53 protein-coding genes and 3 tRNA genes (2 of these 56 cut by a window edge) are annotated in these 56,423 nt (G+C 71.0%); 26 read left to right on the plus strand and 30 right to left on the minus strand.

What is annotated here, in order from left to right:
* Positions 1-1,377 carry the 5' portion of an FAD-binding oxidoreductase gene (locus tag ACWPOB_RS18440; RefSeq protein ID WP_455401722.1) on the minus strand. The gene continues 15 nt to the left of window position 1, outside the view, so only the first 1,377 of its 1,392 coding nucleotides appear in the window; its start codon is at positions 1,375-1,377; its stop codon lies off the left edge, out of view.
* Positions 1,374-3,032: an L-lactate permease gene (locus ACWPOB_RS18445; RefSeq protein ID WP_455401723.1), complete on the minus strand. Its 1,659-nt coding sequence runs from the start codon at positions 3,030-3,032 to the stop codon at positions 1,374-1,376. Before ACWPOB_RS18445 ends, ACWPOB_RS18440 begins: the two co-directional genes overlap by 4 nt.
* A 153-nt stretch (positions 3,033-3,185) precedes the next feature.
* Between ACWPOB_RS18445 and ACWPOB_RS18450 the strand changes: the two genes are divergently transcribed.
* On the plus strand, positions 3,186-3,869 hold the full coding sequence (locus tag ACWPOB_RS18450; protein WP_455401724.1) for a GntR family transcriptional regulator: 684 nt from the start codon (positions 3,186-3,188) through the stop codon (positions 3,867-3,869).
* A gap of 136 nt (positions 3,870-4,005) precedes the next feature.
* The gene (gene gdhA / locus ACWPOB_RS18455) at positions 4,006-5,349 is read left to right on the plus strand and encodes an NADP-specific glutamate dehydrogenase (protein ID WP_100056448.1); all 1,344 of its coding nucleotides are present in this window, start codon (positions 4,006-4,008) and stop codon (positions 5,347-5,349) included.
* Positions 5,350-5,459: 110 nt separating this feature from the next.
* Here the strand turns inward: gdhA and ACWPOB_RS18460 are convergent, their stop codons facing one another.
* From ACWPOB_RS18460 to ACWPOB_RS18470, 3 genes are read right to left on the minus strand one after another with little or no spacing between them, the layout of a single operon-like run.
* Entirely contained in the window at positions 5,460-5,687 is a 228-nt protein-coding gene (locus ACWPOB_RS18460; protein ID WP_100056440.1) for a hypothetical protein, read from the minus strand.
* A 13-nt stretch (positions 5,688-5,700) separates the two neighbouring features.
* A complete protein-coding gene (locus tag ACWPOB_RS18465) occupies positions 5,701-6,906 on the minus strand; it encodes a fatty acid desaturase family protein (protein ID WP_455401725.1) in 1,206 nt (401 codons plus the stop codon).
* 26 nt (positions 6,907-6,932) lie between these two features.
* Complete coding sequence (locus ACWPOB_RS18470; RefSeq protein WP_455401726.1) at positions 6,933-8,045, minus strand: ferredoxin reductase; 1,113 nt, start codon at positions 8,043-8,045, stop codon at positions 6,933-6,935.
* 95 nt (positions 8,046-8,140) lie between these two features.
* Between ACWPOB_RS18470 and ACWPOB_RS18475 the strand changes: the two genes are divergently transcribed.
* Genes ACWPOB_RS18475 through ACWPOB_RS18485 form a run of 3 tightly spaced genes read left to right on the plus strand, consistent with a single transcriptional unit; the run spans position 8,141 to position 10,651 of the window.
* Positions 8,141-8,842 carry a TetR family transcriptional regulator gene (locus tag ACWPOB_RS18475; protein ID WP_100056443.1) on the plus strand — a complete coding sequence of 234 codons (702 nt, stop codon included), beginning with the start codon at positions 8,141-8,143 and terminating at the stop codon, positions 8,840-8,842.
* Between the two features lie 23 nt (positions 8,843-8,865).
* Positions 8,866-9,705: an alpha/beta fold hydrolase gene (locus ACWPOB_RS18480; protein ID WP_455401727.1), complete on the plus strand. Its 840-nt coding sequence runs from the start codon at positions 8,866-8,868 to the stop codon at positions 9,703-9,705.
* A gap of 4 nt (positions 9,706-9,709) precedes the next feature.
* Positions 9,710-10,651 carry an SGNH/GDSL hydrolase family protein gene (locus tag ACWPOB_RS18485; protein ID WP_100056444.1) on the plus strand — a complete coding sequence of 314 codons (942 nt, stop codon included), beginning with the start codon at positions 9,710-9,712 and terminating at the stop codon, positions 10,649-10,651.
* Here ACWPOB_RS18485 and ACWPOB_RS18490 read toward each other — a convergent pair.
* Complete coding sequence (locus ACWPOB_RS18490) at positions 10,635-11,234, minus strand: TetR/AcrR family transcriptional regulator (protein ID WP_455401728.1); 600 nt, start codon at positions 11,232-11,234, stop codon at positions 10,635-10,637. The genes ACWPOB_RS18485 and ACWPOB_RS18490 overlap by 17 nt on opposite strands.
* Positions 11,235-11,329: 95 nt before the next feature.
* Between ACWPOB_RS18490 and ACWPOB_RS18495 the strand changes: the two genes are divergently transcribed.
* The gene (locus ACWPOB_RS18495) at positions 11,330-12,151 is read left to right on the plus strand and encodes an acyl-CoA thioesterase (RefSeq protein ID WP_455401729.1); all 822 of its coding nucleotides are present in this window, start codon (positions 11,330-11,332) and stop codon (positions 12,149-12,151) included.
* Here the strand turns inward: ACWPOB_RS18495 and ACWPOB_RS18500 are convergent.
* The gene (locus ACWPOB_RS18500; protein WP_455401730.1) at positions 12,136-13,467 is read right to left on the minus strand and encodes an MFS transporter; all 1,332 of its coding nucleotides are present in this window, start codon (positions 13,465-13,467) and stop codon (positions 12,136-12,138) included. The genes ACWPOB_RS18495 and ACWPOB_RS18500 overlap by 16 nt on opposite strands.
* A gap of 164 nt (positions 13,468-13,631) precedes the next feature.
* Between ACWPOB_RS18500 and ACWPOB_RS18505 the strand changes: the two genes are divergently transcribed.
* From ACWPOB_RS18505 to cmrA, 3 genes are read left to right on the plus strand one after another with little or no spacing between them, the layout of a single operon-like run.
* The gene (locus ACWPOB_RS18505) at positions 13,632-14,177 is read left to right on the plus strand and encodes a PadR family transcriptional regulator (protein ID WP_100056447.1); all 546 of its coding nucleotides are present in this window, start codon (positions 13,632-13,634) and stop codon (positions 14,175-14,177) included.
* Entirely contained in the window at positions 14,174-16,201 is a 2,028-nt protein-coding gene (locus ACWPOB_RS18510) for an FAD-dependent oxidoreductase (protein ID WP_455401731.1), read from the plus strand. Before ACWPOB_RS18505 ends, ACWPOB_RS18510 begins: the two co-directional genes overlap by 4 nt.
* A 26-nt stretch (positions 16,202-16,227) precedes the next feature.
* On the plus strand, positions 16,228-17,031 hold the full coding sequence (gene cmrA, locus ACWPOB_RS18515; protein WP_455401732.1) for a mycolate reductase: 804 nt from the start codon (positions 16,228-16,230) through the stop codon (positions 17,029-17,031).
* Between the two features lie 6 nt (positions 17,032-17,037).
* Here the strand turns inward: cmrA and ACWPOB_RS18520 are convergent, their stop codons facing one another.
* A complete protein-coding gene (locus ACWPOB_RS18520) occupies positions 17,038-18,759 on the minus strand; it encodes a helicase HerA-like domain-containing protein (RefSeq protein WP_455401733.1) in 1,722 nt (573 codons plus the stop codon).
* Between the two features lie 83 nt (positions 18,760-18,842).
* Between ACWPOB_RS18520 and orn the strand changes: the two genes are divergently transcribed.
* Both orn and ACWPOB_RS18530 read left to right on the plus strand, forming a co-directional pair.
* The gene (gene orn / locus ACWPOB_RS18525) at positions 18,843-19,442 is read left to right on the plus strand and encodes an oligoribonuclease (RefSeq protein ID WP_100055680.1); all 600 of its coding nucleotides are present in this window, start codon (positions 18,843-18,845) and stop codon (positions 19,440-19,442) included.
* A gap of 83 nt (positions 19,443-19,525) precedes the next feature.
* A tRNA-His gene (locus tag ACWPOB_RS18530) sits at positions 19,526-19,603 on the plus strand.
* A 234-nt stretch (positions 19,604-19,837) separates the two neighbouring features.
* Here the strand turns inward: ACWPOB_RS18530 and ACWPOB_RS18535 are convergent.
* Positions 19,838-21,268: a selenium-binding protein SBP56-related protein gene (locus ACWPOB_RS18535; RefSeq protein WP_455401734.1), complete on the minus strand. Its 1,431-nt coding sequence runs from the start codon at positions 21,266-21,268 to the stop codon at positions 19,838-19,840.
* A 271-nt stretch (positions 21,269-21,539) separates the two neighbouring features.
* Positions 21,540-22,682, minus strand: coding sequence for a L,D-transpeptidase (locus ACWPOB_RS18540; protein WP_050036335.1), 1,143 nt, complete (start codon positions 22,680-22,682; stop codon positions 21,540-21,542).
* 350 nt (positions 22,683-23,032) lie between these two features.
* Here ACWPOB_RS18540 and ACWPOB_RS18545 point away from each other — a divergent pair.
* A tRNA-Lys gene (locus ACWPOB_RS18545) sits at positions 23,033-23,105 on the plus strand.
* Between the two features lie 125 nt (positions 23,106-23,230).
* Here the strand turns inward: ACWPOB_RS18545 and ACWPOB_RS18550 are convergent.
* The 3 genes from ACWPOB_RS18550 to ACWPOB_RS18560 are packed head-to-tail and all read right to left on the minus strand — an operon-like array spanning position 23,231 to position 25,170.
* On the minus strand, positions 23,231-23,800 hold the full coding sequence (locus tag ACWPOB_RS18550; RefSeq protein WP_455401735.1) for an SRPBCC family protein: 570 nt from the start codon (positions 23,798-23,800) through the stop codon (positions 23,231-23,233).
* Positions 23,800-24,507 (minus strand): hemerythrin domain-containing protein, encoded by a 708-nt coding sequence (locus ACWPOB_RS18555; RefSeq protein ID WP_455401736.1) that lies wholly within the window; start codon positions 24,505-24,507, stop codon positions 23,800-23,802. Before ACWPOB_RS18555 ends, ACWPOB_RS18550 begins: the two co-directional genes overlap by 1 nt.
* Positions 24,508-24,513: 6 nt before the next feature.
* A complete protein-coding gene (locus ACWPOB_RS18560) occupies positions 24,514-25,170 on the minus strand; it encodes a TetR/AcrR family transcriptional regulator (protein ID WP_455401737.1) in 657 nt (218 codons plus the stop codon).
* Positions 25,171-25,418: 248 nt separating this feature from the next.
* On the opposite strand from ACWPOB_RS18560, the gene ACWPOB_RS18565 reads away from it, so the two are divergent.
* Entirely contained in the window at positions 25,419-26,255 is an 837-nt protein-coding gene (locus ACWPOB_RS18565) for a mycofactocin-coupled SDR family oxidoreductase (RefSeq protein ID WP_455401738.1), read from the plus strand.
* Here the strand turns inward: ACWPOB_RS18565 and ACWPOB_RS18570 are convergent.
* The 3 genes from ACWPOB_RS18570 to ACWPOB_RS18580 form a co-directional block, all read right to left on the minus strand.
* Positions 26,248-26,982, minus strand: a complete 735-nt coding sequence (locus ACWPOB_RS18570; protein ID WP_455401739.1) for a dienelactone hydrolase family protein — start codon at positions 26,980-26,982, stop codon at positions 26,248-26,250. The two genes, ACWPOB_RS18565 and ACWPOB_RS18570, sit on opposite strands and share 8 nt — an antisense overlap.
* Positions 26,983-27,010: 28 nt before the next feature.
* On the minus strand, positions 27,011-27,778 hold the full coding sequence (locus ACWPOB_RS18575) for a L,D-transpeptidase (RefSeq protein ID WP_455401740.1): 768 nt from the start codon (positions 27,776-27,778) through the stop codon (positions 27,011-27,013).
* Positions 27,779-27,952: 174 nt separating this feature from the next.
* Positions 27,953-28,174, minus strand: coding sequence for a DUF3618 domain-containing protein (locus ACWPOB_RS18580; RefSeq protein ID WP_455401741.1), 222 nt, complete (start codon positions 28,172-28,174; stop codon positions 27,953-27,955).
* A 74-nt stretch (positions 28,175-28,248) separates the two neighbouring features.
* Between ACWPOB_RS18580 and bcp the strand changes: the two genes are divergently transcribed.
* Complete coding sequence (bcp, locus tag ACWPOB_RS18585) at positions 28,249-28,725, plus strand: thioredoxin-dependent thiol peroxidase (protein ID WP_006937563.1); 477 nt, start codon at positions 28,249-28,251, stop codon at positions 28,723-28,725.
* A gap of 8 nt (positions 28,726-28,733) precedes the next feature.
* Here bcp and ACWPOB_RS18590 read toward each other — a convergent pair whose 3' ends face one another.
* Positions 28,734-30,068 carry a M20/M25/M40 family metallo-hydrolase gene (locus ACWPOB_RS18590; RefSeq protein WP_455401753.1) on the minus strand — a complete coding sequence of 445 codons (1,335 nt, stop codon included), beginning with the start codon at positions 30,066-30,068 and terminating at the stop codon, positions 28,734-28,736.
* Positions 30,069-30,252: 184 nt separating this feature from the next.
* On the opposite strand from ACWPOB_RS18590, the gene ACWPOB_RS18595 reads away from it, so the two are divergent.
* Both ACWPOB_RS18595 and ACWPOB_RS18600 read left to right on the plus strand, forming a co-directional pair.
* Positions 30,253-31,128 carry a cyclopropane mycolic acid synthase family methyltransferase gene (locus tag ACWPOB_RS18595; RefSeq protein ID WP_165037169.1) on the plus strand — a complete coding sequence of 292 codons (876 nt, stop codon included), beginning with the start codon at positions 30,253-30,255 and terminating at the stop codon, positions 31,126-31,128.
* A 135-nt stretch (positions 31,129-31,263) separates the two neighbouring features.
* Positions 31,264-32,034 carry a TetR/AcrR family transcriptional regulator gene (locus ACWPOB_RS18600; protein ID WP_455401754.1) on the plus strand — a complete coding sequence of 257 codons (771 nt, stop codon included), beginning with the start codon at positions 31,264-31,266 and terminating at the stop codon, positions 32,032-32,034.
* A 22-nt stretch (positions 32,035-32,056) separates the two neighbouring features.
* Here the strand turns inward: ACWPOB_RS18600 and acpS are convergent, their stop codons facing one another.
* Together acpS and ACWPOB_RS18610 are read right to left on the minus strand one after the other, a co-directional pair.
* Positions 32,057-32,458 (minus strand): holo-ACP synthase AcpS, encoded by a 402-nt coding sequence (acpS, locus tag ACWPOB_RS18605; protein WP_100055654.1) that lies wholly within the window; start codon positions 32,456-32,458, stop codon positions 32,057-32,059.
* A 40-nt stretch (positions 32,459-32,498) separates the two neighbouring features.
* Positions 32,499-41,753 (minus strand): fatty acid synthase subunit beta domain-containing protein, encoded by a 9,255-nt coding sequence (locus tag ACWPOB_RS18610; protein WP_455401742.1) that lies wholly within the window; start codon positions 41,751-41,753, stop codon positions 32,499-32,501.
* A 406-nt stretch (positions 41,754-42,159) separates the two neighbouring features.
* Here ACWPOB_RS18610 and ACWPOB_RS18615 point away from each other — a divergent pair, with 406 nt between their 5' ends.
* From ACWPOB_RS18615 to ACWPOB_RS18630, 4 genes are all read left to right on the plus strand, one after another.
* Entirely contained in the window at positions 42,160-42,642 is a 483-nt protein-coding gene (locus tag ACWPOB_RS18615; protein WP_080688517.1) for an HNH endonuclease signature motif containing protein, read from the plus strand.
* A gap of 47 nt (positions 42,643-42,689) precedes the next feature.
* A tRNA-Leu gene (locus tag ACWPOB_RS18620) sits at positions 42,690-42,774 on the plus strand.
* 69 nt (positions 42,775-42,843) lie between these two features.
* Positions 42,844-43,263 carry a transcriptional regulator gene (locus ACWPOB_RS18625; RefSeq protein ID WP_100057969.1) on the plus strand — a complete coding sequence of 140 codons (420 nt, stop codon included), beginning with the start codon at positions 42,844-42,846 and terminating at the stop codon, positions 43,261-43,263.
* Entirely contained in the window at positions 43,260-43,646 is a 387-nt protein-coding gene (locus tag ACWPOB_RS18630; protein ID WP_029542990.1) for a DUF3817 domain-containing protein, read from the plus strand. The genes ACWPOB_RS18625 and ACWPOB_RS18630 overlap by 4 nt, the downstream gene beginning before the upstream one ends.
* Before the next feature lie 104 nt (positions 43,647-43,750).
* Here the strand turns inward: ACWPOB_RS18630 and rdgB are convergent, their stop codons facing one another.
* From rdgB to clpS, 7 genes are all read right to left on the minus strand, one after another.
* Positions 43,751-44,359 carry an RdgB/HAM1 family non-canonical purine NTP pyrophosphatase gene (rdgB, locus tag ACWPOB_RS18635; protein ID WP_455401755.1) on the minus strand — a complete coding sequence of 203 codons (609 nt, stop codon included), beginning with the start codon at positions 44,357-44,359 and terminating at the stop codon, positions 43,751-43,753.
* 10 nt (positions 44,360-44,369) lie between these two features.
* A complete protein-coding gene (gene rph / locus ACWPOB_RS18640) occupies positions 44,370-45,158 on the minus strand; it encodes a ribonuclease PH (protein ID WP_006937538.1) in 789 nt (262 codons plus the stop codon).
* A 13-nt stretch (positions 45,159-45,171) separates the two neighbouring features.
* Positions 45,172-45,933, minus strand: coding sequence for a cyclic nucleotide-degrading phosphodiesterase (locus ACWPOB_RS18645; protein WP_043799009.1), 762 nt, complete (start codon positions 45,931-45,933; stop codon positions 45,172-45,174).
* A 123-nt stretch (positions 45,934-46,056) separates the two neighbouring features.
* On the minus strand, positions 46,057-46,683 hold the full coding sequence (locus ACWPOB_RS18650) for a rhomboid family intramembrane serine protease (RefSeq protein WP_050035023.1): 627 nt from the start codon (positions 46,681-46,683) through the stop codon (positions 46,057-46,059).
* Between the two features lie 337 nt (positions 46,684-47,020).
* On the minus strand, positions 47,021-48,127 hold the full coding sequence (locus ACWPOB_RS18655; protein ID WP_455401743.1) for a P1 family peptidase: 1,107 nt from the start codon (positions 48,125-48,127) through the stop codon (positions 47,021-47,023).
* Positions 48,124-48,702: an oxidative stress transcriptional regulator AosR gene (aosR, locus tag ACWPOB_RS18660; protein ID WP_006937528.1), complete on the minus strand. Its 579-nt coding sequence runs from the start codon at positions 48,700-48,702 to the stop codon at positions 48,124-48,126. Before aosR ends, ACWPOB_RS18655 begins: the two co-directional genes overlap by 4 nt.
* Positions 48,703-48,757: 55 nt before the next feature.
* Positions 48,758-49,141 (minus strand): ATP-dependent Clp protease adapter ClpS, encoded by a 384-nt coding sequence (clpS, locus tag ACWPOB_RS18665; protein WP_029542980.1) that lies wholly within the window; start codon positions 49,139-49,141, stop codon positions 48,758-48,760.
* Between the two features lie 68 nt (positions 49,142-49,209).
* Between clpS and ACWPOB_RS18670 the strand changes: the two genes are divergently transcribed.
* From ACWPOB_RS18670 to ACWPOB_RS18685, 4 genes are all read left to right on the plus strand, one after another.
* On the plus strand, positions 49,210-50,535 hold the full coding sequence (locus ACWPOB_RS18670) for a nicotinate phosphoribosyltransferase (protein ID WP_455401744.1): 1,326 nt from the start codon (positions 49,210-49,212) through the stop codon (positions 50,533-50,535).
* Between the two features lie 5 nt (positions 50,536-50,540).
* A complete protein-coding gene (locus tag ACWPOB_RS18675; RefSeq protein WP_100057481.1) occupies positions 50,541-51,119 on the plus strand; it encodes an isochorismatase family protein in 579 nt (192 codons plus the stop codon).
* Between the two features lie 25 nt (positions 51,120-51,144).
* Positions 51,145-53,175 carry an ATP-dependent DNA helicase gene (locus ACWPOB_RS18680; protein WP_100057482.1) on the plus strand — a complete coding sequence of 677 codons (2,031 nt, stop codon included), beginning with the start codon at positions 51,145-51,147 and terminating at the stop codon, positions 53,173-53,175.
* Between the two features lie 128 nt (positions 53,176-53,303).
* The gene (locus ACWPOB_RS18685) at positions 53,304-53,507 is read left to right on the plus strand and encodes a cold-shock protein (RefSeq protein ID WP_029542972.1); all 204 of its coding nucleotides are present in this window, start codon (positions 53,304-53,306) and stop codon (positions 53,505-53,507) included.
* Positions 53,508-53,555: 48 nt separating this feature from the next.
* Here the strand turns inward: ACWPOB_RS18685 and ACWPOB_RS18690 are convergent, their stop codons facing one another.
* Positions 53,556-54,257 (minus strand): ANTAR domain-containing protein, encoded by a 702-nt coding sequence (locus tag ACWPOB_RS18690; protein ID WP_455401745.1) that lies wholly within the window; start codon positions 54,255-54,257, stop codon positions 53,556-53,558.
* 277 nt (positions 54,258-54,534) lie between these two features.
* On the opposite strand from ACWPOB_RS18690, the gene ACWPOB_RS18695 reads away from it, so the two are divergent.
* Both ACWPOB_RS18695 and ACWPOB_RS18700 read left to right on the plus strand, forming a co-directional pair.
* On the plus strand, positions 54,535-54,729 hold the full coding sequence (locus tag ACWPOB_RS18695) for a hypothetical protein (protein ID WP_455401746.1): 195 nt from the start codon (positions 54,535-54,537) through the stop codon (positions 54,727-54,729).
* Positions 54,730-54,784: 55 nt separating this feature from the next.
* Positions 54,785-54,982, plus strand: coding sequence for an AMP-binding protein (locus tag ACWPOB_RS18700; protein WP_100057484.1), 198 nt, complete (start codon positions 54,785-54,787; stop codon positions 54,980-54,982).
* Positions 54,983-55,199: 217 nt separating this feature from the next.
* Here ACWPOB_RS18700 and ACWPOB_RS18705 read toward each other — a convergent pair whose 3' ends face one another.
* The 3 genes from ACWPOB_RS18705 to ACWPOB_RS18715 form a co-directional block, all read right to left on the minus strand.
* On the minus strand, positions 55,200-55,664 hold the full coding sequence (locus ACWPOB_RS18705) for an ATP-binding protein (RefSeq protein WP_100057485.1): 465 nt from the start codon (positions 55,662-55,664) through the stop codon (positions 55,200-55,202).
* 116 nt (positions 55,665-55,780) lie between these two features.
* Positions 55,781-56,287 (minus strand): HPP family protein, encoded by a 507-nt coding sequence (locus ACWPOB_RS18710; RefSeq protein WP_455401747.1) that lies wholly within the window; start codon positions 56,285-56,287, stop codon positions 55,781-55,783.
* Positions 56,288-56,291: 4 nt separating this feature from the next.
* Positions 56,292-56,423 carry the 3' portion of an alpha/beta fold hydrolase gene (locus tag ACWPOB_RS18715; protein ID WP_455401748.1) on the minus strand. It continues 771 nt past the right edge of the window, so only the last 132 of its 903 coding nucleotides appear in the window; its start codon lies beyond the right edge, outside the window; the stop codon is at positions 56,292-56,294.

A 56,423-nucleotide genomic window follows, 5' to 3' on the forward strand; every position in this document is an offset into this window, starting at 1 on the left:
CGGGTTGAGAATCCCGCTCGGGTCGAATGCCGCCTTGATGCGCTGCATGAGCGCACGCTCGACCGTGCCGACCTGCGTTTCGAGGTACGGCTGTTTGAGCACCCCGATGCCGTGCTCTCCGCTGATCGAACCGCCGAGCGCCAGGCATTCGGCGATCATCTCGTCGAACGCCTGGCGGGCGTGCCCCGCGACGACCTCGTCGGCGGCGTCGAACACGATGGTGGGATGCAGGTTTCCGTCCGCCGCGTGCCCGAACGTGCCGATGAGCAGCTCGTGCCGCGCGGCGATCGCCTCGATCGCCGCGAGCATCTCGGGCAGCCGCGGCACGGGAACGGCCAGGTCGTCGAGCAGGGTGCTGCCACACCGCTCGAGCGCGGTGAGCGCGACCCGCCGCGCGGCCATGAACTCCTCCCCCTCCACCGGGTCGGCGGTGGCGTACACCTCGGTGGCGCCCGCCGCGGTACAGGCCCGCGCACACACCTGCGCTTCGGCGGCGGCGTCGCGCCCGTCGCACTGGACGAGCAGCAGCGCACCGGCCGTGTCGTCGAGTCCCATGTGCGTCATGTCGTTGACGGCGGCGATGGTGGTGCGGTCCATCAGTTCGACGAGGCACGGCTCGGCCTGCTCGCGGATCGCCAGCACCGCGGCGACGGCCTGCGCGGTTTCCGGGAAGCTCGCGACCACCGTGGCCGCCGCGGTGGCGGCGGCGCGCAGCCGCACGGTGGCCTCGACGATGACGGCGAGGGTGCCCTCGGATCCGACGAGCAGTTGCGTGAGGTTCAGTCCCGCCACGTTCTTCCGGGTGACGGCGCCGGTGTGGATGATCCGCCCGTCGGCGAGCACCGCCTTGATGCGGGCGACATGGTCGGCCGTGACCCCGTACTTCGCGCAGCAGGTGCCGCCGGCGTTGGTGGCGAGGTTGCCGCCGATGGTGGAGACCGCGCGGCTGCCGGGGTCCGGCACGTACCACAGCCCCCGCTCGGCGGCCGCGGCGGCGAGATCGCCGTTGATCACCCCGGGTTGCACTGTGGCGGTGCGTGATTCGGTGTCGATTTCGACGATGGCGTTCATCTTCTCGACGCTGAGCACGATGCCGCCGTCGAGGGCGTTGGCCGCACCCGCGAGACCGGTGCCGGCGCCGCGGGTGACGACGGGGATGCCGTGCCGGTGCGCGATCGTCAGGGTGGCGACGACGTCGTCGGTGTCCCGCGCCCGGACCAGGGCGAGCGGCATCCCGGCCGGCGTGAGCAGCGACTGGTCGCGCCGATAGGCGAGCATCCGGTCCGGATCGGTGACGACGGCGTCGCCGAGGGCGTCGACGAGCGCGGCAACGACCGGCTCGGTGTCGGGGACAGGAGTCACGACGCTGGTGTTCACGGAACCATCCAATCGAGAACGGGGGTGGACTGCAGGTAGATGACGACGGTGAGGAACGCGAGCAACCCGAGGCTCCAGCCGATCAGACGGCGCAGGATGACGCCCTCCGCCCCGGCCAGGCCGACCGCGGCCACCGCGACCGACAGGTTCTGCGGCGAGAGCATCTTGCCGAGCACACCCGCGGACGAATTGGCCGCCGCCATGAGCACCGGGTCGAGCCCGGCCTGCTGCGCGGCGGTCATCTGCATGACACCGAACAGCGAGTTCGACGACGTGTCGGATCCGGTGATGGCCACGCCGATCCAGCCGATCAGCGGCGAGACGAGGGCGAACACCCCGCCCGCGGACGCGAGCGCCATGCCGAGGCCGGCGGTCTGACCGGACAGGTTCATCACGAAGGCCAACGCGAGCACCGAGGTGACGGTGACGATGGTCCAGCGCAGCTGCACGAGGGTGTCGGCATAGGCGCGGACGGCGCGGCGTACGCCGATCCCGTACATCCCGGCCGTGACGGCCCCGGCGAGCAGCAACAGGGTGCCGGTGGCCTTGAGGTGGTCGAGCTTGAACGTCTGCGCGCTCAGCGGCTTGCCGTCGACGTCGACGATGTCGAGTCCGGGCCAGCGGAACGACACGGTGCCGATCTCGGTGAGCCACGTCTTGACGAACGGGATCTGCGCCACGGTGAAGATCGCGATGATCGTCAGGTACGGGGCGAGGGCCAGCAGCGTGCGCCGCGTCCGGCTGTATCCGTCGAAACGCGACGGCGGGGCGGCGATGCCGACCGCGGTGCCGGCGCCGACCGGTGCGGTGAGGGCGGAGTCGGTCGTGGCGACCAGGCGCTCCCCCGGCTGCCACACCTTCAGCATGCCCAGCACCGCGCCGACCGTGACGATCGCGGCGACGACGTCGGTGAGCTCGACGGTGAGGTAGTTCGCGGTGACGAACTGGGCGAGGCCGAAGGTCAGGCCCGCGACGACCGCGACGGGCCAGGTCTGCCGAACTCCGCGGCGGCCGTCGACGAGGAACACCATCACCATCGGCACGACGGCCGCGACGAACGGTGTCTGCCGGCCGGCCATCGCGGACAGGTCGTCCAGCGGCAGCCCGGTGACCCCGGCGAGTGCGAGGATCGGGGCGCCCATCGCGCCGAAGGCCACGGGCGCGGTGTTCGCCAGCAGGGACGTGCACGCGGCTTTGAGCGGTGCCATGCCCGCGGCCATGAGCATCGCCGCGGAGATCGCGACGGGCGCGCCGAATCCGGCGAGCGACTCGAGCAGCGCACCGAAGCAGAAGGCGATGAGGATGGCCAGGATGCGCTGGTCGTCCGAGATGGACCGGATGACCCGGCCGAGCTCCTCGAACCAGCCGGTGACGACCGTGAGCTTGTAGACGAACAGGGCGTTGACGAGAATCCACAAGATCGGGAACAGGCCGTAGAAGGCTCCCTCGGCGGTCGCGGCGGCGGCCTGGCCGAGCGGCATGCCCCACCCGACGACCGCCGCGAGCACGGCGAGGGCCAGACCGACGAGGGCCGCGCGGTGCGCCTTCCATCTGAAGACGCCGAGCATGACGAACATCGCGGCCAGCGGGATCGCCGCGACCACGGCCGACCAGGCAAGTGAGCCGCCGATCGGGTCGAGTGTCTGTTGGTACATAGCGCGCCTCTCGTTGTGATGCCTGTCACCGATCCCCGAAATTGTCAGACAAGTACACATCCCTGTCAAGAACGCATGTGCGGCGTCGTGCAAGAATGCTGGTGTTCGCGCAGGTCCGTGCAGGTGCGCGGGGAGCCGGGAAGGAGCGGGGCATTGGTCGGACGCGTCGAGGCCCTGTCGATCGTCGACGCCCTCGCCCTGGAACTGCGCCGGCGCGTGTTCGCCGGGGAGCTGACGCACGAGGACGCTCTCACCGAGGCCGAGGTGTCCCGCGCCTACGAAGTCGCCAGGCCGACCGCCAAGGCCGCCATCGAGAAGCTCGTCGGCGAGGGCTTACTGCAGCGCAGCGCCCACAAGACCGCCCGCGTGCCCCAGCTGGGCCCCGACGACGTGCGCGACATCTACCGCACCCGCGCGCACCTGGAATCCGTGGTGCTGCGCGCGCTCGCCGAGACCCGGGCGGTGCCTCCGGCGGCGTCGACCGCCAACGCCGAGATCTCGGCCATGACCGAGGCGGACCCGCTCACCGTCGTCGAACCCGACATGCGCTTCCACACCGCCCTGGTGGACGCGCTGGGCAGCCCGCGCACCAGCCGCATGTTCGGCTCGCTCGTGTCCGAGGTGCGGCTGTGCATGGTGCAGGTGCAGGGCAAGCAGCTGCTCACCACCACGAGCATCGCCGCCGAACACCAGCAGATCCTCGACGCCGTCCTGGCCGGCGACGGCGATGCGGCGGTCGAGGTGATCACCCGGCACCTCGGACGCGCACGCGAACGCCTCGTCGCCGCGCTCGGCGGCAGCCCGGGGCCGGAAGCCACCCTTCCCGACCCCGCGTAGCCGTCTCCCGGTTCGGCCGCCCCCCTCGACGCCCAGCCCGGGCATACTGCCCCCTTTTATCGGATGCCCGGTGCCTGCGCCTATGATTCAACGTGTTAACGCCATGTAACAGTTTCCTCACAGTCAGGTGGTGAGCGTGTCGACCCGGGACCGCATTGCAGAGATCTACGAACAGGTGCAGGCGCGCAACGCCGGTGAACCCGAGTTCCATCAGGCAGCCGCCGAGGTGTTCGAGTCCCTGCATGTCGTCCTCGAGCGTCACCCCCGCTACTTCGAAGCCGGCCTCATCGAACGGCTGACCGAGCCCGAGCGGCAGATCATCTTCCGGGTGCCGTGGATCGACGACCAGGGCAACGTGCACGTCAACCGCGGCTTCCGGGTCCAGTACAACAGCGTGCTCGGCCCGTACAAGGGCGGCCTGCGCTTCCACCCGAGCGTCAACCTCGGCATCGTGAAGTTCCTCGGCTTCGAGCAGATCTTCAAGAACGCCCTCACCGGCCTGCCCATCGGCGGCGGCAAGGGCGGCTCGGACTTCGACCCCAAGGGTCGCTCGGAGCAGGAGATCATGCGCTTCTGCCAGTCCTTCATGACCGAGCTGCACCGCCATATCGGCGAGTACACCGACGTCCCGGCCGGCGACATCGGCGTCGGCGGACGCGAGATCGGCTACCTGTTCGGCCAGTACAAGCGCCTGACCAACTCCTACGAGTCCGGCGTGCTCACCGGCAAGGGCCTGACCTGGGGCGGCTCGCAGGTGCGCCGGGAGGCCACCGGGTACGGCGTCGCCTACTTCGTGGCGGAGATGGCCAAGTCCGTGAACTCCTCCCTCGAGGGCCGCAAGGTCGTCGTGTCCGGTTCGGGCAACGTGGCGATCTACGCGATCGAGAAGGTGCACCAGCTCGGCGGCATCGCCATCGCCTGCTCCGACTCCTCCGGCTACATCGTCGACCAGAACGGCATCGACCTCGAGCTGCTCAAGGAGATCAAGGAGGTCCGGCGCGGCCGCATCTCCGAGTACCTCGACGAGCGTCCCGACGCGCAGTACTTCCCGGGTGGTTCGATCTGGGACGTGCCGTGCGACGTCGCCATCCCCTGCGCCACCCAGAACGAGCTGGACGAGACCGCCGCGAAGACCCTGGTGAACAACGGCGTGCGGGTCGTCGCCGAGGGCGCGAACATGCCCACCACCCCCGGTGGCATCGCGGTGTTCCGCGAGGCGGGCGTCGCGTTCGCCCCGGGCAAGGCGGCGAACGCCGGCGGCGTGGCGACCTCCGCGCTCGAGATGCAGCAGAACGCCTCCCGCGACTCGTGGCACTTCGACTACACCGACGAGCGCCTCGCCGGCATCATGCGCGACATCCACCAGAACTGCGTGGACACCGCAGCCGAGTACGGCAAGCCCGGTGACTACATCCACGGCGCCAACATCGCCGGCTTCGTGAAGGTCGCCGACGCGATGTTCGCACTCGGCGTCATCTGATCCGAACACACGCCGACAGCGCGGGGCGGGCACCGGATCCGGTGCCCGCCCCGCGCTGTCTCGGTGTTCTTCAGCTACCCGGCGTTCTTCAGCTACCCGGCGTTCTTCGCCTACCCGCCGGACGGCTCGGACGGCGGCTCCACGACGCGCTCGTCGTCGACGCTCGCCTTGCGGGCGGCCTCCCGCATCTCGATGCCGTCGCTGATCCAGTCCCCGACCTCCCGGGTGACCTCGCGGACCGCGCCGGTGATGATGCCGGCGATGTTACCGACGTGCGTCGCCGCGGACTCGGTCAGTTCCTGGAGCGTGTCCTTGTTGCGTTCGAACCTACCCACCATGGCGGTGCCCCCTTCAGGCGCTGTCGTGGGCGAGGGTACCCGCGACCGGCACGCTGCGCTCGATGAGCACCGACGTCGTGGGCTCCTCCGAGACCCAGCTCGGCGGCAGTGCCAGCTTCACGATCTTGCGCCACACCGAGCCGACCTGGGCGAGCAGGCCCCCGGTGTTGTAGGGCAGCCCGTAGCGTTCGCACAGTTCCCGCACCTCCGGCGCCAGCTGCGGGTACCGGTGCGCCGGAAGATCCGGGAACAGGTGGTGCTCGATCTGGTGCGAGAGATTGCCGGACATGATGTGGAACAGCGGCGTGCCGGTGATGTTCGCGCTGCCGAGCAGCTGACGCACATACCACTCGCCGCGGGTCTCGTGCGCGGTCTCCTCCTCGGTGAAGGACTGCACTCCGGACGGGAAGTGCCCGCAGAAGATGATGGAGAACGCCCACACGTTGCGGACCAGGTTGGCGGCCACGTTGCCGAGCAGCGTCGGCACGAACATCGGCCCGGACAGCAACGGGAACGCGACGTAGTCCTTGACCACCTGTCCGCGCGCCTTGCGCCACCACCCCCGGGCGAGCGGGATCACGTCGCGCCAGCTGCGTTTGCCGGCGACGACGTTCTCGACCTCGGCATCGTGCAGCATCACGCCCCACTCGAACAGCAGCATCAGCCCCGTCGCGTAGACGGGGTTGCCGAGGTAGTAGGGGTGCCAGCGCTGCGCCGGGTCCATCCGCAGGATGCCGTAGCCGACGTCGCGATCCATCCCGAGGATGTTGGTGTAGGTGTGGTGCAGGTAGTTGTGCGAGTGCCGCCACTGGTCGGCGGGACATACGGTGTCCCACTCGAAGTTGCGGGAGTTCAGTTCCGGCTCGCGCATCCAGTCGTACTGGCCGTGCATCACGTTGTGGCCGATCTCCATGTTGTCGAGGATCTTCGACACGCTCAGCGCGGCCACGCCCGCCACCCATGCCGGCGGCAGGAAGCCCACGAACAACAGTGCACGACCGGCGATCTCGAAGCGCCGCTGCGCCCCGACGATGCGGTAGATGTACTCGCGGTCGGCCGTGCCGAGCGAGGTGACGGTGCGCTCGCGCAGGGCGTCGAGTTCGCGGCCGATCTCCTCGACGTGCTCGCGGCGCAGCACGACCGGCGACGGGTCGGGATCGCGACGGCCGGACAGGAACGCCGGCAGCGGAAGGGACAGGGGGATGGACAAACCGAACATGGTGTCCTCCAATTGTTTCGAGTGGGTCAGAGGTCGAAGGCCGCGTCGCCGACGGGGACGTTCACGCAGATCTGCACCTCGGCGCCGGGCTCGTCGTCGGTCTCGCCGGTACGCACGTCGCGGGTGCCGCCGGACAGCCGGGTCACGGTGCAGGAGTGGCAGATTCCCATGCGGCAGCCGTGCTGCGGGGTGAGCCCGGCCGCCTCGGCCTGCTCGAGGGCGGTGACGCCGCTGTTCTCGGCGCGAACCCCGGACGCGGCGAAGGTGACGGTGCCGCTCGCGTCGTCGTCGCGGACGACGACGGGCGGGGTGAACTCCTCGGTGCGCAGCAGGTGCGCGGCGCCGGCGTCGCCGTAGACCTCCCGCACGCTGTCGACGAGCCCGGCCGGGCCGCAGACGTAGGCGGGTGCGCCGGCGAACCACGGGGCGACCCGCTCGAGATGACTCCGGTCGAAGTGGCCACGCAACGCACCGTCGTCCGCCCGGGTGTAGGCGAAGGCCACGTCGACGCCGGTGTGGGCGCCAGCCAGGGACTCGATCGCGTCGCGGTGCGGCACGTGCGCGGCGGTGGGCGCGTAGTGCAGGAAGGCAACGGTTCCGGAGTAGCCCTCGTCGGCGAGGGTGCGCAGCATCGACAGCACCGGAGTGATGCCGCTGCCGCCGCTGACGAGCACCAGCCGCTCCGGCCGCTCCGCCGGCAGGCAGAACTCGCCGGCGGCCGCCGCGAGGTCGACCACGTCGCCCGCGGTGGCGTGCTCGTGCAGGTGCCGCGAGACGACGCCGTCCGGTCGCACCCCGACCGTGAGCTGGATGCGCCCGTCGGCTCGATGCTGGGAACTCACCGGCGAGTAGCTGCGGCTGTGCCGCACACCGTCCACCACCACGCCGAGTTGCAGGTGCTGACCGGCCCGGAACTCCAGGGGCCGGCCCGGGCGCAGCTCGAGCGTCACCGCACCCGGGACATTTCGGTCAACGTTCGTGATCCGGGCGCGCGTGTGCTGCACGGCCAGGAGCGGATCGGCCAGTTCGAGGTACCGATCCGGGTGGTGCGGCGCGGAGAGTACGTGCAGCGCCTTGATCAGGGCTTTGCGTCCGATCGACGGCCCCGGCCCGCGTCGGGCGCGGTGAAGCAGGGTCATGGCGTCGCTCCTCTCGAGCGAGAATCCAAATTCAGTGCACAAATGTGCACTGAGCTCAGTGTGCCAGGGTCGCCCGGTGGCCTGTCAACGTTCTTGTGGCGGCCGTCACCACGGTCCCCGACCGCCGCCACGTCGTACTGCCTAGACTCGGAGCCGTGTCCGCAGCCCCCGTTCCCGAACCCGCGACGCGGGCTGCGCGCAAGGAGCGCACCCGCCAGGCCCTGCTCGACGCGGCGCTCGAACTCTCGGCCGATCGCAGCTTCGCGACGGTGAGCCTGCGTGAGGTGGCCCGCCGCGCCGGGATCGTGCCGACGGCGTTCTACCGCCACTTCGGCTCGATGGAGGAACTCGGCGTCGCTCTCGCCGCCGACACCATGCGCATGCTCCGCACGCTGCTGCGCGAGGCCCGGCGCACGCGCGGCCCGTCCTCGGCGCGGGCGTCGCTCGAGACCCTGGTGCGGCAGGTCCGCGCCCACGAACAGGCCTTCCGATTCCTGGCCCGGGAGCGCTACGGCGGCCAGCCGGCCGTCGCGCGCACCGTCACCGTCGAGTTGCGGCTGATCACGGGCGAGCTCTCCGTCGATCTCTCCCGCATGCCCGGCATGGCGGACTGGGACGTCGACGACCTGGAGATGGCGGCCGATCTGCTGGTCACCGCCATGCTCGAGGTGGTGCTCGAACTGCTCGACGTGGACCGGCCCGGCGGGCCCGCGGAGGCCGAGGTCCTCGCCCGCGCCGAAAAGCAGATGCGCCTCATCGTTCTCGGCATGGGCGCATGGAAACCTTCCCACCGCTAACGGCAACCCGTACGGTGGGCGCCATGTTCGAGACCACTCACGTCACCCTCGGAGACCTCACCTTCGACGTTCACGTCACCGGTCCCGCCGACGGCACGCCCGTCGTGCTGCTGCACGGCTTCCCGGAGACCGCCCGCAGCTGGGAGGCCGTGGCGCCGCAGCTCGCGGAGGCGGGTCTGCGAGTGCTGATGCCGGACCAACGGGGGTACTCCCCCGGTGCCCGCCCGGACGGCGTGTCGGCGTACACCATCGACCTGCTGGTCGGTGACGTGATCGGGCTGCTCGACGCGACCGGCATCGGGCAGGCCCACCTGGTGGGGCATGACTGGGGCGCCGCCGTGGCCTGGCAGGTCGCGGTGCGGCACCCCGACCGCATCAGCACCCTGACCGCGGTGTCCGTCCCGCACCTCGCGGCCTACGGCTGGGCCCTGCGCGAGGACGCCGATCAGCAGGCCCGCGCCGCCTACATCAAGCTGCTCCGGCAGGAGGGAAAGGCCGAGCACGTCCTGCTCGAGGACGACGCCCGTCGCCTGCGCGTGATGTACGGCGACCGGGTGAGCCCCGAGTCGATCGACGAGTACGTGCGCGTGCTGTCCGAGCCCGGCGCCCTGACCGCCGCGCTCAACTGGTACCGGGCGATGACCCGGGAGTTCTCCGAACTGGCACCGGTGCGGGTGCCCACCACCTACGTGTGGAGCACCGGGGATTCGGCCCTCGGCCGGGTGGGCGCGGAGCGCTGCGGCGAGTTCGTCGACGCGCCTTACGAATTCGTCGTCCTCGACGACGTCAGCCACTGGGTGCCGGAGGAGGCACCGGACGCGCTGGCGAAGGCGATCCTCGCCCGGATCGGCGACCGGCCGTAAGAGCATGTCCACAGGAGGGGCCGTGACCACCGCAGCTTGCCACCGCCGTATGCGTCGCCGGCTCGGCGCGGTCGCGGCCGCCTCCCTCACCGTGCTCGCCACGGCCTGCACCGATCCCGGGTCGCCCGCCGATTCCGAGCCCGCCCCCGGCCCCGCCTACAGCTCCTATGTGGCCCTGGGTGACTCGTTCACGGCGGGCCCGATGATCCCGCCCCAGATCGACTCGGCGTGCGCGCGTTCGGGGAGCAACTACCCCCATACGGTGGCCGAGACGCTGGGCATCGACAACTTCCGCGACGCGTCGTGCAGTTCCGCGACGACAGCGAATCTGGCAGGGCCCCAAGTGGTTTCGTCGGGAGCCGCCGTCCCTGCGCAGTACGATGCGCTCACCCCCGACACCGAGCTGGTCACCGTCGGGATCGGCGGCAACGACATCGGCCTGGTCGCCCTGGCCGGATCGTGCCTCGCGCTCGACCGCTCGTCCGGCAGGGCCGCGGCGCCGGCCGGACCCCTGTGCGCGACCGCGAACGTCCGCGACGGCCTCGACCTCGTGGACCGCGCGATCGACGACTTCGCCCCCACCTACGGCGCGATCGTGCGGGAGATCCGCAACCGCGCCCCGGACGCGCGCATCCTGCTCGTCGGCTACCCGACCGGGATCCGGGACGGCGGATGCTATCCCGATCAGCCGATCCTGCCGGACGACGCGACGTACCTGCAGGCGAAGATCGACCGGCTCAACGCGGCGATGGAACAGCAGGCCGACGCCGCGGGCGTCGACTACGTCGACCTGCGCGAGTCCACCGTCGGGCACGACGCGTGCCAGCCCTCCGCGCAGCGCTGGACCGAAGGCCTGTTCCCGTCCCAGCCGGCGGCCCCGCTACACCCCAACGCCGACGGCCACCGCAACGCCGCCGAACAGGTCCTGGTCACGATCGCGGACTAGCCGCGGGGTCGATCGCCGACCGGCACAGGGCCGAGAGCTCGTCGACCACCGCGTCGAGCGGCGCCGAGCTGCGCTGCGCCTGGGCGAGCACCAGCGCACCCTCGAGCGCGCCGACGATGAGCACCGCCAACGACCGCGCGCGTTCCGGGCCCACCCCGTCCGCGACGAGCGTGCCGGTGAGCAGGCCGCACCAGTGCTCGAACGCCTCCCCGGCGACGTCACGGGCCCCGCGCTCGGTACCCAGGGCCGCCGCGACGATCGGGCAGCCGACCGCGTAGTCGCCGGCCTCGAGACCGCGACGCCACAGGTCGGCGAGAGCCTGCAGTGCGCCGGGGGTGTCCGAGGAGTCCAGCACCCGCGCCATCCCGTCACCCAGGTGGTCGGCGGCGCTGCGGGTGGCCTCCTCGACGAGCTGCGACTTTCCGCCCGGGAAATGGTGGTAGACCGACCCACGCGGCGCGCCGCTTTGGGCGAGCACGTCGGCGAACGAGGTCGCCGCAACGCCCCGCTCGCGGATGAGCCGGATCGCGCTGCGGATCATCGCGGCGCGAGGGCCGGTGGTCGGGTCGCTTCGCCTCGCCATGTCCCTGCTCCGCTCTTGCCGTCGGTTTCTATGTATGTTGTCATACTTAGGTCCGGATCGTGCCGGAACGGACCCGTTCTTCCCGAGGAGTCGTCGTGACCGAGATCGCCGCCCCGCCCCACCCCTTCGACGCCACCGTAGCGCTCGACCCCGTGGAGGACGGTCACACGCGGGGGCGGACCAGTCCGGAGTACACGAACATGGTCGGTCCGTTCGGCGGCGTCACCGCCGCCGCCCTGTTGCGGGCCGTCCAGCAGCACCCGGACCGGCTCGGCGATCCCATCTCCGTCACCGTCAACTACGCCGGCCCGGTCGCCGACGGCGAGTTCGACATCACCGTGCGGGCGGTCCGTACCAACCGCACCAACCAGCACTGGCTGCTCGAGCTGACGCAGGACGGCGTGGTCACCACCACCGCCACCGCGGTGTTCGGCACCCGCCGCGACACCTGGTCGGACACCGAGCTCGACATGCCGGCGGTCCCGTCGGCGGATGCGGTTCCCACCCGGACCTTCCCGGACTTCATCGCGTGGGCCCGCAACTACGAGATGCGGTTCGTCGAAGGCGCGGTGCCCCAGCAGGACGCCGGCGAGCACCCCGACTCCACCACGACGCTGTGGGTGCGCGACACCCCGGCCCGCCCGCTCGACTTCCCGGCGCTGACGGCGCTGTGCGACGTGTTCTACCCGAGGGTGTTCCTACGCCGCGGCCGGTACATGCCGGCCGGGACCGTGTCGCTGACGGTGTACTTCCACGCCGACGCCGGGCAGCTCGAGGCACAGGGCGACGATTTCGTCCTGGGCACCGCGCGCACCCACCGCTTCTCGCAGGGCTACTTCGACCAGGCCGCTCAGCTGTGGGGCCGCGACGGCACGCTGCTTGCCACGACCCACCAGCTCGTCTACTTCAAGGACTGACCCTCCGGGGCCCGCACCGCGAGCAGCGCCGCCAGCCCCGCACCGAGCACGACGAGCAGGCCGGCGATCCCGGCCCGGTCCGCGTCGAACCTCCAGGCGAAGAGCCCGAACAGGGTCGGGGCCAGGAACGACACGGCGCGGCCCGACGTCGCGTAGAGCCCGAACATCTGCCCCTCCCGCCCGGCCGGGGTGATGCGCGCGAGGAAGGTGCGGGCCGACGACTGCGCGGGCCCGACGAACAGGCACAGCAGCAGACCGAAGATCCAGAACATCAGCGGCCCCGACACCACGAGCAACACGACCCCGACGGCCATCATCGCGGCGAGCGAGGCGACGATCACCGCCTTGGGGCCGACCCGGTCGTCGAAGCAGCCCGCGGCCAGCGCACCGAGGGCCGACACCACGTTCGCGGCCACGCCGAACAGCAGCACGTCGGCGGCGTCGATGCCGTACACGTTCACCGCGAGCACCGCGCCGAACGTGAACACCCCGGCCAGGCCGTCGCGGAACAGGGCCGAGGCACCGAGGTAGCCGACGGTGCGCCGATCCATCGCCCACAGCTCGCGCAGGTCGCGCAGCAGCACGCGGTAGGACTGCACGATCCCGGCCCGCTCCGCGCCGGGATCGGCACCGGTGGGCGGAACCTCCGGCACCGCCAGCAGCACCGGGACGGCGAAGACCGCGAACCACACCGCCGCGGCCACCACGACCAGGCGGATGTTGAGGCCGCCCTCGGTGCTCACGCCGAGGAAGCCGCGGGTGTCGCCGTCGCCGGCGATGAACCCGAAGTACCCCAGCAGCAACAACAGCAGCCCACCGAAATAGCCCATGGCCCAACCCAAACCGGAGACCCGGCCCATGTTCTCCTCGGTGGAGACCTGACGCAGCATCGCGTTGTAGGGCACCTGCGCGAGTTCGACGACGACCGAGGACACACCCAGCAGCACGAGACCGAGCCACAGGTAGTGGTAGTCGTCGCGCACGAACACCATCGCCGCCATCAGCGCGACACCGGTGTAGGACAGCACCGCCAGGGACCGCTTGCGCCGGCCGGCCGCGTCGTAGCGCTGGCCCGACACGGGGGCGGTGACCGCGATGAAGAACCCCGATATGCCCAGCGCCCACCCGAGCCACGTGCTCGCCGACATCGACCCCGGCAGGTCGTCGCCGACGGCGTCGGTGAGATACACGGAGAAGACGAAGGTCAGCACCACCGCGTGGTAGGCCGACGACCCGAAGTCCCACATTCCCCAGGCGAAGACCTGCCGTCGCGAGGTGGCCTCCCCGATCCCGGCGGCGTCCGTGTGCGCGCTCATGCCCGCAGCCTAGGAGATCGTCGCGTTGAGAACCGGCCTCTGGTAGTCCGCGCGATTTCCGGTCAGCTGCGAACGCAATCGCGTTCGCGGCTGACCGGGAAGTTCGCGGCCGTCACCCCCGGCGTGCACTTGATTGCATATGCACCTCGGTGCATACTCTCGGCATGGCCCTGGAACACGCGCTGCTCGCCGCACTCGACGAGCGGTCCGGCTCCGGTTACGAACTGGCCCGCCGCTTCGACAAGTCGATCGGCTTCTTTCACGGCGCGACGCACCAGCAGATCTACCGCGTGCTGCGGCGCATGGAGGACCACGGCTGGATCGCCGGCCGCACCGTGCCGCAGGACGGGCGGCCCGACAAGAAGGTCTACAGCGTCAGCGCCGCCGGCCGCACCGAGCTGGACCGTTGGATCGCCCACCCCTCCGACCCCGAGCAGCTGCGCAGCGACCTGGCCGTGAAGATCCGCGCCGCCGGGCCCGGCACCCTGCCCGCCCTCCTCGCGGAACTCACCCGCCACCGCGACGCCCACGCCGCCCGCCTCGAGGTGTACCGCACCATCGAGAAACGCGACTTCCCCGCACCCCACCGGCTCACCGGGCCCTCACTGCACCAGTACCTCGTCCTGCGCGGCGGCATCCGCGTCGAACAGGGCTTCGCCGACTGGTGCCAGGAAGTGCTCGACGCCCTCACCACCGAGGACCACTCGTGACGAACCCCTACCCCCACCTGCTCTCTCCGCTCGACCTCGGACCGTTCACGGTGCCCAACCGCGTCGTCATGGGCTCGATGCACACCGGACTCGAGGACCGCGCCAGGAACACCGGCCGCCTCGCCGCGTACTTCGCCGAGCGTGCCCGCGGCGGCGTCGGCCTCATCGTCACCGGCGGCTACGCACCCAACCGGACCGGGTGGCTGCTGCCGTTCGGCGCCAAGCTCACCAACCGGCTCGAGGCCCGGCGGCACCGGACGATCACCGATGCCGTCCACGCCGAGGGCGGTCGCATCCTGCTGCAGATCCTGCACGCCGGGCGCTACAGCTACTGGCCGCTGAGCGTGTCCGCCTCGTCGATCAAGGCGCCGATCAACCCGTTCCGGCCGCGCAGGCTCACCTCCTGGGGCGTGCGCCGGCAGATCCGCGCCTACGTCCGCTGCGCCCGCCTCGCCCAGCGGGCCGGCTACGACGGCGTCGAAATCATGGGCGGCGAAGGCTACTTCATCAACCAGTTCCTCGCCGAGCGCACCAACCGGCGCACCGACGAGTGGGGCGGCAGCCCCGAGAACCGTCGCCGGCTGCCCGTCGAGATCGTCCGCCGCACCCGCGAGGCCGTCGGCCCGGACTTCGCGATCTGCTTCCGGCTGTCCATGGCCGACCTCGTCGAAGGCGGCCAGCGCTGGGACGAGATCGTCGCCCTCGCCCAGGAGGTCGAGCGGGCGGGCGCAACACTGATCAACACCGACATCGGCTGGCACGAGTCGCGGGTGCCCACCATCGTCACGTCCGTCCCGCGCGCCGCGTTCGCGGACGTCACGGCCGAACTGGCGAAGCACGTCGCAATCCCCGTCGCCGCGTCCAACCGGATCAACATGCCCGAGACCGCCGAGGAGATCCTGACCCGCGGCGACACACAGCTGATCTCGATGGCCCGGCCGATGCTGGCCGACCCGGAGTGGGTCCGCAAGGCCACCGCCGGCGCCGCCGACGAGATCAACACCTGCATCGCCTGCAATCAGGCCTGCCTCGACCACGCCTTCGTCAACAAGCACGTCTCGTGCCTGCTCAACCCCCGCGCCGGGCGGGAGACCGAGCTGCTGCTCGCCCCCACCCGCCGCCGCAAGGCCGTCGCGGTCGTCGGCGCCGGGCCCGCCGGGCTCGCCGCGGCGGTGAACCTGGCCCGTCGCGGGCACGCCGTCACCCTGTTCGAAGCCGACGACGAGATCGGCGGCCAGTTCGGCATCGCCCGCCGCATCCCCGGCAAGGAGGAGTTCGCCGAGACCCTGCGGTACTACCGCCGCCAGCTGGAGCTGACGAAGGTGCAGGTCGAGCTCGGCACCCGCGCGACGGCCGACGACCTGATCGGTGCCTACGACGAGGTCGTCGTCGCGACCGGCGTCACCCCCCGCGTGCCCGCGATCCCCGGCATCGACCACCCGAGCGTGCTGTCGTACCCGCAGGTCGTCCGCGAGGGTGCACCCGTCGGCGCCCGCGTCGCCGTGATCGGGGCGGGCGGCATCGGCGTCGACGTCTCCGAGTTCCTCACCCACGACCACTCCCCCACCCTCGACCTGGCCGAATGGAAGCGCGAGTGGGGCGTCACCGACCCGAAGGCCGCCCCGGGAGCGCTCACCGAGCCCCGCCCGTCGCCGTCGCCGCGGGAGGTGTTCCTGCTGCAGCGCAAGCCCGGCCGGATCGGCGCGCGGCTCGGCAAGACCAGCGGATGGGTGCACCGGGCGTCGCTGCAGCACAAGAAGGTGCACGAGATCTCGGGCGTGAACTACGAGCGGATCGACGACGCCGGCCTGCACATCAGCTTCGGCGAGGACCGCCGCGACCGGAAGGTGCTCGACGTGGACAACGTGGTGATCTGCGCCGGGCAGGAACCGGTCCGTGACCTCGTCGAGCGGCTCACCGCCGCGGGCGTGACCACGCACGTCATCGGCGGTGCCGACGTCGCCGCGGAACTCGACGCCAAGCGCGCGATCGAGCAGGGCACGCGCCTCGCGGACCGCATCTGAACCGGCCGCCGCTACGCTGACCGACCATGACTCTGCCGAATCCCACCCCCGACGCCCGCGCCGTCGTGACCGGCGCCTCCTCCGGCATCGGCGAGGCCCTCGCCGCCGAGCTCGCCGCGCGCGGGCACTCGCTGATCCTGGTCGCCCGGCGCGGCGACGTGATGGAGGAGCTCGCCGCGACGCTGCGTGCGAAGCACGGCGTCACCGTCGAGGTCCGTGCCTGTGACCTGTCCGACCGCGACGCGCGGGCGAAGCTCGTCGACGAACTCGGCGAGCGCCCGATCAGCATCCTGTGCAACAACGCCGGCATCGCGACCTTCGGCCCGGTGGCCCAGCTGGATCCGGACTACGAACGGGCCCAGGTCGAGCTGAACGCCGTCGCGGTGCACGACCTGACCCTCGCGGTGCTGCCGCAGATGGTCGAGCGCCGCTCCGGGGCGATCCTGATGGTCGGTTCCGCGGCGGGCAACATGCCGATCCCCCACAACGCGACCTATGCGGCGACGAAGGCGTTCGTCAACACCTTCTCCGAGTCGCTGCGCGGGGAGCTGAAGGACAGCGGCGTGCACGTGACGCTGCTGGCGCCGGGCCCGGTGCGCACGGAGACCCCGGATCCGGCGGAGGCCTCGATCGTCGACAAGCTCGTGCCGGACTTCCTGTGGATCTCCAGCGAGCACACCGCGAAGGTGTCGCTCGACGCGCTCGCCGAGAACAAGATGCGCATCGTGCCGGGCCTGATCAGCAAGGCGATGTCCGTCGCCGGCAACTACACCCCGCGCGGCGTCGTCGCGCCCATCGTCGGCGCCTTCTACCGGAAGCTGGGCGCGTAGCCCCCGTCAGCGCCTGCGGCGGCGGCCGGTGCCGAAGATGCCGCGGCTGATCTCGCGCCCCGCGGCCGACGCCGCGGACCGCAGGAAACCCTTGACGGCCGCGCTGCCGAGGACCTGCTCGACCATGCTCTGCCCCGCGTCCCGGGGCGGTGGCGTGCCGGGCAGGTCCGGCAACGGCGGGACCTGCGACCGTGGGTCCACGTCGGGGGCACCGGCGACCTTCGCGGTAAGCCTCTCGTAGGCGGACTCGCGGTCGACCGTCTGCCCGTACTTGCCGTACAGCTCGCTCCCGCGCGCCGCGGACCGGATCGCCTCCTCCCCGACGGTGTCCAGCAACGAACGCGGCGGACGGATCCGCGTCCACGCGACAGGCGTCGGCGCGCCCTTCTCGGACAGCACCGTGACGACGGCCTCGCCGATCCCGAGGGTGGTCAGCGCCTCCTCGAGGTCGTAGAACTCCGTCTCCGGATACGTGCGGACGGTCTTGGCCAGCGCCTTCTGATCGTCCGGTGTGAATGCGCGCAGCGCGTGCTGGACCCGCGCGCCGAGCTGCGACAGCACCGAATTGGGCACGTCCGTGGGCAGCTGGGTGCAGAAGAACACTCCCACCCCCTTCGAACGGATGAGCTTGACCGTCTGCTCGATCTGCTGCAGGAACGCCTTCGAGGCGTCGGCGAAGAGCAGGTGCGCCTCGTCGAAGACGAACACGAGCTTCGGCTTGTCGAGGTCGCCCTCCTCGGGCAGCGTCTGGAACAGGTCGGCGAGCACCCACATCAGGAACGTCGAGAACAGCACCGGCCGCGCCGCGTGGGCGCCGAGCTCGAACAGGCTGATCACGCCGTTGCCACCGACGACGCGCAGCAGGTCCTCGGTCTCGAACTCCGGTTCTCCGAAGAAGGTGTCCCCGCCGCCGGCCTCGAGGTTGACGAGCGCCCGCAGGATCACGCCGGCGGTCGCCGGGGAGACCCCGCCGATACCTTTCAGCTCGGCCTTTCCCTCGTCGCTGGTCAGGTGTGTGAGGACCTGCCGCAAGTCCTTCAGGTCGAGCAGCGGCAACCCCTGGCGATCGGCCCAGTGGAAGATCAGCCCCAACGTCGATTCCTGGGTGGGGTTGAGGCCGAGGACCTTGCTCAGCAGGATCGGACCGAACGCGGTGACCGTCGCGCGGACGGGCACGCCCGGGCCTTCGGTGCCGAGCGAGAAGAACTGCACCGGGTAGGCGGTCGGTCCCCATCCGGAATCCCCGGTCTCCGCGGCGCGGGTCCGGAGCCCGTCGTTGTCCTCTCCGGGCGCCGACAGCCCCGACAGGTCACCCTTCATGTCGGCCATCACGACCGGGACCCCGGCGGCCGAGAGTTGCTCGGCGATGCCCTGCACGGTCTTGGTCTTGCCGGTGCCGGTGGCACCGGCGACCAGTCCGTGCCGGTTCATCGTGGCGAGCGGGATCCGTACCCGGGCCGACGAATCGACCACCCCGTCGTGGACGACCGCGCCGAGTTCGAGGGCGACCCCGTCGGCGGCGTATCCCGCGGCGATCTGCCGGGCCGGGCCGGCGGGTGCGACGTCCGTCGCCTCGACGGCCCGCGCGGCCGCCTCCGCCTCGCGCTGTGCCTGCTCGGCCGCCTTCAGGGCCGCTTCGGCGACGCGTGCCGCTTCCTCCGCGGCCGCGCGGGCGGCCGCCGCCTTCTCGGCCGGCGACGGTGCCGGCGGTGTCGGATCGACCGTCATGCGGTGTCCTCCTCGTCCACGTGCGGCCGCGGAATGGTCACCGTGACCTTATCGCCACGACCGGCCTGACTACTCTGTGTTTCGTGCAGGACAAACTTGTGTGGATCGATTGCGAAATGACCGGATTGCGGATCGACAGCGACAAGCTGATCGAGATCGCCGCCCTCGTCACCGACAGTGATCTCAACGTGCTCGGCGACGGGGTGGACATCGTGATCCACGCCGACGACGACGCGCTCGCCGCGATGCCGGACGTCGTCACCCAGATGCACGAGCGCTCCGGGCTCACCGAGGAGGTGCGCCGGTCCCCGGTGAGCGTCGCCGAGGCGGAGAAGATGGTGCTCGATTACATCCGGGCCCACGTCCCGGAGGCCGGCACCGCGCCGCTGGCCGGCAACTCGATCGCGACGGACCGCGGGTTCATCGCCCGCGACATGCCCGAGCTCGACGCCTACCTCCACTACCGCATGGTGGACGTCAGCTCCGTCAAGGAGCTGTGCCGGCGCTGGTACCCGCGGATCTACTTCGGGCAGCCGGCGAAGGGCCTGTCGCATCGGGCGCTCGCCGACATAAAGGAGTCGATCCGGGAGCTGCGGTACTACCGGCGGACCGCGTTCGTCGCCCCACCGGGCCCGCCGTCGGCCGAGATCGCCGCTGTCACGAAGGAGTTGGGTCCGGCCTGACCTGCGGATTCGCCGTTTTCGGCAAAGTCAGGCTAGTATCTGTACCGCAGGCGCAACCGGCCCAGGCCGATCGCGAATGCGATGGTGAGTGTAGTTCAGTTGGTAGAGCACCAGGTTGTGATCCTGGCTGTCGCGGGTTCGAGTCCCGTCACTCACCCCCACAGGGCGAGTCCCTGACCAGCAGAGATGCCGGTCAGGGACTCGCTTGTTTCGGCGCCGTGCAGCTCTGCACCAGCGCTCCGTCCCGAGATGCGGCGCTTGCCGATCCCCCGCACGTTCCGGCGACACCAGCAGCAAGGCGGTCGCGCAAACGTCGACGAGGTGGTCGGGGGCGGGAAGTCCCCGCTGGGCGGGCGACCGCCGAATCGTGCGATCGACCCGCCGTGCAACGGCGATCACCCGGTGAAGCAGTACGAGTCGCTGGACGCATCTCCGCCCTGCAGGCGCGTCTGGTGCACCCTGCGCCCGCGGAAGTCGTCGCCGTGCGGGAAGAACCCACGGTCGAGGACCAGACCACCGTCGGAGACATCGGCATCGAACTTCGCCATCCACGCCCCCACACCGTCCGGGTAGAAGACCTCGTCCCAGGCCGCATAGAGCGAGTTGGTGGCGTAGACCCGGCGCCCGTCGCGACTGATCTCCACCATCTGCGGAGCTCCCGCGATCCGGAGGTCCGGATCCGCCGGGTGCGGCTCGCGCCGCACGATCCCGCCGAGGCGCACCGATCCCGTCTCCCGCGGGTGGAACGGGTCGCCGACGTCGTACTGCTTGAGTTCTCCTGTGCCCCAGCACGAGACGTACAGCCAACGGTCGTCGACCGACAGGTCGATGTCGGAGACGAGCGGCGGTACCGCGCCGAAGGGTTTCAGCGCCGGCGGCAGATCGTCGGCGTCGGCCGGCTCCGCCGGAATGGTGATCACCTTCTCGACCGCCCACCGGTCGTCGCTCTTGTGCCACATCCACACGGAGGCCGACAGATCCTCCACGCTGATGACGACTCCCACGAACCCGAACGCCTCGGAGGGATTGTGAGCCGGGCGGAGTTCGAGAACCATCTGGTGCTCGTCGCCGAGATCGACGCGCTGGGTCAGCCTGCGCTCGGACATGCTCCAGAAGTCCAGGTGGTGCCCGAACCTGCGGCCGAGGAGGTCCTCGGCGTTCAGTCCGTTCTCGATCATCGACGGCGTGGCCCACTCGGAGGTGATCACCGTGTCGTACTTCAGGTGCCACCACACGTCGTACGCCAAGAACTGCTCGCCGTGCTCCGCCTCCCACGCTCCGACGACCTCGAACGTGTCGTGGTCGAGCAGCGCGACACCGCCCGGACCCTCGGCGCCGTCGGCGCCTCCCAGGGCGGACATGAAGATGCCGCCCGGTCCGCAATGCACCGTGTGCGGCCGCGAGTATCCGGCCTTCGCGGCGAGCTCGGCGGCCTCGATCGTGCGGGTCACCACCGGGTGCCGCGGGTCGGGTTTGGTGTCGAGGATGTACGTTCTCGACGAGCGGATGCCCGGCACCACCAGGTATCGCCGCTCGAGCGGCTGCCCGTGATGCCCGGCGTGGTGATCGCCGTGCCCCTCATGACACAGCGCGCTCGAGCAGGCGTTCCACCCGAAGTGGTGTAACTCGTTGCCCGCCGTCGGCAACTCGGCCCAGCCGACCACACCACCGTATGTCGACGAACCCGGCTCGCAATCGACCACTGCGATCGCGTCCTTCGCCCGGCCTGCCGGATCGAAGGCAGCCACATAGGCAAGCCGCTCGGGCGCGGCTGCTACGGCGTCACTCGGGCTGCGGTAGAACGTGGGATCTGTCGTCGTAGACATGAATCCTCCTCGACTCGGACCTGTCCGCCGGGCCACCATCGGTGGTCCACGGTCGGTCGATGTCACAGGTAGGCATGCCTTTCCCTGATTCTCCGCCGTCAAGGACCGCATGTCGACCTTCTACGGGGGCGAGATGCCCGGAAGGCGCCGTCCGACATGGGAAGACCCCCGGGATCGTCGATCCCGGGGGTCTGGTGCCAACCCCTACCACAGGAGGCGGACCCAGCCTGCCACACGCCGGGGCGCCACCGCGGGGCGGCCCGGCGGCGGATCAGGCGCGTGCGTTTCCGGCCTTCCACGTCGACCACGGGATGTTCCAGTCCCCGAGTCCCTCGGTGCCTTCGAGGATGCCGCCGACGGTGTTCTTCACGATCACGATGTCGCCGCGCTTGGTGTTGTCGAAGATCCACCTGGCGTTGGCCGGGCTCAGGTTGAGGCAGCCGTGGCTGACGTTGCGGGAACCCTGATCGCCGAGCGACCACGGCGCGGAGTGGAAGAAGATGCCGCTGTACGACATCCGTGTCGCCCAGTCCACCGGGGTCCGGTAGCCCTGCGGGGAGTCGACGGCGACGCCGTAGGTCGACGAGTCCATCACCAGATGCTCGAACCGGTCGCCGATCGTGTACACGCCGTTGGGGGTGGGCGTGCTGTCCTTGCCCATGGACGTGGGCATCGTCATCACGTCGACCCCGTTGCGGTTGACGGTGACCTGCTTGGTGTTGTCGTCGGCGGTGATGATCACCGCGTCGCCGACGGTGAAGGTCGAATGCACATCCGACTGCCCGAACAGACCGTCGCCGAGATCGCGGCCGTAGACCTTCACGTCCACCGTGACCGTCGTGCCCGGCGCCCAGTAGTTCTCGGGCCGCCACCGCACCTCGCGGTTGCTGAGCCAGTAGAACGCGCCCTCGACGGGCGGGTCGGTGACGACGGTGATGGCCTGCTCGACGGCGAGGCGATCAGGGATGTTCTCGTCGAACTGGATCGCGACGGGCTGGCCGATGCCGACGACCGAGCCCTCGCCCGGCATCACGTAGGGCTGGGTGAGGTTGCCGGGGGCGCTGGTGGCGAAGGAGGCGACGGTCGTGGTCGCGCCGCCGAGCCCGTACGCGACGGCCTCGAGCCGGTACTGCCGGCTGTAGCCGAGGGGCTCGGTGTTGGCCCAGGTGGCTCCGTCCGGGCCGAGCGCCCCGGCGACGGGTTCCCCGTCCGGGTTGAGCAGCGTGACGGACTCGAGCTTGCCGTTGACCACCGAGACCGTCACGGGCTCGATGGGCGAGAAGCCGACTCCCCCGTCGACGACGCTCGCCGACACCGTGGGCTTGATGAGCGCGGCGAGCGGATTCGAATCGATCGGCACCTCCTCGGCCCCGCCGGCGCTGCTCGCACCGGAGCAGGCCGTGACGAAGGTCATGACGCCGACCAACACGGTCCCGAGCACCACCGCGACGGCGCGCCGATTCCGCCGTCGGCGCGGCGCCGCACTGTTCCCAACCACTCTCCACCCTCCGATTCCGGGCCTCCCCCGGGCCGCAAAAGTGCACGTCGATGCGTGTGCGCTCGATGATGCCAGCCCCGCTCGAGGCGAAGCCGTCGCGACGTCGACGACGCGAATAACGTTCGAATACCAATCGCCGCCGGCCCCCTCGGCGTTACGTATCGCTCCCACCGAAATGCGGCATGACCTGCCGATTTGGTGCGCTACTGGAAGGTGTGTAATCTTTCCTTCGTCGCCGGGACAACGGCCCGGAGACGCACCGCCAAGCGCCATTAGCTCAATTGGCAGAGCAGCTGACTCTTAATCAGCGGGTTCGGGGTTCGAGTCCCTGATGGCGCACAAGAAAGGCCAGACCTCCATGGAGGTCTGGCCTTTTTCTTTGCCTACGCCCTTGCCACCCCACCAACCACCCCGCCTTCGACGCGGCCTCGAACACCGGCCGCGCATCCGCGGGGCCGCCCGGACTACGCCGAGTACCGGCGACGTGCCGTACTGCGGCCGAGGGAACCGTCGGACACAGCGTTTCCCTCGCGAGGCGGGCGCATCGCCGGCGTGTGCGACTCGGCTTCGACCGCCGCCAGTTCGGCGAGTCGGCGGAGGTCGCCTTCCAGTGCCGCGCGCCGGTCTCGGTGCGCCTTGACCAGCCGCCAGTAGACCCGGTCCAGGCCCGGTGCTACGTGGAGCACACGGTAGGTCTGAACGATCTTGGTGCCTCCGGGGACGGGTTCGAGGTCGATGCGCCATTCGGTACTGTCCGCCCGGCCCAGGAGACCCGTTGTCCTCCACGCCAGCGTCCGTGGCGGCTCCACAACGGTGAATACACACGACCGGCTCCACCGGAGGCCGCCGGAGCGGTTCCTGCCCCGGAACCGGATTCCCGGGGCTGCAGCTCGGCCGTTTCCGAGCAGGCGCGCTTCCCGGCATTCGTGACTCCACTCACCGACCCGGGTCACGTCGGTGATGATCTGCCACACCGCCTCCGCGGGGGCGCGACTTACGGTTTCGGTCCTGCCGTACCGCGCCAAGGTGCCCATCAGGATCGCCCCTCGAGAAGCGCAAGGTTGAGCGACGGCAGCGCGGCTGCGGGCCCGTGGCCCCACAGCAGGCTGGACTTGCGCCGGTAGGTGCGTGCGAAGCCGTGCAGCAGGATGAAGCGCGGCACGGCCGGGACCACGTGCACGATCACCTCACGGTCGTCCTCGCCGAGCCCGTCGATGACCCAGTGTGCCTCCGCGCCGAGTTCCAGGAAGCTCTTGGGCCTGACGAAATACTCCTGTTCCACGTCGCGGTACTCGGCCGTGGTGAGCGTCACGGCCACGACCGGCATCATCTCCAGCTCCTCACGCCGCAGATGGGGAAGGAGCACGTCGGTGAGCCCGGCCAGCGCTTCGAGCAGCGCTTGCCGAGCGTTCGCGTCATCGCGGTAGGCCCGCGCTGCGTCCTCCAGGATGGTGATCGCCGGTGCGATCCGCTGGTGGTCGGCGTCCATCTGGTCCAGCAGGGCGCCGGCTGCGGGGTTCTTCACCCGCATCAAGGGCCACAGCCCGACATCCTCGCCGGTGTGGTGGATGTGCAGGAAGCGCATCATCCACAACACGTGCTCCGCCAGTGCGCGTCGACGCCGAGGGGCCGGGTACGGCTCGGTGGTGAGCACGATCCGGGTGCGTTCCAGGTCACGGCGAAGTGCGCTGTGCACTATTCCCATGCTGCGTGTGTCTGCGGGTCCATGGTCGGTAGTCATGGCCCATCACCTTCCACTCTCCAGGCCCAGGAGCCGGATGATGGCTCCGGTAAGCCAGTTCTCGTACTGATCAGGGCTCCAGCCGGTGCTGCCGGTCAACAGCTCGTACACCTCCATGCTGAGCACGGCCCACAGCCCCTCGGCCTCGACTGGGCTCAGTTCGCGGCCGGCCATCATCGCACCGCCGACCCGCACGTTCAGGCGCTGGCGCCCCCGTGCCTGTTCCAGCCATGTCGCGAGGTCCGGCTCCACGACGGCTGCCGCGCGCAGGGTGCGCTGTAGGCCGACGGTTCGTCGGTTGATGCCAGTCACCAGGGCGGCTGCCGCGGCGGCCCGATCCCGAGGGGCGCCCTGCGACAGGGCGGCGAACTCCGGCCGGTCCATCAGCGCCACCCGTTCGTCGTCCCCGACAACGGCGACGTCCAGCACCTGCATGAGGAGTCCCGCCTTGGAACCGAAGTGGGCATACACCGTTTCGACCGATGTGCCCGCCGAGCGCGCGACGTCTCGGACCGCGACCGACCACCCACCCTCGGAGAACAGGGTGGTGGCGGCGTCGAGGACGGCCCGCCGGTTCTGCTCGGCCTGGCGCCGGCGAAGGGTCGAGTCGTACCGCCGCGGCTTCTGCTCCACCGAGCCCACTTCGCGCGCTTCTGCGCTCATACTCCCACGGTAGAACCGTTCCGTTTTCAATACAAGTAGCTTCAGACCAAATTTTTCGTGCACGCTGCCCGCACCGATCCGAGACCCCTCCCGCACCGGGGCGCTCGGCGTCCGTTGCCACCGGGAATGATCTCCACGACCGGACCGGACGCCGAGTATGCCGATCCGCCTTGCGATTTCGGTCCGACCACCAGCGAACCCCTCTAGCCTCGGATGCAGATCACATCGACCGTCGAAGGAGTGTCGCCATGGGTCAGCTCGAGGGCAAGGTCGCGTTCATCACCGGTGCCGCACGCGGACAGGGCCGCAGTCACGCCGTCCGGCTGGCCCAGGAGGGGGCCGACATCATCGCCGTCGACCTCTGCGCCCAGGTCGACACGGTGGGATACCCACTCGCGACGGCCGACGACCTCGCCGAGACCGTCCGGCAGGTCGAGGCGCTGGACCGGCGGATCATCGCCAGCCAGGCCGACGTCCGCGACAGCGCCGCCCTGAAGTCGGCGGTCGACGAGGGCGTCGCGCAGCTCGGCCGGCTCGACATCGTCCTCGCGAACGCCGGCATCGCCAGCTTCGCGCCGGTCGAGGACCTGACGGACGAGATGTGGGACGACATGATCGATATCAATCTCACGGGGGTGTTCAAGACGGTGCGGGCAGCCGTGCCGCACCTGAAGGCCAACGACGGCGGCGGCGCGATCGTGCTCACCAGTTCCACCGCCGGCATCAAGGGCCTGGCAAACCTTGCCCATTACGTCGCCGCCAAGCACGGAGTGGTGGGGTTGACGAAGACACTCGCCAACGAGCTCGCCCCCCACATGATCCGCGTGAACTCGGTGCATCCGACCTCGGTGAACACAGACATGATCCACAACGAGCAGACCTACTCGGTCTTCCTGCCGGACAAGAAGCCGTCGGAGATCACCCGCGAGGAAGCGGCCGAGTCGTTCAAGACCATGAACGCCCTGCCGATCGAATGGGTCGAACCGGTCGACATCAGCAACGCGATCCTGTTCCTGGTCAGCGACGCGGGTCGCTACGTCACCGGCGTGCAATTGCCGATCGACGCAGGCGCGGTGATCAAGTAGCCGTCCCGGGCCCGTCGCTGGCGCGCGTGGGGTCGCCGAGGTGCCTGCGGAAGAAGGCGGCGATGCGGGCGCGCGCGTCGCAGGTGGCCGGCTCGTCGTAGCGGGCGGCCACGACCTTGGCGATGGTCCTGTCCACGATCGACAGGTCGCCGGGGTCGTGGTCGTTCATGAAACCGTGCCCCACGTTCGGGTATCGCTCGATGTCGTGGTCGATGTTCGCGGCCGTCAGTACCGGTTCGAGCCGGTCGGGCACCTGGCGCACGCCGGGCCATCGGTCCTTCGTCCCGAAACTGCCGACGATCGGACACGCCCGCGGCAGGGCGCGCTCGACTTCCTTCGTGAGGCCGCCGTAGTTGACGCTCGCCGCGGCGAAGTCGTGGTCGGACGCGACGGCGAGGGCGAAGCCGCCGCCCATGCAGAACCCGATCACGCCGATGCGGCCCGTGCAGTCCCGCCGGTCCGCGAGCCAGTTCCGCGCGGCGTCCAGGTCGCCGCGGGGCACCCAGCCCCGGAAGAGGGAGAACAGGCAGGTGGACCGCCTGGACCCGTGGAACAGGTCCGGCGCGACGGCGAGGAAGCCCTCGCCGGCGAGCCAGTCGGCCTGCGCGCGGATGTCGCGGCTCATGCCCAGCGCGTCGTGGATCACGACGACCCCGGGCCACGGACCGGAGCCTGCGGGCGTGGCGAGGTGGGCGGGCATCGGCCCGCGCTCCGTGGGGATGGTCACGTCCGTCACGGTGTATCCCTCCTGCCGGTCAGCCCTCCACGATCACCGGGTCGCCGATCTTCACCCGGTCGAAGTACCACTGCGCGTTCTCGGTGCTCAGGTTGATGCAGCCGTGGCTCACGTTCGCGTTGCCCTGCGAGTCCACCGACCACGGCGCCGCGTGCACGAAGATGCCACCCCACGTGAGCCGCACGGCGTACTCGGTGTCGAGGCGGTAGCCCTCCGGCGAGTCGATCGGGACGCCGTAGGTGGACGAGTCCATGACGAGGTCGCGGAACTTCTCGAGAACCGAGAACGTGCCGATCGGGGTCTCGTAGCCGGGCTTGCCCATCGACGCCGGCATCGTCCGCACCACCTCGCCGTTGAGGATGACGGTGAACTGGTGCGTCGACCGGTTCGCGACGGCGACGAACTCGTCGCCGACCTGGAACTCGGTGCGCGCCCCGGCCACGGCGACGGTCACGGTGGTGTGCCCCGGCCAGAGGTGGTCGGGAACCCACTGCACGCGGCGGTCGTCGAGCCATGCGAAGCGGCCGCTCACGGGCTTCGACGTGGTGATCTCGACGGCACGTTCGGCGGCGGCGCGGTCACCGACCGGTGCGCCGAACCGGACGGTCACGGGGTGTCCCACCCCCACCACCGCGCCGTTCGCCGGCTCGAGCGCCGACGCGGGCAGCCTGGTCGGCGGGGCGCCGCCGAGGGTTCCCGCCGCGGCCGCAGCCCCCGAACCGAGAAGGGCCATGGCGGTCAGGATCGAGACGAGAAGAAGTCGTGCAACCCGCTGTGCGTTCGGCATGGCCGTCAGCCCCCTCGAAGATGGCGCGGTTGGCTCGCTACCAGTCAACCACGCCAAGATCGAACTCGGAACGGGTCCTTGGTCACTCCCCGGCGGGCACGACCACGCCGCCGGGAAACGACGAAGGGCACCGCGGTCCGGCGAGCCGGACGACGGTGCCCTTCGGATCGGCCGTCAGCGCAGCAGCTTGCGCAGCACCAGGGCGCCGATGACGACACCGACCGCCGCGAGCGCGTACTTGACGTTGGGCTGGTTCACCTTGACCATCACGGTCTGCTTGGTATGGGCCATCACGTTCTTCGGGCTGGCGCGCACACTCAATTCGTCGAGGGTGCTCGCAAGCTGGTTGCGGGCGTTCTCGATGTCCCGTTCGATGGCCTCGGTGTCCCTACCCACGTGATCCTCCAGTTGGTCGCTGCACTGTGCTGCGACCACGGTAGTGGACGCACGGGTCCGTTACCCTCTCGGAGGTGACGGAAAACAGCAGCAGGCTCGCTCCCGGCGATACGGCTCCCGAGTTCACCCTCCCCGACGCGGACGGCAACGAGGTGTCGCTGTCGGACTACCGCGGACGCAAGGTGATCGTGTACTTCTACCCCGCCGCGAGCACCCCCGGATGCACCAAGCAGGCCTGCGACTTCCGCGACAGCCTCGCCGACCTGAACGGCGCCGGGCTCGCCGTCGTGGGCATCTCCCCCGACAAGCCGGCCAAGCTCGCGAAGTTCCGGGACGCCGAGCAGCTGACGTTTCCGCTGCTGTCGGATCCGGACAAGACCACGCTCACGGCGTGGGGGGCGTTCGGCGAGAAGAAGATGTACGGCAAGACCGTCACCGGAGTGATCCGTTCGACGTTCGTCGTCGACGAGGACGGCCGGATCGAGGTTGCGCAGTACAACGTGCGCGCCACCGGGCACGTCGCGAAGCTGCGCCGCGACCTGTCGGTCTGAGCGCCGGCTCACCGCGTGAGAGAGGCGAGCACCAGCGCCTCCGCGACGGCCATGTGCTCGAGCTCGGACGGGTCGACGCTCTCGTCGGGCCCGTGGATCCGGGCGCTCGGCTCCTCCACGCCGAGCAGCGCGATCTCCGCGTCCGGCAGCACCTGCTGCAGCACCGTGCACAGCGGGATCGATCCGCCCTGCCCGACCGTGCCGACCTCGCGTCCGTAGACGGCGGCGAGCGCGCTGCGCAGCGCGGCGTATCCCGGTCCGTCGATCGCGGCCCGGAACGGTTCGCTCACGCCTTCCCGGTCGACCCGCACCCGCACGTTCCACGGGGCGTGGGCGTGCAGGTGGGCGACGAGGGCGTCCTGAGCGGTGGCCGGATCCATCCCCGGCGGGACGCGGAGGTTCAGCCGGGCCGACGCGCGGGGCACGATCGCCGCCGCCGACCCCACCACCGGCGGGGCGTCGATGCCGAGGATCGTCAGCGCGGGACGCGCCCACACGGCGTCGGCCACGGACCCGGCCGACAGCAGTGAGACCCCGTCGAGCACACCGGCGTCGGCGCGGAACACCTCCTCGGGATAGGGTTCGCCGCTCCAGATTCCGGTGGTGTCGAGCCCGTCGATCACGGTGCCGCCGGCCTCGTCGCGCAGGCTCGACAGCAGGCGCACCAGTGCGGCGAGCGCGTCGGGGGCTGCGCCGCCGAACTGGCCCGAGTGGATCTCCCCCGCCAGAGCTTCGACGTGGACGACGACGTTCGCCAGGCCGCGCAGCGACGTCGTGAGGGTCGGCCGTCCCACCTCGGCGTTGCCGCAGTCCGCGACGAGCACCAGGTCGGCGGCGAACAGGTCGGGCCGTTCGCGCGCCAGGTTCTCGAGCCCGCCGCCGCCGGTTTCCTCCGAGCCGTCGCCGACGATCCGGATCCCGACGGGAAGCGGTCCCCGCTCCCGCAGGGCGCGCAGCGCGAGCAGGTGCATCACGAGATTGCCCTTGCAGTCCGCGGCGCCGCGCCCGTACCAGCGGCCGTCGCGTTCGGTGAGCGTGAACGGCGGAGTGTGCCAGAGCGATTCGTCGCCCGGGGGCTGCACGTCGTAGTGGCTGTAGAGGAGCACGGTCGGCGCTCCCGCCGGGGCCGGCGTGTGCCCGAGCACCGCGAGCGAGCCGTCCGACGTCTCGATCAGCTCGGTGTTGTCGACGCCGACCGCGGCGAACGCGTCGCGCACCCATCGAGCGGCAGCGACGCACTCCTCGGCCGGGAACAGCCGCGGATCGGCCACCGACCGGAACGCAACCAGTTCCCCGAGGTCCCTGCGCGCCCGCGGCATCAGCCGGCGCACCCGCTCCCGCATGTCCGCGACGTCCACCGCGCCTCCCCGATCGTCGTGTCTCGTTTTCGCTACGGGTACCGCCCCTCGAGATCGAAGCATGCTCGCAGCGGCCGCGTCCGGCGTAGATTCCGCGATATCGAGGTTGCCATCGGGCGGAACGGTCCAGGAAGCGGGGCCGGACGGCCCTCGAACGGAAGGCACAGCGATGCCACCCAGCCCGCAGAGCGCGCTCACGCCGTTCTATCGGCAGGTCCAGTCCCACTACGACCTCTCGGACGAGTTCTTCACGCTGTTCCTCGACCCGTCGATGACCTACAGCTGCGCGTATTTCGAGCGGGACGACATGACGCTCGAGCAGGCCCAGGCCGCGAAGGTCGATCTGTCGCTCGGCAAATGCGACCTGCACCCGGGCATGACACTGCTCGACGTCGGATGCGGCTGGGGCTCGACGATGCTGCGCGCCGCCACGCACTACGACGTGAACACGATCGGGCTCACGCTCAGCCGCAACCAGTACGAGCACGTCCGCGACCTCGCCGCGCGGCTGCCTGGCCCCCGCACCGTGGACGTGCGGCTGCAGGGCTGGGAGGAGTTCGACGGGCGGGTGGACCGCATCGTGAGCATCGGCGCGTTCGAGCACTTCCGGAGCGAACGCTACGACCGGTTCTTCACCAAGTGCCACGACATGCTGCCCCCGGACGGCCGGATGCTGCTGCACACCATCGTGGGGCACCGCCTCGCGACACTGCGCGAGCGGGGAATCCCGGTGACCCGGGAGAACGCGCTGTTCCACATCTTCATCAAGCGCGAGATCTTCCCCGGCGGGCAGTTGCCGCAGCCGGAGACGGTGGTCGACGGCGCGGAGCGGGCGGGGTTCCGGGTCGAACGCATCCAGGCCCTGGCGCCGCACTACGTCCGCACCCTCGAACACTGGGCCGCGGCACTGTCGGCCCGCCGGGACGAGGCGGTCGCCCTGTCGTCGGAGGAGATGTACGAGCGCTTCATGAAGTACCTGAACGGTTCCGCCGAACACTTCCGCACGGGCCACATCGACGTCATGCAGTTCACTCTCGTCAAGTGAGCGCCGGCGACCGCGGCGCCACCGGCGGTGTTAGCTGAGACTCGCCCTCACAGCTAAAAGTTCGGAATTCGGACAACCTCCGGTTAGCCTGGGCGCGTGGAGTCTGCAACGAAGCGCGGCCGCACCCCACGCCGTATCGATCCGGCGCTGGAGGTCCAGGCGGCGCCCCAGGAACTGGTGCCGCGCCGTCGCCCGACGCAGGAGCGCAGCCGGCGCAAGTTCGACGCGCTGCTCGCCGCGTCCCGCGAACTGCTCACCGAGGTCGGCTTCGAGTCGTTCACCTGCGAAGAGGTGGCTGCCCGTGCCGATGTCCCCATCGGAACCCTCTACCAGTTCTTCGCCAACAAGTACGTCATCGTGTGTGAACTGAACCGGCAGGACCTGGTGGGTGTGCAGGACGAGCTCGCCAAGTTCGACGGCGTCATCCCCTCCGTGGACTGGCTGCGGTTCCTCAACGCCTTCGTCGACCATCTCGCCGGGCTGTGGATGTCGGACCCCTCGCGGCGGGAGGTGTGGCTCGCGATGCAGTCCACCCCGTCGACCCGGGCGACCGGCGCGATCCACGAGAAGGAGTTCGCCGAGCAGATCGCGCGGATGCTGGCTCCGCTCATGCCCGACACCCCGCGCGAGCGTCGCACGCTGATGGCCGAGGTGCTCGTGCACGTCGTCTACTCGATGCTGAACTTCTCCGTGCAGGACGACCAGAGCCACGCCGACGCGGTCGTCGAACTCAAGCGGCTGATGGGTGCGTATCTGATGGTGGCGGAGAAGGAGTCGCGCACCAGCGCCAAGCGGCGCAGGCGCCGTGAGGCCGCCCGGGCGGAGGAGACCGAGCGGCCGGTCCCGGAGAACGACGGCCAGGTGGAAACGCGTCAGGCGGAGGAGACGCACGCCTCCCCCGCCTGAAGCGGAATTCTCCCGCAGACTCCTACGCCTGCGGATCGTCCTCGAGCACAACGAACGCGCCGGCCATGTCTCCGTCGTGGGTGAGCGAAACATGGATCCGCACCCCGGTCAGGTGCTCGGCGACGTCGCCGTGCAACCGGATCCCGGGTCGGCCCCACGCGTCGGAGACCACCTCGATCTGCCGGTGCACGGTCTCCGGCAGCACCGGTGGGCTGCCGAACAGCGACGCCGACCACGCCTTGATCAGCGCCTCCTTCGCCGCCCACCGGGCGGCGAAGTGCCGGCCCGGACGGGAGCTGCGGGTGTTCGCGTCGCGACGCTCGCCCGGGGTGAAGTTCGAGAGCATCACCGTGCCTGCCCGGCCCAGCTGTTCCTCGAACTCCGACACCGTGACCAGGTCGAACCCGATCCCCGCAACTCCCATCCGTCCCGTGACCCGCTCTCTGTGACCGTGCGGCCGACGGCTACTTGCAGCCGGGCAGACCCGAACGGTACACGTCGCCGTCGCCCAGTCGTGCCTCCGGCGAGAGCAGCACGTCGGCCTCGAGCTGGCGCGCCGCCTTGGCCGGCACCGAGTCCCCGCCGAAGCGGCGGTCGGCGGGCCGCTGGTACAGGGCCGCACCCCCGGTCATCGCCTCCGCGAGGCGGCGCTTACCGGCGACGGCGCGGGCCTGAGCCTGCTCCACGTAGGCCTCCCGGCGCTCCGCCGGGATCGCCTCGACGAACGCCTGCGGGTGGACCACCGCGATCAGCCCCGACACGTGGCCGAACCCGAGGCTGGTCAGCAGACCGGCCTTGAGCGCGTACCGCTCGCCGAAGCGGAGCGGGGTGCGCGCCCACACCAGGTGCTCGAACTCGGCCATCTTGTCGTCGACACAGTCCAGGCTGCGGTTCGGCGGGATGACGCCCTGGCTGAGGACCTGGCACAGGCCGATCAGCTGGAACGCCGCCGCGCCGCCCTTGGCGTGACCGGTCAGCGACTTCTGCGACACCACGAACATCGGCGCGCCCTCGCTGCGGCCCAGCGACCCGGCCAGACGCTCGTGCAGCTCCGCCTCGTTCGGGTCGTTGGCCGCCGTGGAGGTGTCGTGCTTGGAGATCACCGCGATGTCGTCGGCGGTGACACCGAGCTTGCGCAGCTCCCGCGCCAGGCCCGACTCGAGCCCGCCGCGACCCGCGCCGAGGGCACCGATGCCCGGAGCCGGGATCGAGGTGTGCACGCCGTCGGCGAAGGACCCGGCCCACGCGACCACACCGAGGACGGGCAGGCCCATCTCCAGCGCCAGGTCGCCGCGGGCGAGCAGGACCGTGCCGCCACCGGCGGACTCGACGAACCCGCCGCGCCGGCGATCGTTGGCCCGGGAGAACCGGCGATCGCTGATGCCCTTGGCCGTCATGTCGTCCGACTTCGCGGTGGCCGACATGTCACCGAACCCGACGATGCCCTCGATGCCGAGGTCGTCGAAGCCGCCGGCGACGACCAGCTGCGCCTTGCCCAGCTTGATCTTGTCAACGCCCTCCTCGACCGACACCGCGGCCGTCGCGCACGCCGCCACCGGATGCACCATCGCGCCGTAGCCACCGACGTACGACTGCACCACGTGCGCGGCGATGACGTTCGGCAGGGCCTCCTGCAGGATGTCGTTCGCGCGGGACTCGCCGAGCAGCGTGTCGATGTACAGCGACCGCATCGAGGTCATGCCGCCCATGCCGGTGCCCTGGGTGTTCGCCACGTACGAGGGGTGCACCCAGCGCATCAGCTCCGACGGGGTGAAACCGCTGGAGAGGAACGCGTCGACCGTGGTCACGATGTTCCACAGGCCCACCCGGTCCACGGACTCGGCCATGTCGGCGGGGATGCCCCACTTGGTGACGTCGAACCCGGTCGGGATCTGGCCGCCGACCGTGCGGGTCAGGTTCATCTTGCGGGGCACCCGGATCTCGGTGCCGGCCTTGCGGGTGACGGTCCAGTCACCGCTGTCCGGAACCGAGTGCGCGACGGTGTTCTCCGGGTCGGCGTCGACGAACGCGCGGGCCTCGGCCTCGGAACCCACCACGAACGACAGGTCCTTGTCCAGGAACACCGAGGTCAGCAGCGGCGCCGCGTTGTCGACCATCGCGCCGTCGTCGGCGTAGCGGCGGATGCCGCAGCGCTCCACCACCGCGTCGTGGTACCGGTCGGCGATCTCCGCCTCGGGCACCAGCTCGCCGGTCTCCGCGTCGTACCAGCCCGGCTTGGGATCGTTCTCCCACGCCACCAGGCCGGTGGCCCACGCCAGCTCGAGCACACCGGCGGCCGACAGCTCCTCGTCGACCTCCATCTCGAAGCGGGTACGGGCCGACCCGTAGGGGCCGAGCTCGCCGGCGCCGACGATGACCACCAGGTCGGCGGGGTCGACGTCGAGCGTGTTCCACTCCGGTGCCGGCAGCGTCGCGTCCAGGCGCGGCGGCGCGGGCAGCGCCGCGATCGTCGCGTGATCGGGCTCCGCGGCGCCGTCCTTCGCGGCCTCGGCCTCCTCCTGCGCCTGCTTGGCCAGGGCCGGCAGGTCGATGTCGGCCTCCGACAGGCCCCCGGTCAGGTCCGCCACCAGCGGCTCGACCGCGGCGGCCTCCTTGGAGCCGGCGGTGACGAGCTTCAGCAGCTCGACGGCCATCTCGTCGGTCGACCAGGTCCGCACACCGGCGGCCTCGGCGGCCTCCACCAGCGGATCGTTGCCGCCCATCAGGCCGGTGCCGCGCACCCACCCGATCAGGGCGTGGGCGAGGGTGACCCGCTCGGCCCAGGTGCGCTCGGCGTGCCAGCGGTTGACGATCGCGTCGAGCGCGGCCTTCGCCTCGCCGTAGGCGCCGTCGCCACCGAACTTGCCGCGGTTCGGCGAACCCGGCAGCACGACGTGCAGGTGGGTGTCCACGTCGCGGTCGGAGCCGATGTCGGCCAGACCCGCGATCAGGCGCTCCACCGACCACAGCAGGACCCGCATCTCCATCTCGGCGCGGGCACCGGCGTCGGCCATCGACCCGGACACGCGCGGCGCGGCGAACGGGAACAGCAGCGTCGGGGTCAAGGCCTCCTTGATCAGCTTCTTGGCGCCGCCCGCGGTCTCCACGGTATCGGTGCCGAGCCACGTCACCAGGGCGTCGACGTCGGCGTAGGACGCCATGTTGGCCGGGACCACCCACAGCGCCGCACCGGAGCGTGCGCTGCGCGCATACAGCTCCTTGTAGAAGCCGAGGCGGCTGTCGTTCAGGCTCGACGTGGTGACCACGACCGTGGCGCCGCCGGCGAGCAGCTTCGCCGCGACCGCGGCCGCGATCCCGCCCTTGCTGGCGCCGGTGACCACGGCGACCTCGCCCGCGTACTCGGCGTCGCCGGTCTGCCGGGCGGCCGTCGCGACGGCGTCGAAGACCTGCGCGAGCTCCGTGCGGCCGGCCTCGGTGGCCTTGCCCGCCCAGAACGTGGCGTGCGCGGCGACCGTGGCACCCGCACCGGCGAACCGCTCCGCGCCGATCTCGGCACCGAGCCAGATGCGGGCCAGGTCCTCGCGGGCCGTCGCCCACCGGTCGTCGATCAGCACGGCCTTGCGGGCGTCGAACGCCGGTGCGACCAGCCGCGGCCAGTCGGAGCCGAGCTCCGCCGAGACCAGGTCGACCAGCTCGGTGTCCGCCTTGTCCGCGAGGTCCGAGGCCGCGTCGGCCAGGCCCAGCTCGGACAGGATCAGGCGGGCGGTCTTGGCGAGCACACCGTTCGAGCCGGTGATGCCCTCGGCGAACTCGCCGAGCGCGGCAGCGTCGACGGTTGCACCGCCACCGCCACCGGCGGACGGCATCGACACCGCGACGCCGCGGCGGCCGGCGACCGACTGCACGGCCGCGTCGATCAGCTTGTCGACGGCGGCACCGTCGGACAGCGCGCCGTCGGAGAGGCCGCCGAGCGCACCGCCGCGGACGGACGAACCGTCCCGGCTGCCGAGCGCGACCTCCGCGGTCACGTGCGACGCCCAGCCCTCGCCGAGACCCCACACCTTGGTGACCCGGTCGGCGACGTAGGCGGGACGCTTGCCCGACGGACCGAACACCTTGCGCAGGTGGTCGTTGATCGAGTCCGACAGCACCGGACCGAAGGGCCGGTAGGTGCGGGCCAGGCGATCGACCGTGCCGGCAAGCGCGCCCATGTCGGCGTCGGCCGCACCGTCGATGGCACCGAGCGACAGCTCCGAGCCGAGGTCGACGAGCAGCTGGTTACGTCGCGAGGACACGCCGTCGCACAGCGCCTCGATCGTGTCGGCGGGACCGATCTGATCCGGGCGCAGCTTCGTCCACAGGGCGATGAGCACCTTCGTGGCCTCGGCGGCCTTGAACGCGATGTCGTCCGGACGCGGGCCACCCGCGGGAGCGGCGGGCGCGGCGGCCGGAGCGGCGGCCGCGGCCGGAGCGGCCGAGGAAGCCTCGGCCGAGGCCGGCTCGTCGTCCTCCACCGGCGCCGGATCGACGTCCGTGGAGTACACGACCGAGGCCTCGCGCTCGATGTTGAGCACCTCGACCGGCTGCCCGAAGCGGCCCGGCAGCTTCAGCGTCTGCGACGCCAGGTTCGCCACCGTCGGGGCGGCACCGAGGCCGACCTCGACGAACCGCTCGACACCCAGGCCACCGTCGGCCTCGTCGGCGAACAGCAGATCCTGCGTCTCGATCCACCGGACCGGGGACGCGAACTGCCACGCGAGGAGCTCGGCGAGCACCACACGGCACAGCTTCGAGGGGTCGGCCGCCCAGGTGTCGAAGTCCGCGAGGACCTCGGCCAGCGGCTCGGACGGCACCAGGTCCGCGATCTCCTGGACGAACTCCCGGCCCAGGTTGAACGGCTTGGGCACCAGGTTCGGGACGTAGCGCCCGATGAGGATGTCGGGATCGATCTGCTCGGGCAGCAGGTTCAGCAGGCGCTGCCGGAAGTCGTCCACGCCGCCGCGCAGGACGGTCGAGTGGAACGGCACGTCGATGCCCGGGACCAGGATGAACGCACGCTTGCCCCCGAACTCGGCGACCTTGCGCTCGATCACGGACTCGAGGGCCTCGAGCCCGGCGACCGTACCGGCGATCGCGTACTGCGAGCCGCGCAGGTTCAGGTTGACGATCTGCAGGAATTCGCCGGTCTCCTCGGCGACCCCGGCGACGAACGCCTCGAGATCGGCGTCGGCGACACCGAACTGCGACGGCCGGATCGCGGCCATGCGGTAGTTCGAACGGCCCTGCTCGTCGCGCGGCACGAGGGCGTGCATCGCCGACCCGCGGCTGAACACCACCTCGAGCACCGCCTCGAGCGGCAGCACCCCGGCGACCGCGGCGAGCGCGTTGTACTCGCCCACCGAGTGGCCGGCCAAGAGCGCGCCCTCGACGAAGGCACCGGCCTCACGCAGTTCCGCGATCTGGGCGACACCCAGGGTCGCCATCGCGGCCTGGGTGAACTGGGTCAGGTGCAGCACGCCGTCCGGGTGCTTGTGGGTGACGCCACGGGCCTTGAGCACGGTCGGGTTGTCACGCACCACGGCAAGGATGGAGAAGCCCAGGGCCTTGCGGGTGTGCTTGTCGGCGCGATCCCAGATCTCCCGGGCGGCCTTCGAGCGGGCGCGGGCGTCCAGGCCCATGCCGGGCCGCTGGATGCCCTGGCCCGGGAACGCGTACACCGTGCGCGGGGCGGCGGTGCGGCCGGTGGCGACCATCACCAGGTCGCCGTCCACGCGGCAGCTCACCTCGACGATCTCGGCGCCACGGTCGGTAGCGATGCGGTCGACGCGCACGTCGATCTGCGCACCGGGACGCACCATGCCGAGGAACCGGGCGGTCCACGCCGTCAGGCGGCGGGCCGGCAGCTTGGCGTCGGCCTCGAGGGCGGTGACGACCTGCTGGGCGGCGGCGGACAGCCACATGCCGTGCACGATCGGGGTGCCCAGGCCGGCCAGGAGGGCGGCGTTGTCCGAGGTGTGGATCGGGTTGTGGTCGCCCGACACCCGCGCGAAGGCGCTCATGTCGATCGGGGCGACGATCACGGCGTCGCGGCGGCGGCGACGCGGGGTCTCCACCGCGTCCTCGCTCACGGCACCGCCGGCGCGGACCGGATCGGCCAGCTCGGCCTTGCCGGTGCGGCCGCGGATCGCGAACCGCTCGATCAGGGTGGCGACCGTGGTGTCACCCGAGCCGTTGCCGTTGTCGGCGGTGATCTCGACGTGCACCTCGACGACCCGGCCGAGGTCGGTGTCGGCCACGTCCTGTGCCTCGGCCTTGACGCCCAGGATCGACGGCTCGGTCGGCAGACCGTCCTTCACGTCGACGGCGTGGTCGAGGTGGACCAGGTCGAGCATGCCCTCGATCACCGACAGGCTGTCGTCGGTCTGCGCGGCGCCGAGCGCGGCGAACACCGCCGGCCAGCACGCGCCGACCAGGACGTCGGGCACACCGTGGCCGCTCGGGGTCAGGTTCAGCGGCAGTCCCGAACCGGTGACACCGGCGTGGTCGGCGATCTTCTCCGGCAGCCAGCCGAGGGTGATGCGGGCCGCGCCCTTCTTCACCGCGGGCAGCTCCTGCCCCGCGGCGACACCGAGCAGCGCCGACATGGACGCCGACGCGTCGTCCGCGGTGACGACCGGGGCGCCACCGGTGTGCACGGTGGCGGGCACCGTGAGGCGGATCTCGACGGTCTTGTCGCCGGCGAGCGGCACCGTCAGGCCCACGTGCTCGGCGTCGAGAACGCTCAGCGTCGCGCCCGTCGCGCCGTGCACGGCGGCGGTGTCGGACTCGACGGACCACTCGTCCAGGTCGCCGAGGCGGTGCACCGGGTTGACGGTCTGCCGGCCGGCCCAGTTGACGTCCGGAGCCGACAGCACGGCGTCGAGCAGGCCGGCCGCGAGGTCCTGGTGGCGGCGGGCCGCGATCTGCACCGGCTCGACGCCGGCCGCGATCAGCTCGTCGACGGCGGCCTTCTCGAAGCGGTCGAGCAGCTCACCGACGGGCTCGTCGGCGCGGGTGATGCCCGCGACGGCGACGGTGCCCGGGATGATGCAGACCTGATCGGCGCTGTAGCGCGGATCGTGGGCCTGCCACAGGGAGTCGGACCGCCACCAGCGACGCACGTCCTGGTCGACGACCGGCACGAAGTTCACCGGCTTGCCCGGGGTGCGGCACAGCGTGACGAAGAACGGAACGTCGGCCGGGTGCAGGACCACCGAGTCGGCGTCCGGGAACTGCTCGGTCAGCGCGGCCAGCGCCGCGTACGGCCGGTCGAGGGCCGCGTCGTCGGCGAACAGCGTCGGGATCGGGCCACGGTCGGCCGGGTGCAGGCGGGACTCGGCGCGCTGCAGCATCTCGTGGAAGCGGGCACGCCAGGTGACGTCGATCCACGGGCTCTCGGCCGCGTCGGCCACCTCCTGCGAGCCGACGGCCAGCTCCAGGTAGCGCGCGAGCCACTGCCCGTAGGTCATCTCGGCGACGTCGCCGAAGTACGGCTTCGCGGTGACGTCGAGCGCGGCGATGATCTCGTCGCGGCGCGCGGCCACGGCCTCGGCGTCGCCCGCGACCTCGTCGAGCAGGCGGCCCGTGCGGGACGCCGCGTTGTCGATCTCGTGGATGTCCGCGCCCAGCTGGCTACGGCCGGAGGCCATGCCGCCGGAGGCGGTGCCGGCCCCGACCCAGTCGGGGGTGCCGGGGGTCTCGACGAGCATCTGCTTGACCTCGGGCGACGTGGTCGCCTCGAGCGTCGCCATCGCCGCGGTGCCGACGAGGATGCCGTCGAGCGGCATCGCCGGGAAGCCGTGGGCGGTGGACCAGCGGCCGGTCAGGTAGTCGGCGGCCCGCTCGGGGGTGCCGATGCCACCGCCGACGCACAGCACCAGGTTGGAGCGGGTGCGCAGCTCGGCGTAGGTGGCGAGCAGCAGATCGTCGAGGTCCTCCCACGAGTGGTGGCCACCGGCGCGGCCGCCCTCGATGTGGACGATGACCGGGTAGTTCGGCACCTCGTTCGCGATGCGGATCACCGAGCGGATCTGCGCCACGGTGCCCGGCTTGAAGGCGACATAGCTGATGCCGGCCTCGGTCAGCTCCTCGATGATCGAGACGGCTTCCTCGAGCTCGGGGATGCCGGCGGTGACGACCACGCCGTCGAACGGCGCGCCCGCGGCGCGGGCCCGCGGCACCAGCCGCTTGCCACCCACGTGCAGCTTCCACAGGTACGGGTCGAGGAACATCGAGTTGAACTGCACGGCGCGGCCCGGCTCGAGCAGCCCCTTCAGCTCCTCGACGTGGTCGGCGAAGATCTGCTCGGTGACCTGGCCGCCGCCGGCGAGCTCGGCCCAGTGGCCGGCGTTGGCTGCCGCGGCGACGATTTTCGGATCGACGGTGGTCGGCGTCATGCCGGCCAGCAGGATCGGGGAGCGGCCGGTCAGGCGCGTGAATGCCGTCTCGACGCCCTGGCGGCCATCGGGCAGGGTGACCGGCTTCGGCGCGAACGCGGACCACGGCTGCGGCACCTCGGGCTCCGCGCCCGGGGTCAGCAGGTTGCGCTGACCACCGCGGGTGGCGGCGGCGATGATGCCCACACCCTGGCCACGCAGGCCCGAGCTGGTCATACGGGTCAGCAGCTCACCGGGACCCATGTCCAGGATCCACGAGGCGCCGGCCGCGACGGCGTCGTCGACGAGGGCGACCCAGTCGACCGGGTCGACGAGCACTTCCTGCGCCAGCGAGCGGGCGAGGTCCGCGTCCAGGCCGCAGCGGGCGGCCCAGTCGGCGACCTGCTCGACCGCGTCGGCGAGAGCGGGGTGGTGGAAACCGATCTCGGCGGAGACCGGCTCGAAGGTCGGGGCGAACACGGCACCGCCGCGCTTCTTCGCCTCACGCTCGCGGGTCTCCGCGGCGGAGATCTCCTCGCAGCGCTGCTGCACGCGAGCCAGAGCGGCCGGCGGGCCGGACAGCACGACGCGGCGGCGGGCGTTGCGGATGGCGACGACCGCGGAACGCTGCGGGTCCTGGTCGGCGAAGACCTCGGCGACGACGGCGCGCAGGCGCTCGGGGTCGACGTTCGCGACGGCGAGCATCGGGAAGCGCTCGGCGCCGGCGATGATGCCGCGGCGACGGCCGACGAGGGTGGCGGCGGCACCGATGAGCTGGGCGATCGCGAGGATCTGCCCGTCCTTGGCGCCGGCGGCCTCGGTGGCCGCGACGGCCAGCACGCCCTGCGAGTGGCCGATCACGGCGGCCGGGGCCTGGGCGGTCACGTCGAGGCCCTGGTTCGCCAGCGCGCGCAGCGCGGCCACCTGGGTCAGGAACACGCCGGGCAGCGAGACCGCGGCGGAAGTCAGCGTGGACTCGGAGGGGCCGGAGACGGGCGTCTCGTCCTCGTCGGCGACCTCCTGCTCGAGCATCCAGGCGATGGGGTCGAAGCCGCTCGGGCGCACGACGACGAGGTCGTGCGCGACGGGCGCGAGGAGCGCGGTGGCCTCGTTGACCAGTTCCGTCAGGACCGGCTCGAGCCCGTTGTCGCGGCTGAGTTCTTCGAGGGAGCTGAGCCAGGGAGCGCCCTGGCCACCGAAGGCGAGTGCGTAAGGCTCCCCGGCGAGGAGCTTGTCGACCAGCGCGCCCTTACGGGAAGCGGGGGCGTTGCCCCGGTCACTGGCGCGTCGTGATGCCTTCGAGTTCCGTCCGTTGTCGGCTGGTGTGGTCTCGTCGATCGTCACGCGTGTAGTTCCTCTCCTGAACACCGCAAGGGCGTGGTCTCGTGGCCGCCCGCGCCGCCGTTGGCGTTCTGATGGGCTCTGATCTGCTCGTTCGGGCTACCCAAGAGTGACACAAAATCATGAGGGGTTCCTCATGTTTTGTTCCGCGCGGGTTACCTCCCCCGAAGGGGCGCGTGAGATCACTCACAGCAGGTCGGAGAAGTGACCGGTTGGTAGGGAGAGTCCGCGCAGGCTGCGCGGCTACATGGACGTCCATCAACCTGAGGAATCCCTCAGGTTGATCGTTACGCAATCGTTACCATCTTGACTGACCGCGAAACGCGTGCATGAGGGCACTTTCGGCAATTTGTCGGCGCCGTCCGATACAGTCCCGCGCATCGAACATACATTCGATTCAGGGGGGATGATGGGACGGTCGACGAAGTACACACGGGAAGTCCTCGAGGATGCGGTCCGAAACTCGACGAGCGTTGCGGGGGTAATGCGCTACTTGGGCCTGGTGCCGAGCGGGGGTTCGCACCATCACCTCAGTCGCCGGATCAAACGGCTGGGCATCGACACGTCGCACTTCACCGGATCGGCGCACACCAAGGGCAGTCATGCCCTGAACCGTCTCGCATGGAGGGAGGTGCTTGTCTGCAAACCGACCGGCGCTCCCCGACAGAGACCGAATCTGCTCCGCCGCGCCCTCATCGAGTCCGGTCGTCCCTACAAATGCGAGGGGTGTGGCATCGGCACTGAATGGTGCGACTACCCGATAACGCTCCATGTCGACCACATCGATGGGAACCCGAATGATTCCCGTCCGGAGAACATCCGCTTCCTGTGCCCCAACTGCCACAGCCAAACCCCGACCTGGGCCGCGAGAAAACGCTTTGGCGCCCGATAGGTCGAGCGAGGAAGGACGGATGTAGTCGCGTATGGTGACGCTGGTAGGCGCGAGTGGCGGAACAGGCAGACGCGCGGCGCTTAGAACGCCGTGTCTTCGGACGTGGGGGTTCAAGTCCCCCCTCGCGCACCACGTGACCTCGCCCACGGCCCCCCGACCGCTCTTGGCAGGTCGAGGGGCCGCTCGGGTACTTTTGATGACGTGTCCGAGAACCGTCCGCCGCGTCGCCTTGCCCTCGTCGTACTGGTGGCGGTCGCCGCGGCCGGCTGTCTCGGTCTGGGTTTCTGGCAATGGACACGGTTCGAGGCCGTGGGCGGCACGTTCCAGAACCTCGGCTACGCCCTGCAGTGGCCCGCCTTCGCCTTCTTCTGCGTCTACGCCTACCGCCGGTTTGTGAAACTCGAGACCGAGGACGCCGAGAGCCAGGCCACGGGTGCGCCGCGCGCGTCGGAACCGAAGGAACCCACCGAGATCCCCGAGGATCTCCTCCCCCAGCGGCCCCGCACTGGGCTCGATCCGAGCGCGGCCGTCGATCCGGACGACCCGGAGGCTCGGCAGATGCTGGAGTACAACGATTACCTCGCGCAGCTTGCGCGCAGGTCCGATAGGAGCGCTCAGTGAGCACGACCCCCGAGCAGGCACCCGACCAGACGAGCGGTTCGACCGCGCCGCAGTCCCGTCCGGAAGCCGACCGGAAGAAGATTGCCTCGGCCCTGACGCGGTACCGCGCGCTCGCCTGGATCACCGGCGTGTGGCTGCTCGTGCTCACCGGCGAGATGGTCGCGAAGTACATCCTGAAGGTCGAGAACGTCCCCGGCTGGATCGCCGTGGTCCACGGCTGGGTCTACGCGGTGTATCTCGTGCTCACACTCGACCTGGCGATCAAGGTGCGCTGGCCCGCGGGCCGCACGATCGGCACCCTCCTCGCCGGCACGATCCCGTTCCTGTCGTTCTTCGTCGAGCACCAGCGCACGAAACAGGTCAAGGCCGACTTCGGCGTCTGACCGGCCGGCCGATCGGCGCGCGAAACAGCAAGCCGCCCACGCGATTGCGTGGGCGGCTTCTTGTTTCGCGTGGGAGCGCAGGCTTCGCGCCGCGGCGGCGGGCGTCAGCGGGCGAGCGCTGCGAGATCGGGCACCAATCGTGCCAGTGCGCGTCCGCGGTGCGACGAGGCGTCCTTCTCCTCGGCGCTGAGCTCGGCGGCGGTGCGCTCCTCCCCCTCGGGCCGGAACACCGGGTCGTAGCCGAAACCGTTGGCGCCGCGCGGGCTGTGGACGATGGAGCCGCGCCACTCACCGCGCACGACGTGCACCGCGATCTCGCCGTCGTCACCGGGGACGGCGAGGGCACAGGCGGAGACGAATGCCGCGCCGCGGCGCTCGTCGGGAACGTCCTGCAGCTGCCCGAGCAGCAGTTCGGTGTTGGCGTGGTCGTTGCCGTGCCGCCCCGACCACCGGGCGGAGAGCACCCCGGGCATCGCATTGAGGGCATCGACCTCGAGTCCGGAATCGTCTGCGACGCACGGCATTCCGGTCGCCGTCGCGCCGTCGCGCGCCTTGGCGGCCGCGTTCTCCTCGAACGTCGCGCCGGTCTCGGGCGCCTCGTCGTAGGGCGGCACGGCGTCGAGTCCGACGAGGTCGATCCCCTCGATCCCGGCGGCGTCGAGGACGCGCTGCAGTTCGCGCAGTTTCTTCGCGTTCCGGCTTGCCACGAGCACCTGCACCCTGTCAGACACCGAACTTCTTCCTGGTCCGCTCGGGTGTCACGGGCTGCGGCAGCGTGCCCGGGTAGGGGGCGTCGAGCGCCTGCTTCTGGATCTCGCACAGTTCGGCGATGCCGGCGAGCGCGGAGTCGAGCATCTTGTCGAGGGTGGACCGGGCGAACGTCGCACCTTCGCCGGTGCCCTGGACCTCGACGAGGGTGCCGGTGTCGGTGGCGATGACGTTCATGTCGACCTCGGCGCGCACGTCCTCCTCGTAGGGCAGGTCGAGGCGGACGCGGCCGTCGACGACACCGACGCTCACGGCCGCGATGGCGCACGAGATCGGCTGCGGGTCGGTGAGCCGGCCCGCCGCGCTCAGCCACGCGACGGCGTCGACGAGGGCCACGTAGGCGCCGGTGATGGCGGCGGTGCGGGTGCCGCCGTCGGCCTGCAGGACGTCGCAGTCGATGGCGATGGTGTTCTCGCCGATGGCGGCGAGGTCGATGCAGGCGCGCAGGGCGCGGCCGACGAGGCGGCTGATCTCCTGGGTGCGGCCGCCGAGCTTGCCCTTGACGGATTCGCGTCCGCTGCGGGTGTGGGTGGCGGCGGGGAGCATCGCGTATTCGGCGGTGAGCCAGCCGAGACCGGAGCCCTTGCGCCAGCGCGGCACGCCCTCTTCGACGCTGGCGGTGCACATGACGCGGGTCTGGCCGAATTCCACGAGCACCGAGCCCGCGGGGTGGTTGGTGAATCCTCGGGTGATCCGGATGGGGCGGAGTTCGTCGTCCGCTCTGCCGTCTTCTCGTGTGGTCACCCGGACGAGCCTATTAGATGGGGTAGACGTCCCCGGCGGACACCGCGTGGACGGGCCCGGAGTACTGCTCCTTGGCTTCGGCGATGACGTCCTCGCGCGAGGTCCACGGCGGGATGTGGGTGAGCAGCAACTCGCCCACCTCGGCGCGAGCGGCGAGCATGCCGGCCTCGGCCCCGGAGAGGTGGATGCCGTCGGGGCGGTCGTCGGGTGCGTGGGTCCACGAGGCCTCGGACAGCAGGACGTCGGCGCCGCGCGCGAGCTCGACGACCTCGTCGCACATGCCGGTGTCGCCGGTGTAGACGACGGTGCGCCCGGAGTCGCTGGTGATGCGGAATCCGTAGGCCTCGGGCGGGTGGTTGACCCGGCCGGGGTGGATGGTGAGTGCGCCGAAGCGGAAGGCTTCGCCGTCGGCGAGGGGGCGCACGTCGAGGGTGTCGCTGACGTCGTCCATCTCGCCGGCGATCTCGGCGGAGGCGGCGCCGATGCGGACGCTGGTGTCCGAGGGGCCGTAGACGAGGGTGCGTCCGGTGGGGCGGTTCGGGGAGTAGCGCCGCCAGACGAGCAGGCCGGGGATGTCGAGGCAGTGGTCGGCGTGCAGGTGCGAGAGCAGCAGCGAGACCTCACCGGGGTCGGCGTAGCGCTGGAGGGCCCCGAGGACGCCGGGACCGAAGTCGATCACCAGGGGCGGGGTGCCCGGGGCGGTGATCAGGTAGCCCGACGCGGCGGAATCCGGCCCGGCCACGCTGCCGGAACACCCCAGGACGGTCATGCGCATGGGGTCATGCTGCCACGTCCCTGTGGCTGCGACGAAGCCAACGCAGGTTTTGATCGAGAGATGTCACAGTTGCGCCGACGCTGTGAGCCTACCGATCGGTCAGTTGTTGCGCGGGGGTGCGTCTCACCCGAACGAGGAGGTCGGCACGGCCGGCGGGCGGCGGCGGCGACGCTCGTCGGCGGAGAGCAGCCAGGCGGCCAGGACGCCGCCCACGGCGCCGAAGAGGTGCCCCTGCCAGGAGACGCGCGGATCGCTGGGCAGCACGCCCCACAGGATGCTGCCGTAGACGAACAGCACGATCACCCCGATGACGATCTGGCTCGACTGCCGGGTGAAGATGCCGCGCGTGATCAGGTAGGTGAGCCATCCGAAGACGAGGATCGACGCGCCGATGTGCACGAAGCCGGACCCGGCGGTGAGCCAGGTGCCGAGCCCGCCGACCACCCAGATGATCGCGGTGGCGGCCAGACCGCGGCCGATGCCGGAGACGAGCACGAGGAAGCCGAGCACGAGCAGCGGAATGGTGTTGGCGCTCAGGTGCGCCCAGTCGGCGTGGAGCACGGGGGCGAACGCCACGCCCCACAGCCCGTCGGCGGTTCTCGGTTCGATACCGGCGGAGTCGAGGTCGGCGGGCGCGGCGGCGTCGACGGCTTCGACGCCGTAGAGCAGGGCGACGAATCCGGCGATCAGGAGCGCCGCGCGCTGCCAGACGGGCCGGGGCCCGGGACGGGAACCGTCGGGTACGGTCATGCGCTCGCCCTTCGCGTGTGTCCTGCGCTGTGTTCCTGGCTTTCGAGCCTACCGACGTGCGCACCGCTCGACACGTGCGCGACGCCGGTCGGGATTCGCCGTGAAAGCCCTGTCGACCGGAGGCCCGGTGGCTACTGTGGGAGGCACCGTCGGACCCGGGAGGCAGTCGTGCCGAGAAACGTCGGAGATCGCTACGCCTGTGAGAAGTGCGGCGCGCAGATCGTCTACGAGAAGCCGTGCCCCTGCACCGAGGGGATGCCGCATTCGGAGATCTGCTGCGGCGACCAGATGAAGCGCGTATCGGAGGGCACGTCACGCTGAGTCCTCAGCGCAGCCCTCAGCGTGACGTGGGAATCCCGGCCGTGAAGGCGGAGGGGAACACGTCGCGATAGGCGGGGATGCCCGCGACCGCGGTGGCCTGCAGCACCGCGTCGACGACGGCGCGCTGGACGACCTCGGCGGCCGCCTCGCACACGGCGGCCAGCACGGGTAGTTCGGGCGCGAAGGCCTCCGGGATCGGTCGGCTCGCTCCGGGGGGCGTCGCGGTGCCGGTGGCCAGAGCGAAGAGGGTGTCGCCGTCGAGGGGTGAGTGGGCGGGGCGGACGGCCCGGGCGAGGCCGTCGTGCCCGGCGACGGCGACACGGCGGCAGGCGGCGGCGGTCAGGTCGGCGTCGGTGGCGACGACGCCGATGGTGGTGTTGAGGGCGGTGCCCTTGGGTGCGAGGGCGGTGGCGGCGGCGAGGTCGGTTGCGGTGGGGGCGACGAGCCCGAGCTGGGCGGCCCGGGCGGGGCCGAGGCCCCAGGGCAGGCCGGTCTCGGGGTCGAACACGGCTCCGACGGGGTTGGCGACGACGAGGGCTGCGACGGTGACGCCGGCGGCGGGGCCCTCGGTCAGGAACAGGCTCGCGGTGCCGATGCCGCCCTTGAGGGTGCCGGCGCGTGCGCCGACTCCGGCGCCGACGGTGCCGCGGGCGACGGTCGTGCCGGCGGCCGCGGCGGCCCGGTATCCGCTGTCGGCGGTGGGCCGGGCGGTCCACTCCCCCACGGGCAGGTCGAAGACGACCGCGCCCGGCACGATGGGCACCACGGCCCCCGGCGGCCCCATCGGAATGCCGCGGCCCTGTTCCTCGAGCCACCGCATCACGCCGTCGGCGGCGGCGAGACCGTAGGCGCTGCCTCCGGTGAGGAGCACCGCGTCGACGCGCTGGACGGAGTGGCTGGGGTCGAGCAGGTCGGTTTCGCGGGTGCCGGGCCCGCCGCCGCGGACGTCGACGGCGGCGGTGACGGCACGGTCGGGAACGACGACGGTGCATCCGGTGGCCCGCCCGGTACCGAAGGCGTGGTCGGAGCCGAGGGTGACGTCGGCGTCGAGGGCCTGCCAGTGCCCTACGCGCAGGCCGGCGACGTCGGTGAGCGAGTCGGTGGGTCCGGGCGTGGCCGTCACGGCAGCAGCGCCTGGACGAGGGAGTCCTGCATCCAGGTCAGCCAGTGATAGACGTCGAGGTGCGGGGCCCGCGGGTCGTCTTCGTCGAGCGTCTCGGGGGTGTCGTCGTCGATGCCGAGGGTGGTGCCGAGGGCCAGCCGGAGGTCGTTGAGCCCGTACAGCCAGGCATCGGCCTGTTCGGGGCTGAGCACCACCTTGCCGCCGGATTCGGGGACGGTGCGCAGGATGACGGCTCCGGCGGCGAGCTTGGCGTCGATGATGTCGGGTTCGTGCAGGCTGCGCAGGGCACCGTTGAGGTCGGCGGATTCGTCGTCGGGATGGACGGTGGCGTCGGCGTCGGGCCGGTGGAAGTCGGGCAGCAGCCGTTGCAGGGCGGGGACGTCCGGCGGGGTGCAGTTGCCGGTGCGCAGGCCGGTGAGGGCGGCGAGGTCGTCCTGCGGGGCGCCGGCGGCGCGTTCCTCGAGCATGCCGAGTACGGATGCGACGAGCGAGCGCAGCACCGACGCCTCGTGTGCGTCCATCTCGGATCGCAGCTTCACGCCTCCGAGCGAGTTCTTCCTGCTCCACTGCCGCACGTCGGTCGGCTCCTCCTGGCTTCGCGGTCGGGATGGTCGGCGAGCGGGCGGCCGGTCACTCGGCCCGCTGCATCGTCGCCCACAGCCCGGCGGCGTGCAGGCGTTGCACGTCGTGTTCCATCTTGTCACGCGAGCCGCTCGAGACGACCGCCTTGCCTTCGTTGTGCACCTTGAGCATCAGCTCGGTGGCCTTGGCCTTGCTGTACCCGAACAGCTTCTGGAAGATGTACGCGACGTAGTGCATGAGATTGACCGGGTCGTCCCACACGACGGTGACCCAGGGCCGGTCGACTGCTTCGATCTCCTCGACGGTTTCGGCTTCCGCCGGCATTGCCTGCCCTGCCGCCATGGTGACGGCGGGAAACGAGGCCACGGTGACTGCGTCGGACGGCTCCGGGGGGGCGGTGCCGAACGGGCTTGTCGGGGAACACGTCGCCATGTCTCCAGGGTACGGCGTCGGCGCCCGGCAATACAGCCGCATCCCGGCCCGCGCTCTACAGTGATCGGGTGCCCGATTCCCTTCTGCCGCGCACCGCGACGGCGAGCACCGCCCTGTTCACGGACGTCTACGAGCTGACGATGCTCGAGGCCGCGCTCGCGGACGGCACCGGTTCCCGCCCTTGCACGTTCGAGGTGTTCGCGAGGCGTCTGCCGCCCGGGCGCCGGTACGGCGTGGTCGGTGGGACCGGCCGGCTGATCGATGCGCTGGAGACGTTCCACTTCGGCGAGGAGGAACTGGCCGTCGCGGGACGGTTCCTCGACGCCTCGACCGTGGAGTGGTTGCGCGGCTACCGGTTCTCCGGCGACATCGAGGGCTACCGGGAGGGCGACTTCTACTTCCCCGGTTCGCCGGTGCTGGCGGTGCGCGGCACGTTCGCCGAGTGCGTCCTGCTCGAGACCCTGATCCTGTCGATCCTCAACCACGACAGCGCGGTGGCGTCGGCGGCGGCGCGGATGGTCAGCGCCGCGGACGGCCGCACGCTGATCGAGATGGGGTCGCGCCGCACCCACGAGGAGGCTGCGGTCGCGTGTGCGCGGGCGGCGTACCTCTCGGGCTTCGACGCGACGTCGAATCTCGAGGCGGTGCGCCGGTACGGGGTGCCGGGCACGGGTACCGCGGCGCACGCGTTCACGCTCGTCCACACCACCCGGGCGGGCCGCGACGAGGCGGCGGCGTTCCGGAGCCAGGTCGAGACGCTCGGGGTGGGGACCACGCTGCTGGTGGACACGTACGACATCACCAACGGGGTGCGCACGGCCGTGGAGGTGGCCGGCACCGGACTCGGGGCCGTGCGGATCGACTCGGGCGATCTCGGCGTGCTGGCCCGGCAGGTGCGGGAGCAGCTCGACGGCCTGGGTGCGACGAACACGAAGATCGTGTTGTCGGGTGACCTGGACGAGTACTCGATCGCAGGTCTGCGCGCCGAGCCGGTCGACGTGTACGGCGTCGGGACGTCGCTGGTCACCGGCTCGGGCGCGCCCACGGCCGGGATGGTCTACAAGCTGGTCGAGGTCGACGGCATCCCGGTGGAGAAGCGCAGCGCGCACAAGGAGTCCCGGGGCGGCGCCAAGCGGGCGGTGCGGTTCGCCCGCCCGACCGGCACGCTGGTGGAAGAGGTGATCTACCCGGCGGACGCGCCCGTACCGGCGGGCGACGGCGAGGTGGTGCACGAGCTGATGGTTCCGCTGGTCTGCAACGGCGAGCGGGCCGACGGCGGGCCTACGCTGGAGGAGAGCCGGGCGTTGCTCGCGCACGGGCTGATCAGTCTCCCGTGGGAGGCCCTGACCCTGTCGGCGGGCGAGGCCGCGGTGCCGACCCGATTCGTGAGGTGAGGACGTTGTCGCGGGCGCTGGTCATCGTCGACGTGCAGAACGACTTCTGTGAGGGCGGGTCGCTGGCCGTGGCCGGCGGCGCCGCGGTCGCCGCGGACATCAGCCGGTATCTGGCCGCACACGCGCAGGACTACGGGCACGTGGTCGCCACCCGGGATCACCACGTCGATCCGGGTGCGCATTTCGCCGACGAGCCGGACTTCGTGGACTCGTGGCCGCCGCACTGCCGGGCGGGAACCGAGGGTGCCGAGTTCCATCCGGCCCTCGACACCACCCGCGTGGAGGCGGTCTTCTCCAAGGGGGCGTTCGAGGCCGCGTACTCGGGCTTCGAGGGCAGCCACGACACGGGCGAGTCCCTCGACGAGTGGCTGCGCGGGCACGGGGTCACCGCGGTCGACATCGTGGGTATCGCCACCGATCACTGCGTGCGGGCGACCGCGCTCGATGCCAACGCCGCCGGGTTCGACACGCGGGTGCTGCTGCCGTACACGGCCGGGGTGAGCGAGGCGACCGTCGAGTCGGCGCTCTCGGCGCTCCGGGAGGCGGGCGTGGACCTGGTCGGACAGGTCGGGCCGCGAACCTGACGGTGGTGCCCAGTACCCTGACGCGGTGCCCGAACTCCCGAATGTGCCGGAACTGCTGCGCACCGCGGTGCACGCGCTGGGCGGCAAGGAACGGCGCAACCAGCTGACCATGGCCTCGGCCGTGGCGCATTCGCTGGACACCGGCGAGCACCTCGCGGTCCAGGCCGGCACCGGCACCGGCAAGTCGCTGGCCTATCTCGTGCCGGCCGTGCGGTATGCGGTGCAGACGGGCCGGACGGTGGTGGTCTCCACCGCGACGATCGCGTTGCAGCGTCAGCTGGTGGACCGGGACCTGCCGCGGCTGGCCGGCGCGCTGGAGTCGGCGCTGGGCCGGCGCCCCCGCTTCGCGATCCTCAAGGGCCGCGGGAACTATCTGTGCCTGAACAAGATCCACACCGGCCTGGCCGAGGAGCCGCCTGCGGACGACCAGTTGTTCGACGCGTTCGCCCTGTCGCGGATCGGCCGGGAGGTGCGTCGGATCACGGAGTGGTCGTCGACCACCGGCACCGGCGACCGCGACGACCTCGTCCCCGGCGTGTCGGATCAGGCGTGGCGTCAGGTGAGTGTCACCGCCCGCGAGTGCCTGGGCAAGTCGCGGTGCCCGGTCGGCGAGGACTGTTTCGCGGAGATCGCCCGGGCCGAGGCCGGGCAGGTCGACGTGGTCGTCACCAACCACGCGCTGCTGGCGATCGACGCGATCAGCGGGATCTCGATCCTGCCCGAGCACGACGTGGTGGTGGTCGACGAGGCGCACGAACTCGTGGACCGCGTCACCGGGGTGGCAACGGCGGAGCTGTCCGGCGGCACCGTCTCGGCCGCGGCGCGGCGCTGCGTGAAGCTGATCGAGGACGAGGACGTCGACCGGCTCGAGGGGGCCGCCGAGAACTGGGAGGCGCTGCTCGAGGAGCTGCCGCCGGGGCGGTGGGACGAGTTGCCCGAGGGCGCGGGCGCGGCGTTGGCCGCGATCCGCGACGCGGCGTGGGCCGTGCGCACGGCGATCGGACCACCCAAGGCGGGGCTCGACGCCGAGGCCGCCGCGGCCCGTAACCAGGCGCTGGCGGACGTCGACGAGGTGCACGACTGCGCGGTTCGCGTGCTGACCGCCTTCGAGGAGACGGATCCCGCTGCCCGCCGGGACGTCGTCTGGCACGCCGCCGACGAGTTCCGCGGCAACACCCGCCACACGGTGCGGATGGCGCCGCTGTCCGTCGGCGGACTGCTGCGGTCCCGGCTGTTCGCCGCGTCGACGGTCGTCCTGACCTCGGCGACGTTGACGGTGGGCGGCTCGTTCGACGCGCTCGCCGTCAACTGGGGGCTGCCGCCGGAGTCGCCGGCACGCAGCGACACCGGCGCGGCGTCGGGGACGGAACCACCGTCGGACGACGGGGACCTGCGGTGGAATTCCCTGGACGTGGGGTCGCCGTTCGATCACGCCCGCTCCGGCATCCTGTACGTCGCCAAGCACCTGCCGGCCCCCGGCCGCGACGGGCTCTCCCCCGCGTACCTGGACGAGATCGCGGAGCTGGTCGAGGCCGCCGGCGGCCGCACGCTCGGGCTCTTCTCGTCGATGCGCGCCGCGAAGGCGGCGGCGGAGGCGATGCGGGAGCGCCTGGACACGCCGGTCCTGTGCCAGGGCGAGGACGCGACCGGCGCACTGGTGGAGAAGTTCGCGGCCGACGAACCGACGTCGTTGTTCGGGACCCTGTCGCTGTGGCAGGGCGTGGACGTGCCGGGACCGTCGCTGTCGCTGGTGATCCTGGACCGGATCCCGTTCCCGCGACCGGACGACCCGCTGCTGGTGGCGCGGCAGCGGGCGGTGGAGGCGCGCGGGGGCAACGGCTTCCTGTCGGTGGCGGCCACCCACGCCGCGCTGCTGCTCGCGCAGGGCGTGGGCCGGTTGTTGCGCAGCACGGACGATCGGGGTGTCGTGGCGGTGCTCGATCCCCGCCTGGCGACCGCACGGTACGGCGGGTACTTGCGCGCGTCGCTGCCGCCGTTCTGGGAGACCGCCGATCCGCGGGTGGTGCGCAAGGCGCTCGTCCGTCTGCGGGGCTGACCGAGCCGCGACGCGTCCGATCCCGAAACGTTCACGACTTTCCCGGAATTTCCGGCCGTTTCGCGGCAGCATCGAAGGAGGCGCAGGCGCCGGAGTCGAGGGTCGCAGGGACAGGGGGCTTTTCGGATATGCCACAGGGCGTTGTGAAGTGGTTCGACGAGGAGAAGGGGTTCGGGTTCATCGCGGAGGAGGGCGGCGGGCCCGACATCTTCGTCCACTACTCGGAGATCGCGGGGACGGGCTTCCGCTCGCTGACAGAGGGTCAGCGCGTCGAGTTCGAGATCGGACTGGGTGTGAAGGGACCTCAGGCGGAGAACGTCCGACCGGTGTGAGAACCGCGGCCGCCGCCGCACCCGGTGATCAGACCCGGCACCCGGTGATCAGACCCGCAGGCCCACCTCGACGATCGCCTTGGCAACCGACCGCACGGGTGCTTGGTTGCTGCGGGCGTGGCCGCGGATGAGCCGGAACGCCTCGTCGGGGGTGGTGCTCCGGGCGTGGGCAATGATGCCCTTCGCCTGTTCGATGACGATGCGCGAATCGAGCGCCGTCTGCAGTTGCGCGTTCAGCTGCTCGTGCTGCCGCAGCTTGTTGGAGTTGACGATGTAGCCGGTGGCCATGTCTGCGAAGATCTGCGCCGCAGCGATCTCACGATCCGCCCATTCGCGCGGTTCGCACGCGTACAGGTCGAGAGCGCCGATCTTATCGTCCGCGAGCTGCATCGGTATGCCGGCCACCGCCGCGATCCCGTGCTCGCGGGCCTTCTCGGCGTAGTCCGGCCACAGGTCCGATCGTGTCCGCACGTCGGCGACCGCGATGGGCTCGCCACGATCGAACGCGTACTGGCACGGCCCCACCCCGGCCTCCTCCTGGCAGCGTTCCATCTCCCCCACCACCTCGGCGGCCGCGGTGACGAACTGCAGCCGGCCCTCGCACTGCAGGCTCACGCCGCAACCGATAAGGCCCAGAACGGCGGTCACGCCGTCGACGAGCTCGTCGAGCGCTGCGCCGACGTCGTAGGGGGTGGGCAGCAGGCGCGCGAACCGCGACAGCACCGCCATGAACTCGTCCTGGTCGAACACCGGCGCGCCCCCTCCGGTCGGCAACACCCTCGATAGTGACACACATCACAGTTCTTGGGTGGCGTCGCATGCGTCACATCACATATCCTGGTACACAGAGCGTCCGCCCCAGATCCCGGCGACGCCCGAATCGGAGCCGCCCCGACCCCCGGTGCTCCTCTCTCACTCTCCACGAATCGTGTGGACAGGTTTTCGGGAGAACACCGCTCGAGGCCCGGTTGCCCGTCGCTCCGAGCAGGTGTACCTCCCGGACACGATCCGCGAAGAAGGAACACCCATGGCTCACCTCGCTCCTCCGGCTCTCCACAGCGACAACTCGCCGCTGCTCTCGGTACCGTCCATCGTCGTCGGTGCCGGCACCCTCTCCTGCGGGCTGGCCGTCGCGATCAGCCGATCCCTCACCCTCGGCGTGCTGGCCGCCCTTCTCACGGTGGCGACGGTCGCGGTCGCAGCGGTGATGATCCGCTCCTGACCTCGCCGACCACCGACTCCGACGGCCCTCCCGGGCCCACCCGAGCAAGGAACCGATGAACCACCCGAATCACGTCGCCGACCGGAGCCCCGTCCCGGGTTCGGCGATGAGCACGGCCGAGATCAAGGCTCGTATCGACGCGATGTTCGCGGACGACCACGGGAGCACCGTGACCGGTGACGATCGCAGGGCCACCGCGGCCTCGCCCCGGCGCCCCGGATGGGCGTCGAGCCGGCGCGGCCGCAGGAGCTGACCGCCGACGTTCTCCCGGCGTCGGTGGTCCGTCACTGCCGGGCCACGGCTGATGCGTCACAGCCGGGCCACGGCTGATGCGTCACAGCCGGGGCACGGCTGATGCGTCACAGCCGGGGCACGGCTGATGCGTCACAGCCGGGGCACGGCTGATGCGTCACAGCCGGGGCACGGCTGATGCGTCACAGCCGGGGCACGGCTGATGCGTCACTGCCGGGTCACGGCGCCCCGACGAGCGCGGGCGAGGTCGAGACGTCCCACTTCATCGAGACCGAGGTGCCGTTGGGGACGGTGACGACGTCCGTGTGCGACGTCAGGGTCCGGATCAGCGCGAGCCCGTGGCCGCGGCAGCTGTCGCCGGACGGATCCTCCGGGGTGCGCCACCGGCCGTGATCGGTGACGATCACTTCGACGGAGCGTTCCCCCGGTCGATAGACGGCCTCCAGGTCGACCGCGCCGACACGATCCCCGTACCCGTCGGGATACGCGTGCTCGACGGCATTGGCCAGCGCTTCGTAGCTGGCCAGCAGCACATCCTGCCCGAGTTCGACCTCGAGGTGGAGGCGGTCCAGCCACCGGTCCAGGGCCTGCCGGAGCATCGTCACCTGGCCCGGCTCGGCGCGGACCCCGCGGTAGAACAACCCGGTCGATGTGAACGCCTGAGAGGCGTGTCGCGAGTGCATCCTCCTCCTCGAATTCCGATGCGTCCTCGGTCGGACGCATCGGGTGTATACCCACCGCCGCGCGGTCCTATACCTCGAAGCGAGGGCGTGCGCACAGCGACGGGCGACCGTACCGGTCAGCCGGCACGGGCGACCCGCGCCGGGTAGACGAATCCGGGCAGCACCCGCCCGGCGACGGTCGCGACGCCGAGGACGACGAGGAGCGCCGGCACCAGCGTGGTTCCCACGTAGCCGATCCCCGGGTCCGTGAGCCCGATCGCCCCGGCACACACCGCGGCGGGCACATGCGGCGCCCGCAGCAGCGCCATGGCGACGACCGCGAGTCCCGCTGCGACGGCGGCTCCTGCCTGCGACGGACCGGCGACGGCCGCGACGGCGAACGCCGCGGCCGCGGCCGCGGGGTAGGCCCGCACGATCGCTCCGGGCCGGGCGGCCGGGGTGCCGGGTGCGAGGGCGATGAGGGCTGCGGACGCGACGTACGGCAGCCCGAACACCGCCCAGTGTGCGAGGTTCTCGAGGGCGGCGAGCGCGCCGGCCGCGCCGAGCGCGACGGCCCCCGGGGCGAGGGCGGCGGCCAGGGCACGGCGGGACCCGTCCGGTGCATCACCGAGAAGCGGTGGCATCCGATTACTCTCCTTCGGTCTCGGAGTGTGCGGCCGGTCTCAGAGTGCGACCCAGGAATCCGCGGACGAGGTTCGCGATCTCCGGCCCGTGGGTCTCGAGTGCGAAGTGGCCTGCGTCGAGCAGGTGAATCTCCGC

Source organism: Rhodococcus sp. 2H158, assembly GCF_053764755.1.

Bases quoted from the DNA above. Each gene is read 5' to 3' on its own strand.
- cmrA (WP_455401732.1), top strand. From the start codon at position 16,228: ATGACTCTGCCGAATCCCACCCCCGACGCCCGCGCCGTCGTGACCGGC.
- ACWPOB_RS18445 (WP_455401723.1), bottom strand. From the start codon at position 3,032: ATGTACCAACAGACACTCGACCCGATCGGCGGCTCACTTGCCTGGTCG.
- ACWPOB_RS18490 (WP_455401728.1), bottom strand. From the start codon at position 11,234: ATGGCGAGGCGAAGCGACCCGACCACCGGCCCTCGCGCCGCGATGATC.
- ACWPOB_RS18575 (WP_455401740.1), bottom strand. From the start codon at position 27,778: ATGCCGAACGCACAGCGGGTTGCACGACTTCTTCTCGTCTCGATCCTG.
- ACWPOB_RS18710 (WP_455401747.1), bottom strand. From the start codon at position 56,287: ATGCCACCGCTTCTCGGTGATGCACCGGACGGGTCCCGCCGTGCCCTG.
- ACWPOB_RS18700 (WP_100057484.1), top strand. From the start codon at position 54,785: ATGAACCACCCGAATCACGTCGCCGACCGGAGCCCCGTCCCGGGTTCG.
- ACWPOB_RS18480 (WP_455401727.1), top strand. From the start codon at position 8,866: ATGTTCGAGACCACTCACGTCACCCTCGGAGACCTCACCTTCGACGTT.
- ACWPOB_RS18485 (WP_100056444.1), top strand. From the start codon at position 9,710: ATGTCCACAGGAGGGGCCGTGACCACCGCAGCTTGCCACCGCCGTATG.
- ACWPOB_RS18615 (WP_080688517.1), top strand. From the start codon at position 42,160: ATGGGACGGTCGACGAAGTACACACGGGAAGTCCTCGAGGATGCGGTC.
- ACWPOB_RS18500 (WP_455401730.1), bottom strand. From the start codon at position 13,467: ATGAGCGCGCACACGGACGCCGCCGGGATCGGGGAGGCCACCTCGCGA.
- ACWPOB_RS18595 (WP_165037169.1), top strand. From the start codon at position 30,253: ATGCCACCCAGCCCGCAGAGCGCGCTCACGCCGTTCTATCGGCAGGTC.
- ACWPOB_RS18520 (WP_455401733.1), bottom strand. From the start codon at position 18,759: ATGACGGTCGATCCGACACCGCCGGCACCGTCGCCGGCCGAGAAGGCG.
- ACWPOB_RS18695 (WP_455401746.1), top strand. From the start codon at position 54,535: ATGGCTCACCTCGCTCCTCCGGCTCTCCACAGCGACAACTCGCCGCTG.
- ACWPOB_RS18505 (WP_100056447.1), top strand. From the start codon at position 13,632: ATGGCCCTGGAACACGCGCTGCTCGCCGCACTCGACGAGCGGTCCGGC.
- ACWPOB_RS18645 (WP_043799009.1), bottom strand. From the start codon at position 45,933: ATGCGCATGACCGTCCTGGGGTGTTCCGGCAGCGTGGCCGGGCCGGAT.
- ACWPOB_RS18650 (WP_050035023.1), bottom strand. From the start codon at position 46,683: ATGACCGTACCCGACGGTTCCCGTCCCGGGCCCCGGCCCGTCTGGCAG.
- ACWPOB_RS18460 (WP_100056440.1), bottom strand. From the start codon at position 5,687: ATGGTGGGTAGGTTCGAACGCAACAAGGACACGCTCCAGGAACTGACC.
- clpS (WP_029542980.1), bottom strand. From the start codon at position 49,141: ATGGCGACGTGTTCCCCGACAAGCCCGTTCGGCACCGCCCCCCCGGAG.
- ACWPOB_RS18560 (WP_455401737.1), bottom strand. From the start codon at position 25,170: ATGAGCGCAGAAGCGCGCGAAGTGGGCTCGGTGGAGCAGAAGCCGCGG.
- ACWPOB_RS18535 (WP_455401734.1), bottom strand. From the start codon at position 21,268: ATGTCTACGACGACAGATCCCACGTTCTACCGCAGCCCGAGTGACGCC.
- ACWPOB_RS18465 (WP_455401725.1), bottom strand. From the start codon at position 6,906: ATGTTCGGTTTGTCCATCCCCCTGTCCCTTCCGCTGCCGGCGTTCCTG.
- ACWPOB_RS18565 (WP_455401738.1), top strand. From the start codon at position 25,419: ATGGGTCAGCTCGAGGGCAAGGTCGCGTTCATCACCGGTGCCGCACGC.
- ACWPOB_RS18685 (WP_029542972.1), top strand. From the start codon at position 53,304: ATGCCACAGGGCGTTGTGAAGTGGTTCGACGAGGAGAAGGGGTTCGGG.
- ACWPOB_RS18470 (WP_455401726.1), bottom strand. From the start codon at position 8,045: ATGACCCTGCTTCACCGCGCCCGACGCGGGCCGGGGCCGTCGATCGGA.
- ACWPOB_RS18540 (WP_050036335.1), bottom strand. From the start codon at position 22,682: ATGACCTTCGTCACGGCCTGCTCCGGTGCGAGCAGCGCCGGCGGGGCC.
- ACWPOB_RS18590 (WP_455401753.1), bottom strand. From the start codon at position 30,068: ATGCGGGAGCGGGTGCGCCGGCTGATGCCGCGGGCGCGCAGGGACCTC.
- ACWPOB_RS18555 (WP_455401736.1), bottom strand. From the start codon at position 24,507: ATGACTACCGACCATGGACCCGCAGACACACGCAGCATGGGAATAGTG.
- ACWPOB_RS18550 (WP_455401735.1), bottom strand. From the start codon at position 23,800: ATGGGCACCTTGGCGCGGTACGGCAGGACCGAAACCGTAAGTCGCGCC.
- acpS (WP_100055654.1), bottom strand. From the start codon at position 32,458: ATGGGAGTTGCGGGGATCGGGTTCGACCTGGTCACGGTGTCGGAGTTC.
- ACWPOB_RS18705 (WP_100057485.1), bottom strand. From the start codon at position 55,664: ATGCACTCGCGACACGCCTCTCAGGCGTTCACATCGACCGGGTTGTTC.